The organism is Rhizobium sp. CSW-27 (assembly GCF_018760785.1).
Taxonomy (GTDB): Bacteria; Pseudomonadota; Alphaproteobacteria; order Rhizobiales; family Rhizobiaceae; genus Neorhizobium.
The window spans coordinates 1-55,241 of record NZ_JAHHZO010000014.1 but is presented as its reverse complement, the minus strand read 5'-3'; the positions used below and the strand labels follow the sequence as shown (position 1 = coordinate 55,241).

Here is a 55,241-nt window from a genome sequence, read left to right as displayed (position 1 = left end):
GACGGCAGATTTCCGCCATCGCGATCCTGGAGGACTGACATGGGACTGCATTTCGAGCATACCGAATATGCGGCGCGGCTGGCGCGCCTGACGGCCGCCATGCAGGCGGAAAAGCTGGATGCCATGCTGCTGTTTGCGCAGGAAAGCATGTACTGGCTGACCGGCTACGACACCTTCGGCTACTGCTTCTTCCAGTGCCTGGTGGTGAAGGCGGACGGCTCCATGGCCCTCATCACCCGCTCGGCGGACCTGCGGCAGGCGCGCCACACCTCGATCATCGACAATATCAGCATCTGGGTGGACCGGGTGAATGCCGATCCGACGGTGGACCTGAAGAACCTTCTGTCCGAACTCGACCTGCTCGGCAGCACCATCGGCGTGGAATATGACACGCATGGCATGACCGGCCGCGTCGCACGCCTGCTCGACAACCAGCTGGCCACCTTCGGCGAGATCGTCGATGCCTCGCACGTGGTCAGCCGCCTGAGGCTGGTGAAGAGCGCGGCCGAGATCGCACATGTCGAGCGGGCGGCCGTCCTGGCCGACGATGCGCTCGATGCCGCCCTGCCGCTGATCCGCGCGGGCGGCGACGAGGCGCACATCCTCGCCGCGATGCAGGGTGCCGTCTTTGCCGGAGGGGGTGATTATCCGGCGAACGAATTCATCATCGGCTCGGGACCGGACGCCCTGCTCTGCCGCTACAAGGCCGGCCGGCGCCGGCTCGATGCGCGGGACCAGCTGACGCTGGAATGGGCCGGCGTCAGCGCCCACTATCACGCCGCCATGATGAGGACAGTGGTGATCGGCGAGCCGAACAGCCGCCATCGCGAGCTCTACAATGCCTGCCGCGAAACCATCGAGGCGATCGAAGCTGTGCTGCGGCCCGGCCACACCTTCGGCGACGTGTTCGATACGCATGCCCGCATCATCGATGCGCGCGGCCTGACCCGGCATAGGCTCAATGCCTGCGGCTACTCGCTCGGCGCCCGCTTCTCCCCCTCCTGGATGGAGCACCAGATGTTCCACCTCGGCAATCCCCAGGAGATCCTGCCCGACATGTCATTGTTCGTGCACATGATCATCATGGATTCCGACAGCGGAACAGCCATGACGCTCGGCCACACCTACCTGACGACCGAGGAGGCCCCCAAGGCGCTTTCCCGGCATAATCTGGAAATGATTAACCTTTAGAACAGAATTCGTGAAGCTTGGAATGGTTGACTCCAAGTAAACATGCGCCGTAAACTTGTCTCCTAGTGGGACGGTGAGGGGTATTGCGTATGTTCGGCTTGGACTGGTGGAGGCCGTGGCTTGCCTTGGTCGCCGTTCTATTTGTGCTCGGATCCTGCAGTTCGGCGGATGACCTCGTTCCACCGGCCAATGTCGGGTCGGGTTACGGTCGCCCGATGGCGCGCTACAGCACGCCGGCACCGGGAGACCAGCTGCTCTACCGCCTTCCGGATGGCGGCAGTTCCCGCATCGCCGCGACGCGCCCGGTCCGCTCCCCGGCCTATGCCACGCGGCGTACGTCCAACGGCGTGCCGGATTATCGTGACCCCTATGCCGACATGCCGGTATCCAGCTACAGCGCGCCATCCGACAGCTATGCTGACTATGGCGATTATCAGCGCGATCCGCCTGTCTATGCGGATGCGGGCAGCTACCCTCCGGCCCCTGCCTATGCGCAACCGCAGAGTGCCTATCCGCAGCAGGCCTATGACGGAAACAGCTATTACGCACCGTCGCCCGCCTATCCGGCAAATCCGACCTATCCGGCAAACAACGGCTACGGCAGCTATCAGAGCGCGCCGCTGCCGCCGGTCCAGCCGGCACCCGCCTATTCGCAGCAGAGCACCTACAGCGCGCCGCCACCCGGCACGCTTGAAGCTCAGGCTCGCGTGGTCGATCGCGGCGGCCGCTCGCCCGTTGCCTCGGCACCGCTTGCCCGCAGCACGCCGGCCGCGCCGCCGCGCCGGCAGGCCGAGCGATCCCCGGCACTCAAGGCAACGGCGCCGGCGACGAGACCCCGCGCCCCGCAGCAGACGGCAGCATCTGCGCAGCAGGCAGCCGCTGCGCCGTCCGACCAGGCCGCGCGGGCGCGCCAGCTTTCGCCGAGCGCCTCGCCCCAGCCGCTGCAGCGGCAGGCAGAGGAGAACGCTGCCCTGCCGCCCGCCGGCACCACCGTCGGCTCGATCCGCTTCCTGCCGATCATCGGCGCACCTGTGGAGGCTGTCACGCCTCTTTCGCGGCAGCTCGGTGTCTCGGCCCGAGCCAGCGGTCTCACCATCAGGGCCTCCACCGATACCAGCAGCGAACACATCCTGAAGGGCTATCTGTCCGCAGTGGCGGAGGATGGCCAGCTCACCGTCAACTATGTCTGGGACGTGCTGGACAGCCGCGGCAACCGGCTGAACCGCATCCAGGGCCAGGAGCGTGTCGCCTATTCCGGCGGCGATCCGTGGGCGGCAGTCCCGCCGGAGACGATGCGGGCCATCGCACAGAAGACGATCGCGTCCTACATGGACTGGCGCGAGGGGCTGCAGGGTTGAACCGGATGCCTGCCGGTTCCGCCGGGCCGCTTACCATGTTTCATGCTGCTTTCACAAAAAGTGCTTGATGGCGCCGGTTCGGTATTGCATTCGGGCACGGCAGCGGTAAAAGGCGCCCATCCAGCGGCAAAACAGGCGGACCCCAATGAAGGTTTTCGCAGGGAATTCGAACCGGCATTTGGCCGACGCGATCTGTTCCTATCTTAATGTTCCAGTCGGAAAAGCGAGCGTCAGACGGTTTGCAGACCAGGAAATCTTCGTAGAGATCCAGGAAAACGTGCGCGGTGAAGATGTCTTCGTGGTGCAGTCCACGTCCTTCCCCACCAACGATCATCTGATGGAACTGCTGATCATGATCGATGCCTTCCGCCGTTCCTCGGCAAAGCGCATCACGGCAGTGCTTCCCTATTTCGGCTATGCGCGTCAGGACCGTCGGGCCTCCGGCCGCACGCCGATCTCGGCCAAGCTCGTTGCCAACCTGATCACCGAGGCCGGCGCCGATCGCGTCATGACGCTCGACCTGCATGCAGGCCAGATCCAGGGCTTCTTCGACATCCCGACCGACAACCTGATGGCGGCCCCGATCCTCGCCCGCGACGTGAAGGACCACTACGAGCTGCAGAACGTCATGGTCGTATCGCCGGACGTCGGCGGTGTGGTGCGTGCCCGTGCGCTGGCAAAGCGTCTGGACTGTCAGCTCGCCATCGTCGACAAGCGCCGCGAGCGGGCCGGCGAGTCGGAAGTCATGAACATCATCGGCGACGTGACCGGCAAGGACTGCATCCTGATCGACGACATCGTCGATTCCGGCGGCACGCTCTGCAATGCGGCCGAGGCGCTCTTGAAGAGCGGCGCGACCAGCGTCACAGCCTATATCACCCACGGCGTTCTCTCCGGCGGGGCGGTGGCCCGCGTCAGCTCGTCCAAGCTTCGCGAACTGGTCATCACCGACTCGATCCAGCCGACAACGGCCGTGCAGTCCGCTCCGAATATCCGCGTGGTATCGACCGCCGCACTGCTTGGCGAGGCGATCAACCGCACGGCGCTCGAACAGTCGGTCTCCAGCCTGTTCGACTGAGCACGCGCCTCACCTCCCCTTTCCCGATCGCCCCGCCTGCGCCGCAGGCGGGGCGATCTGCTTTTCAGGCATGCGTGCCGCGGCAAAGCAGCGCTTTTGGCTGTCGCGAACTTGCAACAAACACCCACTTGGTCTATAGGCCCCTCGTCCGCGCAGACACCCTTGGAGGCAACGCGGATGAAGCGCATCGGACGATGCCCTTCAAAATTCGCCGCACGGCTGATCGGCCGCCGTCGAGTTTCTCCAAATAACCTCGAAAGGATATGCCATGAGCCACGCAACTTACGAGCTCAAGGCCGAGGCGCGCGAACGGGTTGGTAAGGGGTCCTCCCGTGAACTTCGCCGCAACGGTTTCATTCCCTCTGTCATCTATGGTGACAAGCAGGCCCCCATTTCGATCGCCCTCAACACCAACGAGGTGACGAAGCGCATCCATGCCGGCGGTTTCATGACCACGGTTGCGACCATCGACTACAACGGCGAGAAGATCTCCGTTCTGCCGAAGGACTACCAGCTGGATCCGGTGCGTGACTTCGTCATGCACGTCGATTTCCTGCGCGTTTCGGCCAACAGCCAGGTTACCGTTGATATTCCGGTTCACTTCGTCAACGAAGAGAAGTCCGGCATCAAGATTGGCGGCGTGTTGAACATCGTTCGCCACGAAGTCGAAATGACCTGCCCGGCCAACGACATTCCGGAATTCATCACCGTCGACCTCGAAGGCTTCAAGATCGGCGACAGCATCCACATCTCGCATGTGAAGCTCCCGGCGGGCGTTGCCCCGACCATCACCGACCGCGACTTCACGATCGCCACGATCGTTGCTCCGGCCGGCGGCACGTCGGAAGACGGCGCAGCCGAGTAACTCGCTGCCAGACCTGCTTGCCAGACAGGCAAACATCGAAACCCGCCCGGCGCCGCCTGGCGGGTTTTTCTTTGCCGTCAGGCAAATGCCCACAGAAGATCGTCGCGAAGCGATCACAATTCGGCCGGAGAGACTCGCTAGCGCACGGATATATCTGTTAGTCTCGCTTCAGTAATGCTTAATCACTGGATGAAACCATGCCGCGCGACGCCGGGATTACCCTGTGCGTGAACAAGACGACAGGGAGACGAAGTCCGTTTCGATGACTCATTCCGTCGAGAGCCGGTTCATCGCGATCATCTGCGGGGCGCTGCTGATCATTGTGGCGCCGCTCTTTACGCTGTTTCTTGCTCTGTCCTCGCAACAGGCCGCGCAAACCCTGCGCGAACGGCTGGAAATCCGCCTGACCGCCAATGCGCAGGCGCTGAGCAAGCCGCTCTGGGATCTTGACGTCGACAGCATCCGCCAGATTACCAGCACGCTGAGCAGCGAAGCCGGCATTCGTGTCGTCAAGGTAACCGATACGCTCGGCAAGCTGGACGTGACCGAAAGCAATCTGCGCGAGACCGGCGAAAGGCTCGATCACATGACCCGCGCGATCACCTATCGCGCCCCTGAGGGGGAGCAGGAGGTCGGAACGATCAGCATCTATTTCTCCCGCGTCGGGCTCTTTTCATCGCTGGACAACCGGGAACTCGCCTTCATCTCGATCTTTATCGTGGCGATCCTGACGGTGGTCGGCGCCGCCATCCTCGGCAACCGGACGATGATCATCCGGCCGCTGATGCGGCTGACCGCCGCCATCGAGGCAACGCGCCGGCTCGGCTCGCGCCACCATGTCGACTGGCGCTCGACGGACGAGATGGGCCGCCTTGCCAAGAGCTTCAACGAGATGCAGATCCAGCTGGAGCGCGAGGAGCGGGAACTGAAGCTTGCCCACCAGCAGACGACGGAAACCTACAACCTGACGCCGGCCATGCTGTTTTCGCTGAACGAGCGGGATCTGATCTGGGCCGTCAGCGATTACTGGCTGCTTGCCACCGGCTATGCGCGCAAGGATGTGCTGGGGCGCCCCTTCGTCGATCTCATCACGCCGGCCGACCGCATGCGTTACCTGACCCGCAAGGCGCTCGGCTACCGCGACCAGTCGACGGTTGCGCCGTCCGACCGGAAATCGCGAACCTGCGAGGTCACCGTCGGCTTTCTCTGTGCCGACGGGCACGTGATGGACGTGCTGATCCTGGAGACCGAACTGGCAGCCACCGGCTCGGAATCCCCGACCTCCCTCAGCGTGATGACCGACGTGACGGAGCTCAAGCAGTCGGAACTGCGCAATCACCGCCAGGCGATCACCGACCACCTGACCGGGCTCCTGAACCGCCAGGGCTTCGAAGCCGTGCTCGACGAGAAGATCGCCCAGGCGGACAGAAACGGATCCGACGTGGCCTGTCTGTTTATCGATCTCGACCGCTTCAAGTCGATCAACGATACGCTCGGCCACGCCTCCGGTGACAGCGTGCTGTGCCAGTTCGTCACCCGCATAACGCCGCTGATCGAGGAAGGCGATGTGGCCGCCCGGCTCGGCGGAGACGAGTTCGCGCTGCTTATCACCGGGTCCACGGCGGAGACACGCGCCAACGCCATCTGCAGCCAGATCGTCGACATGTTCGACACGCCCTTCCGCGCCGGCAGTTCCACCGTGCGCCTCAGCGCCAGCATCGGCCTTGCCTTCTATCCGCGCCATGCGAAAAGTGCCGCCGAGCTGCTGCAGAAATCCGACATGGCCATGTATGTGCGAAAGCGCGACGGCAAGAACGGCGCCAAGATCTACGACGAATCGATCCTCGACCGGGCCCGCGAGCGGGCGGAGATCGAAAGGGACATCGAAATCGCGGTGGCCTCGCGCTGGTTCGAGTCGCATTTCCAGCCGATCGTCAACGTGCAGACCGGCGGCATAGAGGGTTTCGAGGCGCTGATGCGCCTGCGGCACCCGAACAAGGGCCTGCTCTCCCCCGCCCGCATCATCGAGGTCGCGGAGGAAACCGGGTCGATCAACCAGATCGGCGCGATCATGCTGGAGGAATCTCTCGCCAACCTGCAGCGGATCAGCAGCCTGCCGGGCATGGGCCACACCTATGTGGCGGTGAATTTTTCGCCGCTGCAGTTCGAGCCAAGCCTGCCGGCCCGGCTGGCGGCACTGGTGGCGCGCCACGGCATCCATCCGCAGCGTCTGGTGGTGGAAATCACCGAGGCGGTGCTGATGCACGACGATCCGAAGGTGCGCAAGATCCTCGACGAGATCCAGGCCTTCGGCTGCCGCATCGCGCTGGACGATTTCGGCACCGGCTATTCCTCGCTCTCCTACATGAGCCGCTTCCCGGTCGATATCGTCAAGATCGATCAGTCCTTCATCCGCTCCATTGGCAGCGGCCAGTCGGAAGTGCAGCAGAAGAGCCGCATGCTGGTGGAAGGCATCAGCGCCATTTCCCACAAGATGAACTGCACGGTCATCGCCGAGGGGGTGGAAACCCGGCAGCAACACGCGCTTCTGAAGCAGATCGGCGTGGATTGCGCCCAGGGTTATCTCTTCTCCACGCCGCGCGGCATCGACGATCTGATGGCGGATCTGCGCTCCTCGACATCGGCTCTGGAAAGTTTAACCGGATGAGTTCATACTAAAGTATAAGGAGCTCATGGGAGGGGAGAATGAGACGTCTCGTCATGACCGCAATTGCCATGATGAGCGCACATTGCGCCCTTGCGACCAATCTGGTCTTCACCACCGAATCCTATCCGCCCTACAGCTATCGCTCCCTGCATGGGGAGGTGCTGGGCATGAGCGTCGAGCAGGTGCGTGAAATCATCCGCTCCAGCGGCGCCGATATCCGCTACACCATCGAGGTTCTGCCCTGGGCGCGGGCGCTGGCGCTGGCGGAGACGCAGTCGGACCACTGCGTGTTCCTGACGGCGCGAACGCCCGAGCGGGAGGCCCGCTTCCATTGGGTAACGCCGCTTGCCGTGACCCGCAACTTCCTGGTTCGACGCAAGGACAGCCCGATCCGCGGCAAGACGCTGGAGGATGTGCGCAATTACATCATCGGCACCCAGCGCGACGACTACACGGAACTGCTGCTGCGCCAGAAGGGGTTCCGCCATCTCGACCTCAGCGCCAGCTACGACTTCACGCTGGGCAAGCTGCTCAGCGGCCGGATCGATCTGATGCCGATGTCCGAGGCGGTGATCAGCGGCCTGCGGGACGAGGGAAAACCGGTGGAGCCGGTGGTGCTGCTGGCGGAACAGACGCTCGGCATTGCCTGCAACAAGGCCGTTCCCGCCCCTCTCGTCGCGCGCCTGCAGGCCGCGCTCGACCGCATGATCGCCAATGGCGCGATGCAGGCGATTGCCCGTTCCTACGGCGTCACCCAGTCTCCCTGACAGCCGCCCGGTGTCGGAAACCGCTTGACTTCCCCCTGGTTTCGCGTTGGGAAGCAGCCGCGCCATTACGGGAACCATTCAGATGCTGATCATCGCCGGCCTTGGCAATCCAGGCTCCAAATATGCGGGCAACCGCCACAATATCGGCTTCATGGCGCTTGATGCCATCCAGCGCAGGCCGGGCTTTTCCCCGTGGTCGAAGAAGTTCAAGGCAGAGATTTCCGAAGGCGAACTGGCGGGGGAAAAGGTGCTGCTGATGAAGCCGCAGACCTTCATGAACCTGTCCGGCGAGGCGGTGGGCGAGGCCATGCGCTTCTACAAGCTGGGTCCGCAGAACATCGTGGCGATCTATGACGAGCTTGATCTGCCGCCGGGCAAGGCGCGGATCAAGGTGGGCGGCGGGCATGGCGGCCATAACGGCGTGAAATCGCTGGACGCCCATTGCGGCAAGGACTATCGCCGCCTGCGCCTTGGCATCGGCCATCCAGGCGCCAAGGAACTGGTGCATAATCATGTGCTCGGTGATTTCGCCAAGGCGGATGCGGCGTGGCTGCAGCCGCTTCTCGACGCGCTGGCCGACCATGCCGACATGCTGGCGAGGAACGAGGACAGCCAGTTGATGAACAAGCTGGCGCTCGCCGTGGGCGGCAAGCCGGAGGACGAGCCGGCCCAACCCGCCAAGGCACCGAAAGACCCCAAACCCGCCGGCCAGTCGCATATCCGTCAGGCCCGGAATGTCACCCAGCCAAAGAAACTGCCAGACAGCGGCCCGATGGCGGACATGCTGAAACGGATGTTTTCCAGGAAGGGCGAGGAGTGAGCGCCATGCGGCCGGATGTGATGCTTCGCCCGGCCATGGCCGATGACCTCGATGACCTGCTGCTTCTCTACCGCGACCTGAACCCCGCCGATCCACCACTCGGCGACGAAGCGGCCAGATGCGCTTTCGAAACGATGCTGGCGCAGCCCGGACTCACCATCTTCGTGGCTGAAGATGACGGGAAAGTCGTGGCCACCGCGACGCTGATCATCATCCCCAACCTGACGCGCGGCGCTCGCCCCTATGGCCTCATTGAAAATGTGGTGACGCGCGCCTCCCGGCGCGGCCAGGGGTTTGGAGAGGCCGTGGTGCGTCATGCCATCGCGGAAGGTTTTGCGGCCGACTGTTACAAGATCATGTTGCTGACCGGCAGACAGGACGGAGCGGTGCATCGGTTCTACGAGCGCTGCGGCCTCGTGCAGAACAAGACGGGCTTCCAGATCCGCAACGACTGAGCCTATTCCTCCGGCTCTGCCGTGAACATCAGCGGAAACTCGGCTTCCTTGGCGAGATCCATCGCCTCCTTCACCTTGGTCTCGGCCACGTCCTTGGGGCAGACCACCACCACGCAGGAGCCCATGCGGTGGGCCGTCATCATGACACGGTGGCTGGCATCGGCGCCCATGCGGAACACCACCTTCAGCACCAGCACGACGAATTCGCGGGGCGTGTAATCGTCATTGTGCAGCAGCACCTTGTAGAGCCGCGGACGTTCGACCTTCGGCTTCGTCACGGTCTTTGGCGAAAGATCGACCTGATTTGCCATGAACTCACATGATCCCTGTCACTGTCGAGGGGCCACAGGAAGCACCTGCCGCCCGTCTGCGGTTGATGCCGCAGGCCATGCCAGATTCCTGTGCCAATGGCGTGAAAGATAGTGCGAAAGCGGCACTGCGCCAATGGCCGGCATCGGAAAGCGGCGCCGACCCTTGACCGTCTGGCTGCTTTCCCCCATAGCCACAGCAAGATCGAACACTTGAGACGGGTGAACCCTTATGGGCTTCAAATGCGGTATCGTCGGCCTGCCGAATGTCGGCAAGTCGACCCTCTTCAACGCGCTGACCAAGACGGCCGCAGCGCAGGCAGCCAACTATCCCTTCTGCACCATCGAGCCGAACACCGGCGAAGTGGCGGTGCCGGACCCGCGCATGAAAACGCTGGCGGGCATTGCCGGCTCGAAGGAAATCATCCCGACCCGCATTTCCTTCGTGGATATTGCCGGCCTGGTGCGTGGTGCTTCCAAGGGCGAAGGTCTCGGCAACAAATTCCTCGCCAACATCCGCGAAGTGGATGCCGTGGTGCATGTGCTGCGCTGCTTCGAAGATGACGACATCACGCATGTCGAGGGCCGCATCAACCCGGTGGGCGATGCCGAGACGATCGAGACCGAGCTGATGCTCGCCGATCTGGAAAGCCTCGAGCGCCGTGTCGAGCAGACCCGCAAGCGGGCAACCGGCAAGGACAAGGATTCCATGGCGCAGCTGCCGGTCATGGAAGCCGTCGTCAAGCTTCTGAACGAGGGCAAGCCGGCGCGTCTGCTGCTGCAGACGCTCGGCGCCGACGAGATCGAGATCCTGAAGGGCCTGAACCTTCTGACCTCGCATCCGGTGCTCTACGTGTGCAACGTGGCGGAAGGCGATGCCTCGACCGGCAACAAGCACACCGAAGCCGTGGCCGCGATGGCCAGGGCGCAAGGGGCGGAATGCGTGATCATCTCCGCTGCCATCGAGGCCGAAGTCGCCCAGCTTCCGGAAGAGGAAGCCCGCGAATTCCTCTCGGCTCTCGGTCTGGAAGAGGCCGGCCTCGACCGCCTGATCCGTGCCGGCTACCACCTGCTCGACCTCATCACCTATTTCACCGTAGGCCCGAAGGAATGCCGCGCCTGGACGATCGTGCGCGGCACCAAGGCGCCGCAGGCGGCCGGCGTGATCCATACCGATTTCGAACGCGGCTTCATCCGCGCCTTCACCATCTCCTATGATGACTACGTCGCCTACAAGGGCGAAGTGGGCGCCAAGGAAGCCGGCAAGGGCCGTGACGAAGGCAAGGAATATGTCGTCCAGGACGGCGACGTGATCCACTTCCGCTTCAACACCTGATCGCCCCGGCGCTCAAGCTTGCGCATCATCACTGCCGTCCCTCCTCACTGGAGGGGCGGCAGTCTCGTCTTCAGCACCGGAGGAAGCCGGCCGACGACGACCCGCCGCAGCATCGGCCACAGGATACCGACCGTCAGGACGATGACGCCGACCGTGATCAGCGACAGGAAGATCACCTTGTCCATATTGATCTCGCTGCCGCGCAGCAGCGTCGTGACGGTGATGACGAGTGTGATAAGCCCGGAGGTCACAAAGGCGCGGCGATCGATGACGACGCCGATCAGCATCAGCATGGCGATGAGCACCATGACGGCAGGGGTCGGCACCGAGCCGATCTGCCGGCCAAGGTTCGAGAACGTGCCGAAGAAGGCCAGGAACAGCGTCGCCAGTCCGGCATAGAGCAGCGCCGGCGCCGCCGCCAGATGCAGCCAGAAGGCGATATCGGAGCGGCGGCTGAGGCGGAGCGGGTCCGACAGGTCGTAGGTCATCGCCACCGCAAACAGGCCGAGCGCGGCAAGGATGCCCATGCACAGGACAAGCCGCGGATAATCGCCGATGATGCTGGTCGATCCGAGTCCGATCTCCAGAAGGCCGACCAGCAGGACAAGCAGCACCGAAAGGAAGGAGAGGATGACGAGCGCCAGGGCGACGGGGATGCGATAGCGCCAGTAGAAGGCCAGCATCATCAGCGGGAACGGCAGGAAAGCCAGGGCCAGCGGCACCAGACCGCCAGACGGGGGAAAACCGCTCGCCTGCACGTTCAGGCTGCAGACGAAGACGGCCCAGACCGCCATGGCAATCGTCAGCGCGACGGCGGGGAGCGCCAGCCGCTGCCGTCGCACCAGAATTTCCGCCATGACGATGACCACAGGCAGAAGCGCCATGATGCTGCCGACCCCGCCGACGCCGACCAGAAGAGCGGCGAGGCCCAGCGTGATGAGCACATCGTGAAAGCCGCGGATGAAGCGGGGGGTCTCGGTCTCGAACACAGCCGGCGGCGAGGCATCGTCGGCAAGCTCCACCGATATCTGCCGCAAAGCCGGCAGCACCGTCACAAGATGCGCCTCCAGCGCACCGAGCTTGGCCGGCTCGACAAGCCCCCTGGTGACCGCTCCTTCCAATGCACCGCGCAGACCCGTCATGTCGCTCCCTCTTCCGCCAGCCCTGGCTCTCTCATGGTTGGCAGGACATTATGGGCAGGCCGGACTTCACACAACCGGCATTTGTCGCGTCCCGGCCATGCAGGCGCGCAGGCATCATTCAGGCTGCAGCAGGTGACCGCTCCACGCGGCCTTCAGCGTGACCAGGCAGACACCGGCGATGACGGCGCTGACGAGGAGAAGCAGCAGCCAGAGAGCCGGCGCATGCCAGTCCATCGGTGCGTGATGCGCTGCCTTCAGCGACGCGATGGCAAAGGCGGCCGCCGGAAAGGTATAGCCCCACCAGGACATCGCGAAGGGGGCCGTGCGGAACACCGGCACAAGGGTCAACAGCACCACGGCGATAAGGGCGGCCAGCGCATAGATCGCAAGCGGCCCGGGCCCAAAGCCGCCGGTCAGTGCGGCAAGGGCGATGCTGCCGACCGCCGGCGGTGCGAGCAGGATCGCAAGCGTCGGCCGCATCCTCGCCGGAAGCTGCGGCCCCGTGGCGAGGCGCAGCAGGATCAGCGGCTGCACCAGGAGCCAAAGGGCCGCACCGAGACCGAACAGCATCCAGGACATCGTCACGAAACCGAGCTTCGCGCCAAAGATCGGCGCCAGCACATTGCCTACCAGCGGGATGAGCAGCGGCGGTGTCAGCGTGGCCGCGTCGCGCGGCTTCAAAAGCAGGCTACGCACGATCCACACGCCCACCACCAGATGCAGCGATACGCCAGCCAGCCAGACGGCAGCGGCAAGCTGCGTGGAATAGGCCATGGCTCCGCCGGAGAGGATCAGAAGGCCGATGGAGACGGCGCCGGCAAAAGCACTGCGGATCGGATGAACGAGATCCGCCGCCAGGGCGGCGGGGTGGCGCGTCGCCCGCAGCGCATGCGCGAGCAGAATGACGAGCCAGGCGATGGCCGCGAGCACCATCAGCCCTTCGCCAACCAGTGCGGGTGCGCCAATGGTGGCTGCGGCCTCCCGCCAGGCCAGCGCAAGCCCGCCAAGCCCCATCGGCACGGCAAACAGCGGAAGCGGCAGATGCTGCAGGCTGCCCCGCCCGGATGCGACGAGCGGAGGCTGTGGGTGATCAAGCGTGGTCATGGATTATCCATCCCGTCAAAGACATGCGCAAGGGCCGGCCGGGGGTGTCAGCCGGCCCCCGCTGGCGCCTCAGGCCTTGTGGACCGGGCAGGTGGAAATGCCGAACAGGCTGTAGAGCGGGCAGGACGATAGCAGGCCCGTCAGCAGCGGCACCACGCCGATCAGCGTGACATAGCGCCAGGAAGCGTCCGGGAAGATGAAGAACAGCGACAGCAGAACCAGACCTGCGACGATGCGCAGCATGCGATCGATGGACCCGATATTCTTGGCAAACATGACCTTCTCCCTTTGGGTTTCAGCGGATGAGGGTCACGCTACCGCGCACCATGCCGGCGTTCGGTGACTAAGTCACCGGATCCGGCACAATGTCAGTCCTGCAAGGCCATTTTTGCCAGCGCCGCCCGGTCGAGGAGACGCACCGAACCGCGTTCGCTGGCGATCCACCCTTTCGAGGCCATCGCCTCCAGCCGGCGCGACACCACTTCCCGGGCGGTGCCGATCGCCACCGCCAGATCCTGATGGGTGGCCAGGACCTCGCCCGCGGCATCGGCGCGTTCGATCAGTGCCCGCGCCAGTCGCTGTTCCACCCTGACGAAGGCCACCTGTTCCAGAACGAACATCAGATCGCCCAGACGCGCGGCAAAAGCATGAAAGACGAACTGCCGGAAGGGAGCCGACCCCGCCATCAGACGTTCGAAGACGGCAGGCGGCACCATCACGGCGACCAGATCGGTTTCGGCAATCGCCTCGCCGGTATAGGGAGCTCCACCCAGCACGCCGAGCGTGGTCTGCACGCAGGTCTCTCCCGGCGTCACCGCGTAGAGCAGCAGTTCCCGGCCGTTGCGGCCGGTCAGATAGACGCCGATCCGGCCGGACAGCAGCACGACGAAGCTCTGGGCTGCATCACCGGGGCGAAACAGCGTGGTGCGCGCCGGCACATGCACGGGCCTGAGTCCCTGCAGTTCCCGCCGTCCATCCGCATCAAGCGCCGCAAGGAAACCCGCCTCATCCAGCCAATGACTCATGGACCCTCTCTCGATTTGGGGGCATAAGACCCATTCTGCATATTCTGAGAAGGAATGAACAGCGGATGCAGGCAGACAGGCTCCATTTTGAAGATTTTACACCCGGGCGGCAGTTCCCGCTTGGCCCGAAAACGGTTTCCGCAGCGGAAATCATTGAATTCGCGACAGAATTCGACCCACAGCCGATGCATCTTTCCGAGGAGGCCGGCAAGGCCAGCATTCTCGGCGGACTCTCCGCCTCCGGCTGGCATACCTCAGCCATGATGATGCGGATGATCGTCGACAGCTTCATCGGCCGCTCTACCTGCCAGGGGGCACCAGGCGTCGAACAGATGGACTGGAAAAAGCCGGTGCTGGCGGGCGACACGATCGAGGGCCAGGGCGTGGTGCTGGAGGCGCGGGCGCTGAAATCGCGCCCGGGCATCGGCATCGTGCGCATGCGCACCGAACTCGGCAACCAGCGCGGCGAGACCGTGTGCGTGGCCGAACAGTCGATCATGTTCCGCATGCGCGAAAACGGGGAGAGCAAGGCATGAGATTTGCCGAACTGATGACCATCGGCACCCGCATCGAAGCGGGAACGCTGGAATTTTCCGCCGAAGACATCATCCGCTTTGCCGAAAAGTTCGATCCGCAGCCCTTCCACCTCGATCCGGAGGCGGCCAAGGCCTTCGTCTTTGGCGGATTGTGTGCCTCCGGCTGGCATACCTGCGCCGGCTGGATGAAGATGTTCCTTGTCTACTGGGCCACAGAGAGCGAACGTCTGCGCCGCCAAGGCGTCGCCCCGCCGAAACTCGGCCCCTCCCCCGGCTTCCGCAAACTGCAATGGCTGCGGCCGGTCTATGCCGGTGACCGCATCACCTATTTTGCAACGCTGCAGGCCAGCCGCGAACTGGCGTCACGGCCCGGCACCTGGATCAACACGACGCTGAACGAAGGCATCAACCAGCATGGCGATGTCGTCATCCGCTTCGAAAGCAATGTGCTGGAATTTGCCTGAACCGCCCGCCCGACGGGCGGTCCTGCCGGACTAGCGGGTGGCGATCACCGCCGCCCCCGCCCCGACCATCAGCGCTGCGGCGCCGCGGTTGACGCGGCGCACCACGCGCGGGCTGCGCAACAGACCGCGCGCCCGGCTGGCCAGCAGCACATGACCGCCAATCACCACGGCCTCCACCAGGAGAATGACAAGAGCAAGGCTCAGAAGATCGCTGAGCGTCAGGTTCGGCCCGACGACATTGGGCAGCAGCGCCACGTAGAACAGCGGCATCTTGGGATTGCCGAGATTGAGCAGGACACCGGTGAGAAAACCGCGCCGCAGATCCCCCGCATCAATCGTTGCGCGCGCTTCCGGCACGACGGCTGGCGCCATCCACATGCGGATGCCCATCCACACGAGATAGGCCGCACCCGCATAACGCAGAAACACCATGCCGGCGCCCATCTCGGCTGCCACCGCCGACAGGCCGAAGCAGGCCAGCGTGAGGAAGACGAGGATGCCGGTGACGGTGCCGAGCCCGTAGGCAAACCCGGAGGCCGCACCACCATGGACGGTGCGGGCCAGGATGGTCATGTTGTCCGGTCCGGGACTGGCGGCAAACACGAAGAATGTCGCGCCGAAGGCGACCAGCGTTGAGATGTCCATGATCGTTCCCCTGATCTTGTTGGGAACGAGGCTACGCCTGACGCAGCCTTCCGGCAAGTCTCTCAGCCGCAGCCCAAGCCAGCGCCCTCTGATCAGTGGCTTGCGTGTTATCAGTGGCCGTCGAAGGAGACCAGCGTGCGCACCTCGACACCAAGCGCCTCCAGCTTGCTGCGGCCGCCTAGTTCCGGCAGGTCGATGACGAAGCAGGCCGATACCACTTCGGCGCCGATCTGGCGCAGCAGCTTCACCGCCCCTTCGGCGGTGCCGCCGGTGGCGATCAGATCGTCGCACAGGATGACCTTCTCGCCGGGCTTTACCGCATCCACATGCATTTCCATTTCATCCACGCCGTATTCGAGGCTGTAGGCCACGCTGACGGTGGTGTGCGGCAGCTTGCCCTTCTTGCGGATCGGCACGAAGCCGGAGGACAGCTGGTGGGCCATGGCGCCGCCGAGGATGAAGCCGCGTGCCTCGATGCCTGCCACCTGATCGACCGAGAGCGACTGGTAGGGACGCACCAGTTCGTCCACCGCCTGGCGGAAGGCCTTCGCATCGCCGAGCAGCGTGGTGATATCGCGAAAGATGATGCCCGGCTTCGGATAATCGTGAATGGCACGGATCGAGGCGGCGAGCGAATTTGCATTGTCGGACATGGGATCTTCCGCTGGCTGGTCAGGTTGGGGGCCGCATCGCTTTCACCACATGAAAAAGGCGGCCCGAAAGCCGCCTTCTTAACCGCACCGCACGCCGGGCTCAATGCTCCTTGTTGGCGTAGACGGACTTCTTCGTCAGATAGATCAGGATCGTGAAGATCGCCAGGAACACCATGACCATGAAGCCGGTGCGCTTGCGCTCCTCCAGATGCGGCTCTGCGGCCCACATCAGAAAGGCGGAAACGTCCTTGGCATACTGGTCGAGTGTCTGCGGCGCACCGTCATCATAGGTAACCTGACCGTCCGAGAGCGGCGGAGCCATGGCCAGCGACGCAGCCGCGGCAAAATACGGGTTGTAGTGGGTCCCGGCCGGCACTTCCACACCCGCCGGCGGCTCCTGGTAGCCGGTGAGAAGCGAGTAGATATAGTCCGGCCCGCCTTCCTGATACTGGGTGAAGATGTCGAAGACAAATTGCGGGAAACCGCGCGTCACGCCGCGCGCCTTGGCGATCAGCGAGAAATCCGGAGGGGCCGCCCCGTTATTGGCTGCAGCGGCGGCCTGGGTGTTCGGGAAGGGCGACGGAAAATGATCCGAGGGAACCGCCTTGCGGGTGAACATCTCACCCTCGTCGTTCGGACCGTCCTGCACTTCGTAATTGGCGGCAAAGGCCTTCACCTGCGCATCCGAATAGCCAAGCCCCTCCAGCGTGCGGAAGGCAACGAGGTTCATCGAATGGCAGGCGGAACAGACTTCGGCATAGACCTTCAGGCCACGCTGCAACTGCCCCTTGTCGTAATGGCCGAAAGGCCCGGCAAAACTCCAGTCCACGTGCTTGGGGTGGTGGATCGGATAATGCGGGGTGGCATGCTCCGCTTCTTCCGCAGCCTGAGCGCCGGTCGCGAGACCGGCGAGCAAGGCGAGGGACAGGAGGCTCTTGACCAGCATCTTCATTGTTTCGTCCTCTCTGTCTGGCACATCAGGCGCGCATGTCGGCCGTCACATTGCCATTCTTGGCAAGAACGGCTTCCGTGATGGAATTCGGCATGCGCCTTGGCGTCTCGAAGAGGCCAAGCAACGGCATGATCGCCAGGAAGAAGGCGAAATAGTACAGGGTGCCCATCTGAGACAGGATGACATAGATGCCTTCCGCCGGCATGGCACCGAGCCAGCCCAGCATGATGGAGTTGGCAACGAAGATCCAGAAGAACAGCTTGTACCACGGCCGATAGACGGCCGAGCGCACCTTCGACGTGTCGAGCCACGGCAGGAAGAACAGCACGATGATGGCACCGAACATCACCAGCACGCCGCCGAGCTTGGAATCGATCGGGCCGACATTGAAGGTGATGGCGCGCAGCATGGCGTAGAAGGGCAGGAAGTACCATTCCGGCACGATATGCGCCGGGGTCTTCAGCGGATCGGCCATGATGTAGTTGTCCGGATGACCGAGGTAGTTCGGCATGTAGAACACGAACCAGGCATAGACCAGCAGGAAGACCGAAAGCCCGAGCGCATCCTTCAGCGTCGCATAGGGCGTGAAGGGAACGGTATCGGTCTTGGTCTTAACCTCGATGCCGGTCGGATTGGTCTGGCCGGTCACATGCAGCGCCCAGACATGCAGGATGACGACGCCGGCGATCATGAAGGGCAGCAGGTAATGCAGCGAGAAGAAGCGATTCAGCGTCGGCTGGTCGACAGCAAAGCCGCCGAGCAGGAACTGCTGGATCCATTCGCCGACCAGCGGAAAGGCCGAGAAGAAGCCGGTGATGACGGTGGCGCCCCAGAAGGACATCTGGCCCCAGGGCAGGACATAGCCCATGAAGGCGGCGGCCATCATCAGCAGGAAGATCACCACGCCGAGGATCCAGAGGATTTCGCGCGGCGCCTTGTAGGAGCCGTAATAGAGGCCGCGGGCGATATGCAGGTAGACCGCGATGAAGAAGAAGGACGCACCGTTGGCATGCATGTAGCGCAGCAGCCAGCCGTGATTGACATCGCGCATGATCTTTTCGACGGAGTTGAACGCCACCGTCGTTTCCGCTGCGTAATGCATGGCCAGCACGACACCGGTCAGGATCTGGACCAGCAGCATGATCGAAAGCATGCCGCCGAAGGTGTAGGCGTAGTTGAGATTGCGCGGCACCGGATAGGCGACGAAGCTGTCATACATCAGACGCGGCAGGGGAAGCCGTGCGTCGATCCACTTCTCAAGGCCCGTGGAAGGCTGATAGCTGGAATGCCCACTCATTCTTGATGTCCCCTCACCCGATCCGGATCACGGTATCGGTCGTAAATGTAAATGTCGGGATGGCCAGGTTCTGCGGCGCCGGACCTTTGCGAATGCGGCCCGCCGTATCGTAGTGCGAGCCATGGCAGGGACAGAACCATCCGCCGAAATCGCCGGACTGGCCAAGCGGAACACAGCCGAGATGGGTGCAGGAACCGATCATGACGATCCAGTTCTCCTTGCCCTCGCCGGCCGAACGATCGATGTCGGTCGCCTGCGCATCGGCCGCGATGTTGGCATTGCGGGCGACGGGATCCTTCAGTTCGGCAAGCTGGACGGCCTTGGCCTCCTCAATTTCCTTTGCCGTGCGGTTGCGGATGAAGACCGGCTTGCCGCGCCACTTCACCGTCAGCGACATGCCCGGCTCAAGGCCGGAGACGTCCACCTCGATCGAGGCAAGCGCCAGCGTGGAGGCATCCGGCCGCATCTGGTCAATGAAGGGCCATGCAACGGCAACAGCGCCGACAGCGCCCGCCATGCCCGTCGTCAGGTATAGGAAATCGCGGCGCGTAGGCTCGCCCACGGTTCCGCTCGTCGTGTCGTGCTCGCTCACGGTCTAGCCACCCTCTGCACAGAAATGTGATGATAATGCATGCCCCCTCACCCCTCCGAGTTCCAATTCGGACACAATTGGACTCTACTTCCCCCACGCAAATTTCTAGTCATGATCGCAGGATAAGTCCAGAGTGGCACACTGGATACGGGCAGATTGTCGCGGGCATGACATCCGACAAGAAGATTGCCTTGTCTCCACAGCCAGATCCGCCTCGATGACGACGCCGGCCGATGAAGTGTCCGCAGCCGGCTGATTGCACCCCTCGTCATGGTCTGCACGCCCGCCTTTGTTGCGACGCACAACGGCGCATGATACAGCAACGGCTCCCGCCGCGCAGTCCAGGATCCCATGCGTCCGTTTCTTTCCTTCGGTCTTTCCCTGCTGACGGCAGTGGTTCTGGCGCTGATTGCCAGCCGTTTCTTCACCGACAGCTTTCTCTTCGCGATCTTTCACAATCTGCAGCTCCATCTGGCGGCGATTGCCATCGGCGTTGCTGCGCTTGCACTGATCATTCGCTTCAACATTTTCGGCATGCTGGTGCTGAGCCTGGCGCTTGCACTGTTCGTGCACGGCTTCGTGCTGTCGGAGCGCTTCGCGCAGGATTCCGCGCCGCAGCAGGGGCATCCCTTCCGTCTGCTCTCCTTCAATGTACTTGGAACGAACGTTTTCAATTCCGCCGCCATCGTGGACGAAATCCTCGCCTCGGGCGCCGACGTGGCCAATATCATGGAGGCCCGGGGTATCATCCCGGACCTTCCGCGCCTCTACGCCACCTATCCCTACCGAATCGGCTGCGGTGAAAAAACCAAGGCCTGCGACCTGCTGATGGTGTCGAAATTTCCGCTGGAAGGGGGCATCGGCAACATGGGGCAGATGTCGCAGCAACGCATCATCGTCGCCAAGGCCGCCCTTCCGTCGGTTCCCGCAACCATAGTGGCCATTCACACGACGAAACCTTATTTCGACAGCTATCACGAAGAGGATCTGGACAACGCTGCCCGTGCGCTCGCCGGCATTCAGGGTCCCTATATCCTCTCGGGTGACTTCAACGCCTCCAGCATCGGTCCGGACATGCAGGATTTCCTGCGCAACACGGGGCTTCGACATTCAGCCTTCCAGCCCGGCACATGGCCGGTCGGCGCGGGCGACTGGGGCGTGCCGATCGACCATATCTACGTGAAGGCACCGATTGCCATCCGAAGCGTGACACGCATCGCCGACGCGCATGGATCGAACCATTACGGCCTGATCGGCGACCTCATCCTGCCGCCGGCGCAATAGGGGTCAGGCAGTCTCCTCCACCGCGATGAAGCCGCGGGACTGGCGCGACCAGAGCTCCGAATAAAGCCCGCCGGAGGCGACCAGTTCGGTATGGGTGCCCTGTTCCACGATGCGGCCCCGGTCCATCACGATCAGCCGGTCGAGAGCCGCGATGGTGGAGAGGCGGTGGGCGATGGCGAGCACCGTCTTGCCCTGCATCAACGCGTCGAGGTTGGACTGGATCGCCGCCTCCACCTCCGAATCGAGGGCCGATGTCGCCTCGTCGAGCACCAGGATCGGTGCATCCTTCAGCATCACCCGGGCGATCGCTATGCGCTGGCGTTGCCCACCGGAAAGTTTCACGCCGCGTTCGCCCACATGCGCGTCGAATCCCTTGCGACCGCGCTGGTCTTCCAGCGTGTTGATGAAGCCATCCGCCTCGGCCCGCTGCGCGGCCAGCAGCAGTTGCGCATCGGTGGCATCCTGACGGCCGAACAGGATGTTGTCGCGGATCGAGCGATGCAGCAGCGAGGTGTCCTGCGTGACCATGCCGATCTGGGCGCGCAGCGATTCCTGCGTGACGGCGGCGATATCCTGGCCATCGATGAGGATATGGCCGCCTTCCACATCGTGGAAGCGCAGCAATAGATTGACGAGCGTTGACTTGCCGGCACCCGAACGTCCGACGATGCCCACCTTTTCGCCGGGCCGGATGGTGAGCGACAGATGATCGATGACGCCCTTGTCGCGGCCGTAGTGAAAGCTGACATCCTCGAAACGGATTTCCGGCACGCGGATGGTCAGCGCCGGTGCATTCGGCCTGTCCGTCAGGCCAATAGGCTGCGAGATCAGTTCGGCCGCGTTCTGCACGGTGCCGTAATTGCGCATGATGCCGTTGAACTGCGTCATCAGCCGGCCGAGCAGGAAGTTCAGCCGCAGCACCAGCGCGAGCGTGAAGGCCACGGCGCCTGCGCTGATGCGTCCGGACAGCCACAGATGGATGCAGAGCGCCGCCATGGTGGTGATCATCACGCCGGACAAGAGGGCCAGCGAGGCCCTGACCCCGGTGATGAAGCGAGTGAACATCATGGTGGCCGACTGGAAGATGTCGAACCCTTCCCGCATGTAGCGGTCGTTGACATCGTCGCGGCCGAAGAGCCGCAGCGTCTGGATGTTGCTGTAGGCATCCACCATGCGGCCACTCAGCATCGAGGCTGCCTCCGCCGTCTCGCGCGAATGGTAGCGGATGCGCGGCACGAAGAAGCGGGCGAGGAAGGAGAAGATGACGACCCAGACGAGGACGACGAGGGCGAGGCGCCAGTCCAGCCCGCCGATCAGCGCCAGCATGGAGATGGAGTAGATCGCGACGAACCAGACACTTTCCATCAGCGAGGTCACCAGATCGCCGGCCGCCTGGCCGCCGGACCAGACCTTGGTGACGATTCGGCCGGCAAAATCGTTTTGGAAGAAGGAAATCGACTGGCGCGCCACGTGCTGGTAGGACTGCCAGCGTACCAGATTGTAGAAGCCCGGCGTGATCACCTGCTGGTCGATGAGGGCGGTCGCCATGGTGACGAGAAAGCGGACGAGGCCGATCAGCACCAGCATGCCGGCAAGTTCCCAGCCATGCGCGGCCAGCAGGCCGGACCAGCCGGCCGCCCGGTCGACCGAGGCAAGGATATCGACGAGCCGGCCGACGAACCAGAAGAGCGCCGCCTCGATGGCTGCCGTCAGGCCGCCCAGCACCAGCATGGCGAAGAAGGGGGCCTTCGCCTGGCGCACGTAGAACCAGATGAAGGCGATCGTGCCGTTCGGCGGGCGCAGATCCTGCCGGGAAGCAAACGGGTCGATACGGGTTTCGAAGAAGCGGAACAGGGCGTCGATCATGCCCTTGGGTATAGGCTCTTTCGCGGGCGCAACAAGGCTGGCTCCGCGTTAAATCTTGGCAATCTTCAGCGAACGGTTGACACTTGGCGGGAATGCCGGCCCGGGTTGCGCCCGCAGGCGCCCGACCGCCACACACGAAGCCCGCTGCTACTGCATCCGCCGTCCATAGAGCGCGTCATAGCGCCGGTCGACCTTCAACGGCCCGGACAGGTCGTTGATGACCAGCCGGTCGTCGCCGGCAAACTCGGCCCGCTGCAGAGCCAGTTTGGCACTGCTGTAGAGCTGGCCGGGCGAGACGGGACCGAAGGCACTGGCGCAGCCGATGTGACAGCGAAGCTCCGGCAGGTTGGGAACATTCCGGCGGGCATGGTTCACCGATCCCGCCACGATACGCCGCAGCTTCTGGCTGATGTCGGTCAGCATCAGGTCGTTGTTGGCATCCAGCAGCAGGCCCAGTTCCTCCGGAGACATCCAGCAGGCCAGATCGCCCTCGCCCATCAGCCGCTGCGTCTGCTGGCCGAGTGTATCGAGCACGAAATCGCGCGCCTTCAGCATGTCCGGCCCGCGATAGCCGTCGAGGCCCTTCAGATGGCACAGCATCAGGCTGGAGCCGTCCAGCTTCTGCCCGCCGGTATGCAGGTCCTGCAGGCGCCCCATCAGCACGGCGCGTTCGGCAAGGCCATGCAGCACGACCGGCGCCGGCGAGGCGGATGCCACGGGCGACGGCTCCCGCGCTGTGGCCTCGCCTGCGGGAGGAAAGGCGCGTGCATCATGCCCCTTCTCAGGCTGGCCGAGCGGGTGTGTCTCCTTCCAATCGGCGAGCACGGCGAGAAGCTCTTTCGTGAGGTCGCAGGCACGGGCATTCGCCTGTGCGATCCGTGCCGCCACATGGGCAAGCTGGGCGCCGGACATATCGGCGCTGGCGGCCAGCAGCGCCCTGCCCTTCTCGATGGCGCGCCCCTGCTCGGCCAGTCCCGTTTCGGTCGTGACGAGAGCCGCCCGAACGTTGCCCAGCGCCTGCAGCAGGGCGAGCCCCGTCACGAGGTCGGCGTGTGGCACGAAATGCTGCGGCAGGAACCGGCGGGCCAGCGCGTCCCATTCCTCGGCCAGGATCGGACGCTTCAGACCGGCGAAAGCCTGACGCAGGTCGCCGTTCTGCCCATCCAGCAGCAGCGTCATCAGTTCGAAATTGGCAGGCGTGAGGTCAAGGCCAAGGCGCGTCAGCAGTGTCACGGCCTGATGGCCGGTGTCTGGCGCCTCTGGCGGCATCTGCGGGATCATCGGCATTGCGGCAGTCTCCCAGACCAGCATGCAGCAGACTACGCTGAAAACCGTTCCGGGAGATTGAAGGCATTCGCTAAAATGCGACCGCCGGTGCGTCTTTGATCGTTTCGTCGAAAAATCGAAGGCGACGGTTACTCCGCCGCCTCTTCCGCCTCCTGTGTCGCCTGGTCGGCCAGGAAGCCGCCGGACTGGCGGTTCCACAGATCGGCATAGATGCCGCCATGGCCGACCAGTTGGCTGTGCGTACCCTGTTCGACGATGCGTCCCTTGTCGAGCACGATCAGCCGGTCCATCTGCGTCAGCGTCGAGAGACGGTGGGCGATCGCGATCACCGTCTTGTTCTCGATCAGCTTGAACAGGCTTTCCTGGATCGCCGCTTCGACTTCGGAATCGAGCGCGGAAGTCGCCTCGTCCAGGATCAGGATCGGTGCGTCCTTCAGGAAGACGCGGGCAATCGCGATGCGCTGCCGCTGGCCGCCCGACAGTTTCACGCCGCGCTCACCCACATGCGCATCAAGCCCGACACGGCCCTGCTGGTCTGCCAACCCCTGGATGAAGTCCCAGGCATTCGCGCGCTTGGCCGCCTCGATCACCTCCGCATCGCTCGCCTCCGGACGGCCATAGGCGATGTTGTCGCGGATCGAGCGGTGCAGCAGCGAGGTATCCTGCGTCACCACGCCGACCAGCGCGCGCAGGCTGTCCTGCGAGACCTCCGAAATGTCCTGGCCGTCGATCAGGATGCGGCCCTTTTCCACGTCGTAGAAACGCAGAAGCAGGTTCATCAGCGTTGTCTTGCCGGCGCCCGAGCGGCCGACGAGTCCGACCTTTTCGCCGGCCTTGATGGTCAGCGAGAAATCGTCGATGACACCCTTCTGCTTGCCGTAGTGGAAGCGCACATCGTCATAGACGATCTCGCCCTTCGGCGCGGCAAGCGCCCGGGCGGCCGGCCTGTCGGTGATGTCGTGCGGCTTGGTCATCATTCCCATGCCGTCATAGACCGTGCCAATGCTTTCGAAGAGGGCGGCAACCTCCCACATGATCCAGTTGGACATGCCGTTGACACGCATGGACAGGCCGATCGCCACCGCCAGCGCGCCGATGCTGACGCTGCCGCCCAGCCAGAACCAGATGCCGAGAGCCGCAACCGCAAACTGCACCAGCACATTGTTGAAGTCGACGGCAATGTTGAGCAGCGTGATCTGGCGCATCTGCCGGTGCACCGTGCCGAGGAACTGGTCCATGCCGTCCTTGGCATAGCTTTCCTCCCGGCCCGCATGCGAGAAGAGCTTGACCGTCGCGATGTTGGTGTAGCTGTCGACGATGCGGCCGGTCATCAGCGAACGGGCATCGGCCTGCTCGCTGGAGAGCGTGCGCAGCTTGGGAATGAAATGCCGCAGGATCAGTAGATAGATGATCAGCCAGACCAGCAGCGGAATGCCGAGCCGCCAGTCGATGGCCGCGACCAGCGCCAGCATGGAGATGAAGAAGCTGACCGCATAGACGAAGACGTCGATGATCTTCATTGCCGCATCGCGCACCGCAAGCGCCGTCTGCATCACCTTGGTGGAGACGCGGCCGGCAAACTCGTTGGCGAAGAAACTCATCGAGTGACGCAGCAGGAAGCGGTGCATCTGCCAGCGGGCGATCATCGGGAAGCTGCCGGCCAGCACCTGGTGCATGGTCAGCGTATGGAACAGCCCGAACAGCGGCAGGCCGACGAGCAGCAGCGCCGCCATGCCGATCAGGCGGCCGCCTTCCTGCTGCAGGAAGGTGGCCGGGTCGGCATGGCTCAGCCAGTCGACGATGTTGCCGAGGAACTGGTAGAGGAAGACCTCGATGACCGCGATGCCCATGGAGCAAAGGCCGAGCACCAGAAGCCACGGCCAGACGGGCTTGGTATAGTACCAGCAGAAGGGCACGAGCCCCTTGGGCGGCAATTGCGGCTCGCCGGCGGGATAGGGGTTCACACGGGATTCGAACCAGGCAAACATGAATTGGCTCCGTCAATCGGATGGGTCGCGACCCCGCGCACCGCTGGCGCATGATCAAATGGTCGAGCCACGACGAAATTCAAAGGGCGAGGCCGCTTTACGGCCGCGAAGGCTGAGATGGGGGAGAAGACTTGCGGAAACCGCTACGCCTCAGGCCGGAACTCGACGGAAACGGCTCGGGAGGCGAATCATCACGGTCATGTCCATGTCTGCCTCCTTTGGCTGGCGTTGAAGATGAAATGCCTGTAGCAGCAAAGTCCGGGCTTGAAAAGCCGGAATCCGTGACGGCCTCGGATGTTCCGGAGGCTGTGACACCTGCGTGACACGGCCTGTGGACGAGGCCCGCAATCCCCCCCAAGCGGAAGACCATGACCCAACTGCGCATCGCCCTTTACCAGCCGGACATTCCCGGCAATACCGGCACCATTCTGAGGCTCGCCGCCTGCCTCGGCATGGCGGTGGACATCATCGAGCCGGCAGGCTTCGTCCTGTCGGACAAGAACCTGCGGCGTGCCGGCATGGATTATCTGGCAAGCGTCACCATGACACGCCACGTCAACTGGCAAGAATTCGATGCCTGGCGACGGACGCAAGGCCGCCGCCTCGTGCTTGCCTCCACAAAGGCTGCAGAGCGCTACACGGATTTCCGCTTTGCGGCGGGCGACATTCTGCTGTTTGGCCGGGAAAGCGCCGGCGTTCCCGATCCGGTGCACGAAACGGCCGATCATCGGATCATCATTCCGATGATGGAAGGGCAGCGGTCGATCAATGTCGCCGTCTCGGCCGCCATGATTGCCGGAGAAGCCATGCGGCAAATTGCCTGGAGCGGGAACCACATCTCGTAGTGGTATTGGCGACGGGGCCGGATTGTGAGAGGCTGTTACAGAGAATGCTCATAATGAACAGTCGCCAGCCTTGGAGAGACACGCATGTTCCCGACCGCATTCACCCACAGCATCACCCAGTTTGCCAGGACTCTGAGCCTTCCGGAGCGGGTGCAGCACTCCCCGCTGCGCAACCTCACCCTTGAGGGCTTTCGGCAGCGCAACACGACGCTGGATTCGCTCTTCTACGACGTGAAGTCGATTTCCACCGAGGAGGCCTTCTATATCAGCAGTTGTCTGGCAGCCGAGGGAGCGATCCTGATCGTGCATCCGACCGGCGGCCAGCCGCTGACCCTCTGCGATACGATCGACGACTTCGTCTTCGGCGGCGGCGTCAGGGTCGATACGCTCGCGGTGGCCGGTGTCGGCAGCTCCGCCCTCGGCTCGGCAGCACTCGCCCGCAACATTGCCGACGCGCTCGACAAGCCGGTGGCCGTGGTCGTTTCCGGTTATGGCCTGGCGGACGTGGTGACGGAGGCCCTGGGCGGTCATTTCCTGTTCGGCTATCTCAACGGTTTCCGCCACACCTTCGAGCGGCTGGACGAATTCTTCGGCCGCCCGCAATTCGGCGTGGCGCCCAAGCTCAGCACGGAAAAGCTGCTGGAGGCGAGCCTGGACATGCAGACGGTCAAGGCCCTGCTCACCGATCCGCGCCTGTCCTTCAACCTGGTCGTCGGCCATTCCAAGGGCAATCTGGTGATCTCGGAGGCGCTCTACGCGATCGCCCATTCCGACATGACAACGGCCCAGGCCCTGGCAAAGACCCTGCGGATCATCACGCTCAGCGCCCGCATCGCCATGCCGCGCCCGTTCCGCAACATCATCGACGTGATGGGCGAATGGGACTGGTTCGGCGAGATCAATTCCCGCCACAGCATCGACACCGACGAGATCGTGCCGCAGGCGGGGCATCACACCAATACCGAACTGCCGAACCATCTGCCGGTGACGCAGGTGATCCGCAGGATCGCCGGTCAGACGCCGGTTGAAGCAAGACCGCAGATCGAGGCCAGCGTCGCACCGATACCATTGACGCTCGCAGCGCCGGCAGAACCGGTGATGGTGACGCTTGACCAGCCTGCGGCAGCAGACGAGCCGGCGCTCGCACCGGAACCGGTGGACGAGGCGCCGGTCGAGATGACTGCGATGACAGCTTCGGAAGAGCCGGCGCTGAGCAGCCTCGAAGCCGATGTGGCGACGCAAGAGCAGGCGGTCGCCCAGGTCGAGGCGTTGGAGGAGGCTTCTGCCGCCGCGCCGCTCGATGAAACCGGGGCAGATGCCCCCTCCGCGGCGCCAGCAGAGCTCGAACCGGAAGCCGAAGCAGCGCCCGCGGCCGAAACGCTGACGGAGACGCCGGCCCTCGACGCGGCCCCCGTTGCCAACCCGGAACCGGTCGAGGCAGAGGCAGAGGCAGAAGAAACTGCCATTGCTGAAGCACCCGCCCCGGTGGCGGAGATGCTGGCGGAACCGGCAGAGGAAAGCCCTGCCCCCGCCGCACCGAGCGCCGCCAAGCCGGCCGGTCGCGCCGCCCCGCGCAAGAACGGCCGCGGCCGCAAGACCTGAAGCGCGGGACGTGGAACCGGAAGGGCGTCGCGGGCGGGGCCTGCATTTGTGCAGGTTCCGGCACCGCAAGGCGTCGTTCCAGCACCTAAAAACGTAAAAGTGCCGATGGCGGCGGAAGCCATCGGCACTTTCCTTCGGACGGACGGCGCGGCACCGACAAGGGGACAGTTCCGCACGTCATCGTCCTGAAGTGCTTGTCTGGACAGGGCGGACGGCGCGGCGCGGTTCCGGTCCAGTGCCGAACGCAGCCGGCCCACCACCTCCGCTCATCCCCCACCCGGCCGGCGCAACGGCCGACCGCGCCGGACCTCAGGCAAACAGCATCAGCGAACGGCTCATCGACGCATTGGCGATGTTGAGGCTGATCGTCTGCAACTGCTGCTGCGCCGCTTGCGAGGACAGGCGCACCGCCTCCTCCTCCATGTCGGCATCCACCAGGCGACCGATGCCGATGCTGGTGACATCCTGCAGCGTCTGCAGGAAATCGGTATTGGAGGCGATGCGGCTGCTGGTGGAGCCGATCTCCGCGCCGCCGTCGACCATCTGCGACATCATGCTGTTGAGCGCGGAGAGCATGCCGTCGATCTCGTCGTTGGTCGTCGTCGAGGACACGGCGATTTCGCGTGCCCCCGCCCCGTTCGGCGTGGCGGAGCCTGCATCGAGCAGATAGTAATCGTAGGAACTGCCAGCCTGAGATGTGCCGGAATAGGAGCGGGTCAGCACGCCGTCTGCCGCATCGCCCTCTGCAACGAGGGTCGACTTGCCCTTGTCGAAATCGATCATGTTGATCTCGACATCGCCACCCTGGTTGCTGGTGACGGAGCCGACCATGGACTGCACCGTCGGCGTCTCGCCGGCGCCCGTCTTCAGCCAGTTCTGACCGTTGAAGGAACTGCTGTCGACCACCGTCGTCAACTGCTCCTTCAGCTGGCTGATCTCCTTGTTGACCACATCCTTGTCGACGCCGGGGCTTTTCGCCAGGATCAGCTTGGACTGGATTTCCGCCATGATGTCGGTAGCTGCCTGCATGCCGACGGAGGCCGTGTCGGCGATGGCGGCGGAAAAGGCCTGCGCATCCTCCGCGCTCGACAGCGACAGGTTGCTGGACTTCATCGTGGTGGCGATGGACCAGTAGGCGGCGTTGTCGGCGGCCTTCTGCACCTCGCGACCGGATGCGACGCGCGTCGCTGTTTCGTTCACGGCCCGGCTCGTGCCGCCGAGCAACGACAGCGCCGACGATGCTGTGGGGTTGAGAGAGGTGGAAAACATCAGATCTCCGCTATCCGTTCGTCATCCCGGAACCCTGCTGGTTCCCGATGCCTGCTACGGATAAGGCAAGAGGTCTTGCAGTCGCGTTTAACGGAAACTTAGAATTTTAGCATACGCAAAATAGCAAATATCCGCTCCTAGTCGGCGGTGGGCAGACGACGCATGGTGAACTCGATGCGGTCACCCTCCAGCGGGCGCCAGCTTTCCACCTCGGTCCAGTAGGCAGCCTTGGGAAAGGCATCGAACCATTCGCGTGCCTTCTGGCGTGCCTCCTCGCGGGTGAGACAATAGGTTTCACGGATGAAATGGCCCTGCTGGTCACGCCGGGCGGAGACCTGCTCGCGATGCCGGTTGATCCTGCGCTTCAAGCCGTCGAGCGGCGGGGATGTGAATTTCGCCATGCGCTCCCCCTCTCGTGCCGAGGTTAAGCTGACAGGCTGCATATTGCGAGTCGATTCTTGCGGCGGATCGCAGCGGCCAGGCTCGATGCGGACGCAAGGGCTGCCAACGCTCCCCCTGCCGCGGCATTTGCACGGGTTGCCTCCGGCCACACGGGCGGGTAAGTCGCAGGATGACAGGATGCAGGCGGAAAGCCGCGCGCCGCCGTGACCAAGGGAGGCAAGACCGCCATGGAAAGACCGCAGATTCCCGCCGGCCTGCCGGACGGCATCGAGGAGAAGAAAGAGCAGGCGCGCCTCTGGTTCGAGACCCTGCGCGACGGCATCTGTGCCGATTTCGAGGCGCTGGAGGACGCGTTGACCGGCCCTCTGTCGGACCGCGCACCCGGGCGCTTCCAGCCGAAGGACTGGCTGCGCGAGGACGGCCGTGGCGGCGGCGGCCGCATGTCGATGATGAACGGCCGCGTGTTCGAGAAGGTCGGCGTCCATACCTCCACCGTGCATGGCGAGTTTTCCGAGGAATTCCGCAGGCAGATGCCGGGCGCCTCCGATGACCCGCGTTTCTGGGCTTCCGGCATTTCGCTGATCGCTCATCCCGTCAATCCCAATGTGCCGGCCGTGCACATGAACACCCGCATGGTGGTGACCTCCAGCCAGTGGTTCGGCGGCGGCGCCGACCTGACGCCGGTGCTGGAGCGCCGCCGCACGCAGGACGATCCCGATACGCAGGCCTTTCATCGGGCGATGGAAGCGTGCTGTCGCAGCCATGCCGGGGTCGCCGACTATGACCGCTACAAGGCGTGGTGCGACGATTATTTCTTCCTCAAGCACCGCAACGAAGCGCGCGGCATCGGCGGAATCTTCTTCGACTGGCTCTATCCGCAGGCGGAAAAAGGCGGCTGGGAGGCCAACTTTGCCTTCGTGCAGGAGGTCGGCCGAGCCTTCCGCGCCATCTATCCGCAACTCGTGCGCGCCAATTTCAACACGCCCTGGACCGAGGCCGACCGCGAGGAACAACTGGTGCGGCGCGGTCGCTATGTGGAGTTCAACCTGCTCTACGACCGCGGCACCATCTTCGGGCTGAAGACGGGCGGCAATGTGGAATCCATCCTCTCTTCGCTGCCGCCGATGGTGCGCTGGCCCTGAGGGCCGCCGTCCGGCAGCGGCAATCGGGAGGGCGAGCCGCCTATTAGGGGCCTGCCGCCGGTTGCACCTGCGACAAAACACATCAAACCTGCGTTGCCCGTACATTCGGGAATTGACAAATACGACAGTCCCTTCATGCTGTTTCTGCCAGACGTGGCAGGACTGCATCGGAGGAGGATCGTCATGATCACATCAAAGAGCGTAGCAGTACCCCAGAAGGCCGAAGACGCCCGCAATCTCGACACTGCCGAAATGATCGACCGCATGGCCGCCGAGCTTCGCGCCCGCAGCGACACGGATCTGCCGCATTCATTCTATGTGGCGCAGGTTCGTGGGCAGCTCGCCGGACGCAGGACAAGCGCTGCAGCCCCCGCGCCGGAAACGACACCCTGGAAGAAGCGGGCGGGCGAAGCCCATCCGTCGGTCTTCCATGCCTGGGCGCTTTCCGAATAGGCAGGGCCGCAGGCGCTTCGCCACGCGCATGGCGCGGGAATGGACCGGAACATGCGGCTTTCATCTGCATGTTCCGGCTAGCCTCGCTTACGCTCCCGCCGTTCCGGCAGTCTGTACAGGCGGTCTTCAACGGGCCGCCTGATGCCGTGGACGGCGACAATCACCCGAAGTGATGGAACGTGAGGCGCCGCTTTCCGTTTTGACGCCAGGCCGTGGCGGGCTTCCCGCCCGGCAGTCACGTCCAATGGAGGAAGCCATGAGACTTTTCGAATGCGGCACGCTGGTTCCGGGATGCGAATGGCATACCCGCGCCGAGGAAGACGCCGAAGTGGTCCGCCGCGCAGTGGAACACATGCGCACCGTGCACGGCGAGACGGTGATCCGCGAGAACATGATCGAAAACATCAAGGCGCGCATCCGCAACGAAAACCCGGCCAGGCTCTCCGCCTGAGCGGGGTGTCCGCCGGCAGGCGTCGTGCCGCCATGGCGGGACCGGCGTGGCGGGCGGTCAATCGCCGCCCCGCTCCGGAACGGCTCACCGGCGCGGTTCATCCGGCGCGATCAACCGCTGCCGTCAGGGCGATCCGCCCTCGACCTTCTCCTTCAGCCGGGCGGCGAGAGCTGTCCGGTCCAGCGCGAAGTTGCGTTCGATCCACAGGTCCTCGAGTTCCTGCAGCAGTTCTCCGATGCGGGGGCCCGGGCTGATGCCGAGCGCCATCACATCGGCGCCATTCAGCGGGAAGACGGGTTTGGAGAACGCTTCGGCGCGAGCCAGAAGCGCCGCGAGCTTCGCCGCTTTCGCCATCGCCTCGCTGCTGCCCTCGGCCGCCCGCCGCGCACCCGCAAGTGCAAGCTTCAGCCGCATCAGAAGACCTGCCTTGCCCTTCCGATAAAGCATCCGGTCGAGCGTCGTATGGGCAAGGTCCGCCGCCGGTTCCGGGGCGCCAGCCCAATGCGCCAGCCGTTCAGCTGCGGCATTCGACAGGCGCCAGCGACGCGCCAGCCCCGCCAGCCGTTCCACATCCGGCGGCACGATCGCGGCAAGCCTGAGCAGCGGATCGGGCGTCCAGCCAAGCGCCTGCTCCGTGGCGACGAGTCCGTGAATGGCATCGATGCCCCATTTTTCGCTTTCCGGCAGCACCGCGCCCAGCACGCCGGAGGTACGCATCCACAAAAGCGCGCGCGACGGGTCCGGAGCGGAAAGCATCTTCTTCATTTCCGTCCAGATGCGCTCCGCCGACAGCGTGGAGAGCTTGTCCCTGGCGCGCGCCGAGGCCTTCAGCCCCTCGGCATCAGGCCGGCCGGCGCCATACCAGGCAAAGAAGCGGAAGAAGCGCAGCACGCGCAGATAATCCTCGGCAATGCGGGCGGCGGCATCGCCGATGAACCGCAGCGTCCTGCTTTCAATGTCCGCAAGACCGCCGACCAGATCGATCACCGCGCCATCCGCCGTCGCATAGAGCGCATTGATGGTGAAATCCCGCCGCTCGGCATCCACCTGCCAGTCGGAGCCGAAGGCAACGGCGGCACGGCGTCCATCGGTTTCCACGTCGCGGCGCAGCGTCGTCACCTCGAAGGGGCGACCATCCACCACCAGCGTCACCGTGCCATGGTCGATGCCGGTCGGCACCGCCTTGATGCCGGCGGCCCTTGCCCTGTCCATCACCACCTGCGGCAGGTTGGTGGTGGCGAAATCCACGTCGCTGATCGGGTGTCCCATCAACGCATTGCGAACCGCGCCGCCCACGACGCGGCCTTCGCCGCCATCCGCATTAAGAAGCGAGAAGACCCGCTGCGTGGCCGGATCGGTCAGCCAGTGCTGGCCGGCAAGGCTCGTCATGCATACAACCTTTCATATAGCGTGCGCAGAATGCCTGCGGTAATGCCCCAGATGTTCCAGTCGCCATAGGGCATGCGGTAGAAATGGCGCAACGTGCCGTTCCATTCGCGGCTGCCGGTCTCATGGTTGGCCGGGTCCATCAGAAAGGCGAGCGGCACCTCGAAGACATGCGCCACCTCGCCGGGATTGGGCTTCAGTTCGAACCCGCGCTGCACCACCGACAGAACCGGCGTGATGCGGAAGCCGGTCGCGGCGTAATAATCCGGCAGGCGTCCGACAGGTTCGACGAAGTGGCGCGCGAGACCGATCTCCTCCTCCGCCTCCCGCAGCGCTGCCATCTCGACGCTGCCATCCTCCGGATCGACGCCACCGCCCGGAAAGGCGATCTGGCCGGAATGCTTGCGCAGCGAGGCGGTACGCTGGGTGAGGATCACCTTGGCGCCGTCCGCGTCGTCGACCACCGGCACCAGCACCGCCGCATCCTTCAGCGTCAACCCCTGCACATGGGTGAGGATGCCGGGGTTCAGCAGGTGATCGCCATGTTCCCCGGAGGCAAGCTCGATCGGCCCGCCGTTCTGGTGGCCGGCGCGGCGGCGAAACTCTTCGGCGGAATAGAAGGCCGGATTGAGGAGAAGCTCGGTCATTGCGACAGACGGTCCAGTTCATCGGCGGGCATGACGGGAAAGATCGCGCCGCCCGAGCGCAGGGCAAACATCGCCCGCCCGTCGACCGCAACGATCTCGCCCTCGGCGATGAGATCATACATAACGGCGCGCGAGACGAGCGCTTCCAGCCGGCCGCGCACCAGGAGATAGGGCTTCAGCCGCCCCTCCTCGCCTTGCGTCACGAAACGCAGCGGATGGTCCGGCCCGGCCTCCACGAGATCGCCGACATTGGTGCGAAACGTCAACACCGGAGCGGCATCGCGCCGGGAGACCGTCATCTCCACAGCAAGGAACGGCGCGTCCTCGACCCGGATGCCGACTTTTTCCACAGGCGTGACGAGATAGGTGCGCCCGTCCTCATCCTTGCGCAGAACGGTGGAAAACAGCCGCACCAGCGCCGGCCGGCCGATCGGCGTGCCGAGATAGAACCAGGTGCCGTCAGCGCGGATTTCCATGTCCAGATCGCCGCAGAAGGGCGGATTCCAGCGTTCCACCGGGGGCAGGCCGCGCGCCTTGCCGCCGGTCTGCTCGGCGGCGCGGGCAATCATCGCCGCAAGGCCCGCGGCATCGCCGGCCGCATGAAATGTCTCGCCTGCCATAATTTCAGTCACGCTTCCGGTTTATGCGTCCTCTCTCACGAGATAGTCATTCATAACGTTCTTGTCAGCCGCCACCGCGCGAATAAGTTGGTTAGTATGGACAGATCGTGCAACCGCGATGATTCCCCGGCCCGGCGCTTGCGGGCATGAGAGCCTGATGGAGAGCAGCATGGGCCTGATGACTTCCACCGATACTCCCCTCGACGAGAAGGCGATCGTGGCCGCCGCCGAACAGGCGCTCTCCGACATTGCCGGCATCCGCTCCGAGGTTTCCAAGGTGATCTTCGGCCAGGAGAACGTGGTGGAAAACACGCTGATCGCGGTCCTGTCCGGCGGTCATGCGCTGCTGGTCGGCGTTCCGGGTCTTGCCAAGACCAAGCTGGTCTCGACGCTCGGCACCGTGCTCGGCCTCGATGCGAGCCGCATCCAGTTCACGCCGGACCTGATGCCGTCGGATATTCTCGGCACCGAGGTGATGGACCAGGACGAGACCGGCCGCCGCTCGTTCCGTTTCGTCAAGGGTCCGGTCTTTGCCCAGCTTCTGATGGCAGACGAGATCAACCGCGCCTCGCCGCGCACGCAGTCGGCGCTGCTGCAGTCCATGCAGGAATATCACATCACGGTTGCCGGCCAGCGCTATGACCTGCCGGCCCCCTTCCACGTGCTCGCCACCCAGAACCCACTGGAACAGGAAGGCACCTATCCGCTGCCGGAAGCGCAGCTCGACCGCTTCCTGCTGCAGGTGGATGTGCTCTACCCGGAACTGGAGGCAGAGCGACGGATCCTGCTCGAAACCACAGGCCTTTCTGAAGCAAAGGCGAAGGGCGTGATCGATGCGGCGCGCCTGCAGGACATCCAGGCGCTGATCCGCCAGATGCCGGTCAGCGACACGGTGGTGGATGCGATCCTCGCGCTGGTGCGCTCCGCCCGCCCCGGCCAGGGCAACACGATGACAGACCGGCATGTGGCCTGGGGCCCCGGCCCGCGCGCCGGCCAGGCGCTGATGCTGTGCGCCCGTGCGCGTGCGCTTTACGAGGGACGGCTGGCGCCCTCGCTGGACGACGTGCATGCACTGGCCGAACCGGTGCTGCAGCACCGCATGGCGCTGACCTTCTCCGCCCGCGCGGAAGGCATGACCGTTCGCGACGTGATCGCGGGTCTGGTGAAGCAGGCGCGCGGCTGACCGGCCGGGCCTGACGTGAGGCAACAGGAGCAAGAGTGATCGCGTGGCATCCATCGGCCAGATCGTTCCGCAGACACCCGGCAGCGAAGTTCTGGCACGCGCAAGACAGCGTGCCATCCTCGTGCCCGATTGCATGGTCGAGGCGCGCCGCATCGCCAATACGGTGATTGCCGGCTGGCACGGACGCCGCAAGCGCGGCATCGGCGAGAATTTCTGGCAGTTCCGCCCCTATAGCGAAGGCGAAAGCCTGTCGCGCATCGACTGGCGCCGCTCCGCGCGCGACGACCATACCTATGTCCGCGACCGCGAATGGGAGGCGGCGCATACCGTGTGGCTGTGGGCCGACATGTCGCCTTCCATGATGTACAAATCCACCCTCGGCAGCGTGTCGAAGGAAAGCCGCGCGCTGGTGCTGATGCTGGCGCTGGCGGAAATCCTGGCACGTTCGGGCGAGCGCATCGGCTGCCCCGGCGTCATGGAGCCGGTGGCGGCTCGCAATGCCGCCGAGCGGCTGGCCAGCGCCATCATCCTCTCGCCGCTGCAGGAGGGCATGCCGGACACGCAGATGATCCGTGGCGCCAGCGACATCGTGCTGATCGGCGACTTCCTCGACGATGCAGACCGGATCATGGAACGCATAGCGCCGCTGGCCCGCCGCAACCTGCGCGGCCATGTGGTGGAGATTGCCGATCCGGCGGAGGAAATTTTCCCCTATAGCGGCCGGACCGAATTCACCGACCCCGAAACCGGCGAAAAGCTGGTCTCCGGACGCGCCGAGACGCTGCGCGAGGATTACCAGCGCGCCTATCTGGCGCGGCGCGATCATCTCGGCCAGTCGCTGCGGCGCATGGGCTGGAGCTTCGTCTTCCATCGGACCGACCATCTGGCCTCCGAGGCGCTTGCCGCCCTGCATGGGCATCTGTCCGGCAATCCGCCGCAGCTTTCGGGGGCGCGCTGATGGGTTTGCTTGCCTTTGCCAGTCCCGCCATCCTGTTCGCACTCATTGCGCTTCCGGCCATCTGGTGGCTGCTGCGCCTCACACCGCCACGCCCGAAGGCGGAGGTGTTTCCGCCGCTGGCCATTCTGGCCACGGTGCTGAAGCGGCAGGAAACGCCGGCAAAGAGCCCCTGGTGGCTGACGCTGCTGCGCATGCTGCTCGCGGCAGCGGTGATTTTCGCGATCGCCGATCCGGTGGTCAATCCGCGCAACAGTTCGCTGTCTGCCGGCGGACCGCTGGTGGTGATCATGGACAACAGCTGGTCGGCCGCGCCCGACTGGGAACGGCGGGTGGAAACCACCGACATGCTGATCGGCGATGCCGAACAGGCTGACCTGCCGGTCTCCATCGTCTTCACCGCCGACCCGACCCATGATGCCGTGCCGGGCACCGCCACGGCCGCCAGGGAAAAGCTGCGCGCCGCCCGCCCGAAACCGCTCGTTCCGCAGCGGGCGCTGGCCGGCGAGGCAGTGGGCGAGGCTCTGAACGGCGTGCGCCCCGGTACCGTCGCATTTGTGTCGGACGGTGTCTCGACGCCGGACGATGGAGCCATGATGTCGGAAATCTCCAGCCTTTCGCCCGCCGAACTGCGCGTGATCACGGGCGATGGCGCCGGTGCCGTCGCCGTGACGGAGGCCGCCAACAATGCCGGCTCGATGAGCGTGACGGCCGCCCGCCTGGCGCGCGACCTGCCCGCAAGCTATACGCTCGACGCGCTTGACCAGCAGGGCCGCTCGCTGGCCTCGGCGCAGTTGAACTTTGCCGCCGGCGCGGCGACGGCGCGCGCCGACATCCAGGCGCCCTTCGAACTGCGCAACGATTTCGCCCGCATTGCCATCGACGGCAAGGCGACGGCCGGGGCGGCCCACCTCCTGGATGACGGCTTCAAGCGACGGCGCGTCGCGCTTCTGGCCGGCGACAGCGGCAACGACCTGCAGCCGCTGCTGCTGCCGCTCTACTATATCAGCCGTGCCCTGCAGCCCTATGCCGACCTGATCGAGCCGCGCGGCGCCGATCTCTCCGCCTCGCTGCCGGAGATCCTGCAGCAGAACCCTTCCGCCATCATCATGGCCGATATCGGCCGCCTGCCGGCGGAAACCTATGAACCGCTGCAGCAGTGGATTGCCCGCGGCGGCACGCTGATCCGCTTTGCCGGGCCGCGCCTTGCCGCCGCACCGACCGACGACCCGCTGGTGCCGGTCATCCTGCGGCGCGGCGAGCGGACGCTCGGCGGCGCGCTTTCCTGGGCCGAACCGCAGCCGCTGGCGGATTTCCCGAATTTCGGCCCGTTTGCCGGCATGCCGCCTGCAGAGGACGTGCGCGTCAACCGGCAGGTTCTTGCCGAACCGACGCCGGATCTGGCGGAACGGACCTGGGCGAGCCTGGCCGATGGCACGCCGCTCGTCACCACGCGGCAGGTCAATAACGGCCGCATCGTCCTCTTCCATGTGAGTGCCGAGGCCACCTGGTCGAACCTGCCGATCTCCGGCACCTTCGTCGAGATGCTGCGCCGCCTGGTGCAGATGTCGCGGGCCGGCGGAGCTGCGACCGCGACCGAAGGCGCACAGGGCGAGGCCGTGCTGCCGCCGTTTCGCCTGCTGAATGCCGATGGCGTGCTGACCACCGAAACCGGCACAGCAAAGCCGATCACCATCGACCCCGGCCAGCCGGTGATTGCAAGCCTCGATCATCCGCCCGGCCTCTACGGCAGCGAGGACGGCTTCACCGCCGTCAACCTGCTGTCGCCCGGCACGCAGTTGAACCCGATCGATCTTTCGGCCGCCGACACGCTGTCGGTCTCGCGGGCCAGCCTGATCGGTCGCGAAGCCTGGTCGCTGCGCCCTGCCCTGTTCACGCTGGCCTTCCTTCTGCTTCTGCTCGACAGCCTGATCGTGCTGGTGATGAACGGCGGCTTCTCGCGCCTGCCGCGCGCCGCACGCTCCACCGCCGCCCTGCTCCTCGTCGCCCTGCTGCCGCTCGGGCTCTTTCCGGGCGAAAGCCGCGCCCAGGCGCCGGGGCAGGATGCCCGGCCCGGCGACGAGCAGGCGCTGGAGCGGCTGGACACGACGCATCTCGCCTATGTCGTAACCGGCGAAGCGGATGTCGACCGGCTGTCCGAACAGGGCCTGGAGGGGCTCAGCCAGTTCCTCACCTATCGCACCACGCTGGAGCCCGGCGCGCCGGTCGGCCTCGATATTTCCAGGGACGAACTGTCCTTCTATCCGATCATCTACTGGCCGATCTCGGCTACGGCGCCGATGCCGACCCAGGCGGCGATCTCCCGCATCGATGCCTACATGCGCAATGGCGGCACCGTGCTGTTCGACACGCGCGACCAGTACACGGCAATCGATGCCGGCGGCGGCACCAGCGCCAACAGCCGGCGCCTGCAGGAAATCCTTGCCAATATCGACATTCCGCCGCTGGAGCCGACGCCGGAAAACCATGTGCTGACGCGCACATTCTACCTGCTTTCCAGCTTTCCCGGCCGCTATGCCGGCAGTCCGCTCTGGGTGGAGGCGCGTCAGGATTCGCGCAATTCCGGCAGCGACCTCTCCTCCACGGGCGATGGCGTGACACCGATCCTGATCACCGGCAATGATTTTGCAGGCGCCTGGGCGATCGATGCCAATGGCGCGCCGGTGTTGCCCACCGTTCCGCCGGACGAAATGCAGCGCGAATATGCGTATCGGGCCGGCGTCAACATCATGATGTATATGCTGACCGGTAACTACAAGACCGATCAGGTGCATGTGCCGGCCCTTCTTGAACGGCTTGGACAGTAGGAGCGCGGCCGATGGATATCCAGTTCGCTCCCTTCCTGCCCTGGCCGCTGCTGGCGGCGCTTGGTCTCGTGGCCGTGCTGCTGGTGGCCCTTTCCCTTTGGCGGGGCTTGCGCGGCGCCACGCTTCGGGCGCTGGCGCTTGCCGCCCTGCTGCTGGCACTTTCCAACCCCACGCTGACGCAGGAAGAGCGCGAACCGCTTGCCACCATCGTTCCGGTGATCGTCGATCGCTCGCAGAGCCAGGATACGGCCGAACGACGGGCCCAGACCGACGCGGCACTCGCCGACCTGCGCGAACGCCTCGGCCGGTTTCCGCGCATCGAACCGCGCATCGTCGAGGTGGAGAACGATCCCGTTTCGGACACGCCGGCGACGCGGCTGTTTTCCGCCCTCACCTCGGCGATTTCCGACGTGCCGCCGAGCCGTATCGGCGCGGCCATCTTCATCACCGACGGCCAGATCCACGACCTGCCGGGCATCAACCACGAGCTTGGCTTCAACGCGCCGATCCATGGCCTGATCACCGGGCGCGCCGATGAATTCGACCGGCGGGTGGAGGTGGTGCGAGCGCCCCGCTTCGGCATCGTCGGCGAGGAACAGGACATGACGCTGCGCGTGTTCGACGATGGCCGCGCCCCGGGCGGCGCTGCAACCGTGACGGTGCGCATGAATGGGGAAGTGATCGCCACCCTGCAGGCGACACCCGGCGCGCCGACGCCCTTCCGCTTCACCGTGCCGCGCGGCGGCAACAACATCATGGAATTTTCGGTGGCGGAACTGCCGGGCGAAGTCACGACCGCCAACAACCGCGCCGTTCACATCATCGACGGCATCCGCCAGAACCTGCGCGTGCTGCTGGTGTCGGGCGAACCGCATGCGGGCGAGCGCGCCTGGCGCAATCTTCTCAAATCCGATGCCTCGGTGGATCTCGTCCACTTCACCATTCTGCGCCCGCCGGAAAAGCAGGACGGCACGCCGATCAACGAATTGTCGCTGATCGCCTTTCCCACCCGCGAACTGTTCGTCGAGAAGATCAACGATTTCGACCTGATCATCTTCGACCGTTACCAGCATCGCGGCGTGCTGCCGATTCTCTATTACGACTATATCGCGCAGTATGTTGAAAATGGCGGTGCGCTGCTGATTGCAGCCGGCCCCGAGCATGCCGGGCCCGATTCCATTGCCTCGACGCCGCTCTCCACCGTGCTGCCGGCCGCCCCCACGGGCGACGTGCATCAGGCCGGCTTCTTCCCTCGCCTCTCCGAACTCGGCAGGAAGCACCCCGTCACCCGCGGTCTCGACGGTTCGGGCAACGAACCGCCGGCCTGGGGCCGCTGGTTCCGCACCATCGATGTCGGCCCCGCCCGCGGCGAAACCGTGATGCAGGGCGATGGCGGGCGGCCGCTGCTGATCCTCAACCGGCAGGGTCAGGGCCGCGTCGCCATGTTCCTCTCCGACCAGGGCTGGCTCTGGGCGCGTGGCTTCGAAGGCGGCGGCCCGCATGTGGCGCTCTATCGCCGCATCGCCCACTGGCTGATGAAGGAGCCCGAACTGGAGGAAGAGGCGCTGACGGCGCGCGCCGTCGGCCGCACACTCGAGGCGACACGCCAGACCATCGGCGACGACCCCGGCCCCGCCACCATCCGCTATCCCTCCGGCCGCACCGAACAGGTGCCCTTCACCGCTGCCGGCCCCGGCCTCTACCGCATCGAACAGCGGATGGACGAAACCGGCCTTTTCGAGGTGCGCAACGGCCAGTTTTCGACGCTGGTGCACATCGGGGCGGTGGATGCGCCGGAGTTCAAGGCGATGATTTCCACCACCGCCACGCTTGCCCCCTATGCGGCCAGGACCCGGGGGCTGGTTGCCCGCGTGGAAAGCGGCAATGCCATCCGTCTGCCGGATCTTCTGCCGGTGCGCGGCGAGGTGCGCATCAACGACTCCAGCCGCATGGTCATCCGCATGACGGACGAAACGGTGCTGAAGGGCATCGATACCCTGCCGCTGTTTGCCGGCTTCGCGGGGCTTGCTGCCCTTCTTGCCGCCATTTCGGCCATGTGGTGGCGCGAGGGACGCTGAAGCACTGCGGGTGAGAACCGCTCCGCCCCGCGGTGGGCTTTACGCGTCCCGTAGCCGCTGCCCCACCCTGCTCGCCAATCGCGGCCTCCTCTGATAGAGGCCGTGACGGAGCACAGGAGGCAGGCATGCGCTACGAACTGACCGTGACCGACACCATCTCTCCCGAGGACGAAAAGGCCGTCGAGGCACCGCTCGTCGCCTATAACATCGAAACCTTCGGCAAGAGCGACAAGCGCGATCTTTCGATCCTGCTGCGCGATGCCGAGGGCAAGGTCGAGGGCGGGCTGGTCGGCTATACGGCACGCGGCTGGCTCTACGTGCGGCTGCTGTTCGTTCCCGAAAGCGCCCGCGGCGAAGGCCTTGGCCCGCAACTGCTGGCGCTTGCCGAACAGGAGGCACGTCGTCGCGGCTGCATCGGCGCCTATCTCGACACGATGAACCCCAAGGCGCGACAGACCTATCTCGGCTGCGGCTATTCGGTGATCGGTGAGCATGGACCGCTCCATGGCGGCATGTCGATCACCTGGCTCAGCAAGTGCTTCGAGACGCAAGGAGAAGATGATGAACGCTGACAATGGCTGGAACACCTCCGCCCCTGCCTGGATCGAGTCACAGGGAGAGAACGGCGACTTCACGCGGCAGTTCGTGCTGGACCCGGTGATCGATGCCTGGCTTGCGGAACGCCCCTTCAGATCGGCGCTCGATGTCGGCTGCGGCGAAGGCCGGTTCTGCCGGCGCCTCAGACAGCGCCACGGCATTGCCGACATCACGGGCATCGACCCGACCGAACCGCTGATTGCCGCAGCCCGCGCAAAAGACCCGGCCGGCAGCTACCGCGTCGCCTCGGCGGAAGACCTGCCCTTCGCGGATGGCCGCTTCGATCTGACCGTCAGCTATCTGACGCTGATCGACATTCCCGACATCGAACGCGCCATTGCGGAAATGGCCCGCGTGACGGCACCGGGCGGCACGCTGCTGATCGCCAATCTCAACCCGTTCATCACCGCATCGGGCGGCACCGCCTGGGTGAAGGACGAGACCGGTGCCAAGCGCTTCGTTCAGGTCGATACCTATCTGGAGGAGCATGCCGACTGGCAGGCCTGGCGCGGCATCCGCATCCTCAACCACCACAGGCCATTGAGCCGCTACATGACGCTGCTTCTCGCCTGCGGTCTGAGGCTCCGGCGCTTTGACGAGCCGCCGGCGATCGGCGGCCCGGCGGAAGCGCGCGCGGCCTATAACCGCGTACCTTATGCGCATCTGATGGAATGGACGAAGGACTGAGGCGCCCTATTCGGCGGCGGCAGCCAGTGCCTGCGGCTGCCAGTCCTGCCAGCCGATCACACCCTTCAGCCGCGCATGCACGCCTTCAGCGAGCGGCACCACCAGCACGCGGCCGGGATCGACCGGGCCGGGGAAGATCAGCGCGCCATAGGCCACCTTCTCGAAGCCGAGCGGCATGTAATAGGGCGGGTCCCCCACCAGAATGACGGCCTCGGATCCCTTCCGCCGCGCCGCCTCGATGGCAATCCGCACCAGTTCGCGGCCGATGCCCCGGTTCTTGTGGCTCGGTCGAACGGCCAGCGGCCCCAGCAGATGGCCGTCCACATGACCGGCCCGCACGGGCGTCATGCGCACAGATGCAATGGTTTCGCCGCGATCGGCACAGATGAAGGACAGCGAACGGTCATGCGGCCCCTGCTCGCGAATGCGGGCGGATGACTTGACAAACCGGCCGGGACCGAAGGCCTCGGCATTGATGATCTCGATGATGGCGTCGTGCGACGCATCCTCGGTAAGATAGACGAGTTCGTGGCTGTGCATGAGGAGCTGAAACCAGATAAGCGGACAGGACAACGGTTCGGCGCGGCACCCACCATAGGTTCGGGCACCGTGTCAGGCTCGATCAGCGTCGTCGAAGGGTCCGGGTTTCGATCATGTCTTGCTGTTCCTCAATTGATTTTGCCACTAGCAACAAAACCCGGCCTCGTCCATCGAAAACACACTGTCTACCGCGCAAGGGGTCGAAATTCTCCGTCGGGACTGCCAGATTAGCCGGCAAGCAGAGAAAAACCTGGAAGGAAATGCCATGGGCAGGCTGGTGGATGGCGTCTGGCAGGACGTCTGGTACGACACGAAATCGACAGGCGGCCATTTCAAGCGGTCCGAATCGCAGTTCCGCAACTGGGTGACGGCCGATGGCTCGGCCGGACCGGGCGGACGCGCGGGCTTCAGGGCCGAGGCCGGGCGCTATCATCTCTATGTCTCGCTCGCCTGTCCGTGGGCGCATCGCACGCTGATCTTCCGCAAGCTGAAGAGGCTCGAGCACCTGATCGGCCTCTCGATCGTCCATCCGCTGATGGCGGAAAACGGCTGGGAGTTCCGGCCCCAGGATGATCAAGATGCGACGCCGGATCACCTGTTCGGCGCCTCGACGCTCTGGCAGGTCTATGTGAAGGCGGATCCGCACTATAGCGGTCGCGTCACGGTGCCGGTCCTCTGGGACAAACGCGAGAATACCATCGTCTCCAACGAGTCGGCAGACATCATCCGCATGTTCAACGGCGCCTTCGACGCCCTGACCGGCTCCACCGACGACTTCTGCCCGCCGGACCTCATCGCCGAGATCGACCGGATCAACGAGCGGGTCTATGACACGGTGAACAACGGCGTCTACAAGGCGGGCTTTGCCACCACGCAGGCAGCCTATGGCGAAAGCGTCACGCGGCTGTTTGGCATGCTGGACGAGTTGGAAGAGCGCCTCGGCCGGCAGCGCTATCTCGCCGGCAACCGCCTGACCGAGGCGGACTGGCGCCTGTTCACCACGCTTATACGCTTCGATGCGGTCTATGTCGGCCACTTCAAGTGCAACATTCGTCGCATCGCCGACTACCCGAACCTCTCGGCCTATCTGCGCGATCTCTATCAGGTGCCGGGCGTGGCGGAGACGGTGAACCTGCGGCACATCAAGGAACACTACTACCGCAGCCACAAGACCATCAATCCGACCGGCATCGTGCCGCTGGGGCCGGAGCTCGACCTTGCGGCCCCGCATGGACGCGACCAGCCGGGCATCACCGGGTAATCGGTACGTTCACCAGTTGGCCGGCTTCTCCGCTTCGCCGGAAAGTTCGGCCAGACGCCTGAGCGTCGCGGTCGTGACCGCCTCCGGCAGGGCGTCGAGCGCGAAGAAGCCGCTTTCGACGATCTCCCGGTCCGGCAGGCGGGGCGCCGTCTGGCGCACGGTGGCGCGGTAGAACACCACATGGTCGCGCGGGCTGGCATTGAGGTTGCGGTAGACGTGGAAGAGTTCCGGCTCGCCGACGATTTCCAGGTTGCCCTCCTCCCGCAGTTCCTTGACAAGCGCTGCCGGCACGGTTTCGCCACGCTCCACGCCGCCGCCCGGCATGTACCAGCCGGGCACATAGGAATGGCGCACCAGGAAGATGCGACCCTCCTCGTCAAAGCAGGCCGCCCGCACGCCAAGCGTCATGCCGCGGGTGACGGCGAACACCTTGTGCATGAGAAACACGATGGCGCGGGTGGGAAAACCGGCGATTTCGGGAATGCCCCTGTCCTCGCCGGCAGGTCTTGCCGCGCGGTTTCCGCCCATCATCGGCCAGCCTCCGGCAATCCGCCTTGCCCGCGGGGCATCTTGGCTCTATGTCTCGAAGCATGTTCACGTTTGCGCATATTTCCGACATCCATCTGGGGCCGCTTCCCCGCCTCACGCTGCGCGAACTGGCTTCGAAGCGCATCACCGGCTTTGTGAACTGGCATCGCAACCGCCGCAAGCATCTTCTGGTCAACACGCTGGATCTTCTGCTGAGCGACATGCGCCAGCGCCAGCCCGACCACCTGATGATCACCGGCGATCTGGTCAATCTTGCGACCTCCATCGAAATCAGGCTGGCGGGCGAATGGCTGGACAGCGTCGGCGACCCTCGCGAAACGACGCTGGTGCCCGGCAACCACGATGCCTATGTGCCCGGCGCGCACGACCGTTCGGTGCGCCAGTGGTATCCGTTCATTGCCGGCGACGAGAGCCCGGAGGACTGGCCGGACGAGGAGCACGTCTTCCCCACCTATCGCCGGCGCGGACCGGTCGCCATCATCGGCTGCTCCACCTCCAACGCCACGCCACCCTTTTCCGCCGGCGGCTATTTCAGCGCCCGGCAGGCCCGCGAAACGGCCAACCTGCTCAAACGGGCGAAGGACGAGGGCCTGTTTCGGGTCGTGCTGATCCACCATCCGCCAATCCGGGGTGCCGCCCCCTCGCACAAGCGGATGATCGGCATCCGCCGCTTCACAGCGGCTCTGTCGCTGGGCGGTGCCGAACTCGTGCTGCACGGCCACACCCATCTCAACACGCTCTATCAGCTGAGGACGCATCACGGCGACGTGCCGGTGGTGGGCATTGCCTCCGCCTCGCAGGGGCCCGGCGGCCACAAGCCGCCTGCCGCCTACAACCTGTTTTCGCTCTCCGGCGAGCCCGGCGCCTGGAACCTGATGTGCGAACGCTACGGCCTGACGGCTGAGGCCGATGCCATTGCGCTCGAACAAAGGCGGTTATTATACGGATCGGAAGCGGGACTTGCGCAACGTCCCTCAATTGCGGCACAATTCTGAGCCAGCCTGAGGAAAGCCCCACCTGATGTATTTGCGGATCTGATTGATTCGCGCCAAGAATCACCACCAGGGACGTTGCACTGTTCTCATGAACGAAATGCCTGCGCAGACCGATATCCGACGCGAACTCGTGGGGCTTCTGCCCCAGCTCCGCCGCTTTGCCACCGTTCTGGCGCGCGATACGACCCGCGTTGACCCGCTGGTGGTTCGAACCTGCGAGGCAGCGGTCGAAAAGCTGGGACAGCTGAAGCCCGGCCAGTCCCTGCTGCACTGGGCGTTCACCCTGATGCGCGCACTGTGGACGGAAGAGACCCGCCGCCGCAAGAACCAGGCGGAGCGCGATGACAGTGGCCGCCGGGCGGAGCAGGGCCGCGTCCTGCCGGGACAGCCGGCGCTGGAGGGCTTGTCGCGCACCAGCGCCCCGGTCTTCCTGCTCTGTGGCGTCGAGGGCCTGACCTACGCCGAGGCCGCGAGCGTGATGGGCATCACACAGGATGCAGTGGCGGTGCGCATGCTGCTGGCGCGGCGCGAACTCGCCACCCAGGGCAGCCAGAGCACCGAGCGGAGAGCCTGAGCCGATGGACAGCCTGCGCAACGCCCCTCTCGACATGCGGCTTTCCGCCTTTATCGACAACGAGCTGAGCGAGACGGAACGGCAGGAAGTGGAGGCGCTTCTGGCCACGGACATGACCGCCCGCGCGCTGCGCGACAGCCTGCAGGCTGCGGACCGGCTGGGCCGCGATGCCTTCGAGGCCATGCTGAAGGCACCGGTCTCTCTGGATCTCGTCCGCTCGATCAAGACCGCCGCGCCGCCGCGCCGCGCCATCAGCCTTCCGGAACCGGCGCGGGTGCCCTGGCGTCCGCAGCCGAGCTTCGGCGTGGCCATGGTCACCTCGCTGCTGATGTTCGGGCTTGGCGCCGGCGCAGGCTACATGGCGGCCGAGCGGCCGAAGATGACGACCTATGCGGACATGGCCGGCGATCCGACCAAGGCCTGGCTGGACGATGTCGCCTCCTATTATCGCCTCTATTCCCGGCAGTCGCGGCATCTGGTGGAGATTCCCGCCAACGAGTCGGCGCATATCGTCGAATGGCTGATGGCAACGACCGGCGTTTCCTTCCGCATTCCGGACCTGACGGCGCAGAACCTGGAATTCATGGGCGCACGGCTGTTTTCGGCCGGTGGCCGTCCCGTCGGTCAGCTTCTCTATCGCAATGCCGAGGGAGAGGTGATCGCAATCGCCTTCACCAAGCTGATCGCGCCACAGGACCCCGACGCACAGATGCGCCAGATCATCCGCGACGATATCGGCCTCGTCACCTGGCAGGGCCTGCAGGCGAATTACGTGCTGACCGGCCCCTCGTCGGAAGCCTATCTCGATACGCTGGCACGCACCGTCGCCGGCATCATCTGACGCGATCGCAATCCTGTTCCACGAACGAGAAAGGGCGACCCGAAGGCCGCCCCGACAATCCGTTCACTTGCCGGACAGCACCCGGTTGGCCGCCGACACGATGGCCTCGAGCGAAGCCGTCACGATGTTCTTGTTGATGCCGGCACCGAACAATTTGCCGCCCGCATGCTCCACTTCCACATAGGCGATGGCTGCGGCGTTGGAGCCGTGCTGCAGTGAGTGCTCGGAATAATCGGCAACCGAGAGATCGACACCGAGATAGATCGACAGCGCATTGATGAAACCGTCGATCGGGCCGGTTCCCTTGCCTTCGATGCGCTTCGTCTCGCCGTTATCGGTGATCTCGGCGGCGACAATGCGAATGCCCTTCTGGTCGATGCCGGCCGGATAGGTGTGGTGATCGACGAACTTGATCCGGCCTTCCGGCTGCTCGACGTAACGCTCGATGAAGCGCTCGTAGATGCGCTTCGAGGGCAGTTCCTTGCCTTCCTCGTCGGTGATGCGCTGGATATCCTCGCGGAACTCCACCTGCAGGTTGCGCGGCAGGTTGATGCCATAGTCCTGCTGCAGAATATAGGCGATGCCCCCCTTGCCGGACTGCGAATTGATGCGGATGATCGCCTCGTAGGTGCGGCCCACATCCTGCGGATCGATCGGCAGATACGGCACTTCCCAGAGCGGCGAATTGGCCGATTTGATCGCCTTCATGCCCTTGTTGATGGCATCCTGATGCGAGCCGGAGAATGCGGTATAGACCAGTTCGCCAACATAAGGGTGCCGCTCGGGGATCGTCATCTCGTTGGAATATTCATAGACGGCCTTGATGCGCTCGATATCGGTGCAGTCCAGCTCGGGATCGACCCCTTGCGTGAACATGTTGAGGGCCAGCGTGACGACATCGACATTGCCGGTGCGCTCGCCATTGCCGAACAGCGTGCCTTCGACGCGGTCGGCACCGGCCATCAGGCCGAGTTCGGTCGCGGCAATGCCGGTGCCCCGGTCATTATGCGGGTGCAGAGAGATGATGACGTTTTCGCGGTTGTCGATGTTGCGGCACATCCACTCGATCTGGTCCGCATAGATGTTGGGCGTCGCCATTTCGACGGTCGACGGCAAATTGAGGATCAGCTTGTTGTCGGCGGTCGGCTTCACTTCCGCAATCACCGCATTGCAGATCTCCAGCGCCACCTCCAGCTCCGTGCCGGTAAAGCTTTCCGGCGAATATTCGAAGCGGTAGCCGCCGCCGGCCTTGGCCGACATATCCATGATCATCTTCGCCGCATCGACGGCGATCTGCTTGATGCCGGGTACGTCTTTCGCAAAGACCACGCGGCGCTGCAGTTCGGAGGTCGAATTGTAGAAGTGGATGATCGGCTTGTGCGCGCCTTCCAGCGATTCAAACGTGCGGGTGATCAGCTCGGGACGGCACTGCACCAGCACCTGCAGGGAAACATCCTCCGGCACGCCGCCCTCTTCCACGCACCAGCGGGCAAAGTCGAAATCGGTCTGCGAGGCAGACGGAAAACCGATCTCGATTTCCTTGAAGCCCATGTCGAGCAACAGCTTGAACATGCGCGCCTTGCGGTCATGGCCCATCGGGTTGACCAGCGACTGGTTGCCATCGCGCAGATCGACCGAACACCAGATCGGCGCCTTGTCGATCACCTTCGACGGCCAGGTGCGGTCCGGAATGTTGATGGTGGGGTAAGGACGATACTTGCGGGCGGCATCGGGCATGCCCTTCTTGCCGGAAGCAGTGTTGGCGGCTGCGGAAATCTTGGCGTCCATAATCTCTTCTCCTTCGCGTCCAGCGTCGGCGCTTGTGGCCCAAGGCTGTTACAGCGCCGTGACGGTGGATCAAGGCCTCGGATGAGGCTTTTGGTCTTCAAATGGGGATTTGTGCGAGGAGCTGATGCCGGCAGGCTCGATCGGCCGCCGGGCGCTCCTCAACGGACCCGGCAACCGCGGATAAGGCCGAGGAGAAGAAGCGAGTTTAGCACCGACGCGACAAAGCCCGCCGCAGGGCGCGCCGTCATTTCAGTCGCATCAATGGATGTGCCGTTGATCGTCATGAAGATGTGATAGCGCGGCACTGAAGGGAGTGCAAGCGGGTTATTCGGCGGCATCCTTCCGCTGGTCTTCCAGCTTTTCCGTCAGCCAGATCTCCAAAAGAGCGTCGCGCGAAAGCCCAAGCTCCTTGGCACGCCTGTCCAGCCGCAGCTGTGTTCCGCGCTTCACGACAACGGTCATCTCCACCGGTTCCAGATTGGGTCGGGTGGCCTTGCTCCAATCCACATAGGCGCTGATATCCTCGCCATCGTCGAACTTACGGTCAAATTCCTCAGCGGTTATTTTCTGCATAAAGAAGCCTTTCCGCCAATCTGGCGCGCCTCACCGATATGATCCGGACGACATCCCCGCGCATCGTATAGACACCGGTCCAAAATTTCTCGCCAATACGGCCAATGGTGATCCGTCTCAACTCAAGATCATGGCTTGCATCGGCATCAACGCGAAAATCATCGTACCACAAAGCCTGGGCTTCGACAAAATCGATCCCATGCTTTTCCTTGTTTGCAGCGCTCTTTGCCGGATCGAACTCGAATTCCATACCTGCATCAAATCACAACCATGCGGCGAAATCGAGAACCTCAACCCTTCGTCGCTACCCGCTTCAGCCCCAGCATCGCAGCCCCGGCCAACAGCCCCCAGAAGGCGCCGGAGATGCCGGCGAAGGCAGAGCCGGAGGCGGTGACGAGGAAGGTGATCGCGGCCGCCTCGCGTGTCTCGGCGTCGCGGAAGGCGGCCTGGGCGGCGTTGGAAAAGGCGCCGACCAGGGCGAGCCCCGCCACCGCCTGCAACAGGATCGGCGGCGACAGCGCGACAAAGGCGATGATGCCGGAGGCCAGCAGGCCGAACAGGATATAGGCGATACCGGCGACGATCGCCGACCAGTAGCGGCGCTGCGGATCGTGATGCGCCTCCTCGCTGGCGCACATCGCCGCCGTGATCGCCGCCAGGTTGACGGGCACCGCGCCAAAGCCCGCGGCCATGCCGGAGAACAGGCCGGAGGCGACAAACAGCGGATTCGGCGCCGGTTCGTAACCATTGACCTTCAGGATGGCGATACCCGGAATGTTCTGCGAGGCCATGGTAACGATGAAGAGCGGCACGGCGACCGAGATGAAGCCATGCAGGGTGAACACCGGCGCCACCAGCAGGAACTGCGGATGAACGGACTGGCCGAGCCTTGCGAGCACATCCGGCGGCAGGTCCACGCCGAAGACCAGCACCAGCGCAAAGGCACCCAGCGCGGCCGGCACTGCCCAGAGCCGTTTCCAGATCACCACCAGCATCCATGTGGCGACGATCGGCAGGCCGAGCCACGGATCGAAGGCCACCGCCTTGACCGGCGCCAGACAGAGATTGACGAGAATGCCGGCGAGCATGGCATTGGCAAGCGGTGCCGGGATCATGCGGATCGCCCGGCCGAGCGGCGAAAACAGGCCCGAAAACACGATCAGCCCGGCGCAGAGAATGAAGGCGCCGACGGCGGCCGGAAAGCCGCCCTCGATCAGCCCGACGCTGGTGAGCAGCGCCGCTCCCGGCGTCGACCAGGCAATGCTGATCGGCATGCGATGCCACAGCGGCAGCAGAATGCCGAGCACGCCCATCAGCACCGACAGCACCAGAAGCGCCGAGGCCACCTGCTCCGCGCCCGCCCCCATCGCGCTCAACCCCTGCATGATGACGGCAAAGGAACTGACGAAGCCGACAAAGGCCGCAAGCAGGCCCATGACCATGGCCTGAACGGAGAAATCTTTCAGCATGAAGGTGACCCGCATGGCGAATTGAACAATGGCGCGAAGTGAGACCAGAAACCGGCCGGACGAACAAGCCTGAAAGCCGGCAAAATCCGCGCGCCCCCTGGGGAAACGCCCGGCAGATCGGGTGTGAACAGCTGTTCAAGCGCCAAGGCGCCGCTTTGCCTCTTGCCTTCCTCCCCCCTTTTGCATAGGACCCCCTCCGACGCATTCGGGGCGTCCCGTTCACTTCCGCCGGAAACGGCTGGGTTCACGAAGGATAAAGCCTTGATCCAGACTCCCTATTACCTCATCGACAAGTCGAAGCTCCTTGCCAACATGGAGAAGATCGCGACCCTGCGCGAACGCTCCGGCGCCAAGGCGCTTCTGGCGTTGAAATGTTTCGCCACCTGGGGCGTGTTCGATTTCATGCGCGACTACATGGACGGCACGACCTCGTCCTCGCTCAACGAAGTGCGCCTCGGCCATCAGCGTTTCGGCAAGGAAACCCATGCCTATTCGGTGGCCTATGCCGATTACGAGATCGACGAGGTGGTGTCGCACGCCGACAAGATCATCTTCAACTCGATCGGCCAGCTGCAACGCTTTGAAAAGCAATCCGCCGGCATCATTCGCGGCCTGCGGCTCAACCCCGGCATCTCCTCCTCCAGCTTCGATCTGGCAGACCCCGCCCGCCCCTTCTCGCGGCTCGGCGAATGGGACGTCAGACAGGTCGAACCGGTGATGGAACTGATCTCCGGCTTCATGATCCACAACAATTGCGAAAACGGCAATTTCGACCTGTTCGACACCATGCTCGGCCAGATCGAGGAGAAATTCGCGCCGCTTCTGAAGAGGGCGGAATGGGTCAGCCTCGGCGGCGGTATCCATTTCACCGGCGAGAACTATCCGCTCGAAAAATTCGCCGAACGGCTGAAGCGGTTTGCCGGCGAATTTAACGTGCAGGTCTATCTCGAGCCCGGCGAAGCCTCGATCACCAGATCAACGACGCTGGAAGTCACCGTGCTCGACAAGCTCTACAACGGCAAGGACCTTGTCGTGGTGGATTCATCCATCGAAGCGCACATGCTGGATCTTCTGATCTACCGTGAAAGCGCGAAGGTTTCCCCCAACCAGGGACCACATCGTTACATGGTCTGCGGCAAGTCCTGCCTGGCCGGCGACATTTTCGGCGAGTTCGATTTTCCGAGCGAGCTGAATGTGGGCGACCGGATCTCCATCCAGGACGCCGCAGGTTACACGATGGTCAAGAAAAACTGGTTTAACGGCGTGAAAATGCCGGCAATCGCCATCCGCGAACTGGATGGCAGCCTCAGGACGGTCCGTGAATTTTCATACACGGACTACGAACAAAGCCTTTCCTGAAATTCCTCAGGCGAAGGTTTCTGACGATTGGACAAGGAGTTGGTCCCCATCATGAGAAAGAACGTGCTCATCATCGGCGCCGGCGGCGTCGCACAGGTCGTGGCGCACAAATGTGCGCAGAACAACGACGTGCTGGGCGATATCCACATTGCCTCGCGCACCAAGGCCAAGTGCGACGCCATCATTGCCTCGGTTCACGAAAAGAAGGCAATGAAGCAGCCGGGCGTTCTGGAAGCGCATGCGCTCGACGCCCTCGACATCGAGGCCACCAAGGCCCTGATCAAGAAGCTCGGCACCGAGATCGTCATCAATGTCGGCACCGCCTTCCTCAACATGTCGGTGCTGCGCGCCTGCATGGACACCGGTGTGGCCTATATCGACACCGCGATCCATGAAGAGCCGAACAAGATCTGCGAAACCCCGCCGTGGTATGGAAACTACGAGTGGAAGCGTGCGGAAGAATGCGAGGAAAAGGGCATCACCGCCATCCTCGGCGCCGGCTTCGATCCGGGCGTGGTCAACGCCTATGCGCGTCTCGCCAAGGACGAATATCTCGACAAGGTGACCGATGTCGACATCGTCGATATCAATGCCGGCAGCCACGGAAAATACTTCGCCACGAATTTCGACCCGGAAATCAACTTCCGCGAGTTCACCGGCGTCGTCTATTCCTGGCAGGGCGGCGAATGGAAGGTCAACAAGATGTTCGAGATCGGCAAGGACTACGACCTGCCGGTCGTCGGCACCCGCCGCGCCTATCTCTGCGGCCATGACGAAGTGCATTCGCTGGCGAAAAACATGGACGGCGCCGACGTGCGCTTCTGGATGGGCTTTGGCGATCACTACATCAACGTCTTCACCGTGTTGAAGTCGATCGGCCTCCTCTCCGAACAGCCGGTCAAGCTCGCCGACGGTTCCGAAGTCGTGCCGCTCAAGGTCGTCAAGGCCTGCCTCCCCGACCCGGCCTCGCTCGCCCCCAACTACGAAGGCAAGACCTGCATCGGCGACTATGTGAAGGGTTTCAAGGACGGCAAGGAAAAGACCGTCTTCCTCTACAACGTCGCCGACCACAAGGAAGCCTATGAGGAAGTGGGCAGCCAGGGCATCTCCTACACGGCGGGTGTCCCGCCGGTTGCTGCGGCCATGCTGGTCGCCACCGGCGAATGGGATGTGAAGAAGATGGCCAACGTCGAAGAACTGCCGCCGAAGCCCTTCATCAACCTCCTGAACAAGATCGGCCTGCCGACGCGCATTCAGGACGAGGACGGCGATCGGGCTGTGGAGTTCTGAGAGCGCGGATAGCGCTTGAGGATTGAGGGAATCAGGACCCCGCCGGAGCGATCTGGCGGGTTTTTTCGTTGGCGCACAAGTCCCACCGCCGTCATCTTCGGGCGAAGTCCCGAGGATCTACTGCCGCTGGCGGCAGGTTGCGGGGTCGAGAGCGCGGATGCCACGGCAGATGCTCGGCACAAGGCCGAACATGACGACCTCAGACTTGGCAACCCACTCCGTCACATGTCTGTCGTGCCAAGCCCATAACGATCAGCGACATGAAACCTTGCCTTTTGATCATCGACCTGCAGAACGACTTCCTCGCGTCGCTTGAAACCAGCGTCGTCACCTCCCTGGTCGCCAATACGAACCGCCTCGTCCGCACCTTTCGCGCAAAGACACTGCCCATCGTCTGGATACGGCAGGAATTCCGCGCCGACCTGAGCGATGCCTTTCTGGAAATGCGCGACAAAAACATTTCCGGCGTGATCGAGGGAACAGAGGGCGCGCAGATCCATCCAGACCTCGAAGTCTCTGAAAGCGACGTGACCTTCATCAAGAAGCGCTACAGCGCCTTCTTCGGCACCACGCTGGATCAACACCTGCAAGAGCAGAACATCGATCATCTCGTGCTCTGCGGCATCAACACCCACGCCTGCATCCGAACCGCCGCCATCGACGCCTATCAACGCGACTACCGCGTTCTGCTGCCGAGGGAATGCATCGGCTCCTATGATGACGAACACGCACGGGTCACCCTCCGCTATCTGGATGGCAAGATCGGGCGCGTTGTCGGGGTAGAGGATGTGGTGGAGATGGCGCGGCAAGAGCGACGCCCTACGCACGTTCAGAACGAGGACTGCGATGGGGTCGAGGAGTTCTGAGAGCCCGGGTCAGCGCTTGAGCATTGAGGGAAATGCCGACCCCGCAGGTGAAATTCGGCGGGGTTTTTCATTGGCATCTCGGCTATTTCCGGTAGTCCGTGTGCACCAAAAACCGTGACATGGTAATCGAGGACAGGTTGCCAACCCAATTCGACCGGCTGAGATGGATTTGCGTTGAACAACTGGACGCCTCGATTTACCCCGATTTTCTCCGTTGACGGTCCAGTCTGAGCCTACCGCCGCTTTCGGCGGTGATCTTTGAACTGTTTTGATAGCGGCATTCCCGCCCCTTGCGGGGCGGCTGTCATCA

At 64.1% G+C, this 55,241-nt stretch carries 55 protein-coding genes (1 of these 55 running past the window's edge); 31 read left to right on the top strand and 24 right to left on the bottom strand.

All coding sequences use genetic code 11. The annotated features are described in order from the left end of the window. From pgeF to KLP42_RS21515, 9 genes are all read left to right on the top strand, one after another. A protein-coding gene (gene pgeF / locus KLP42_RS21555) for a peptidoglycan editing factor PgeF (protein ID WP_215569461.1) crosses the window boundary here: on the top strand, positions 1–38 show its 3' end. 751 nt of this gene lie to the left of the window's left edge; the window shows 38 of its 789 coding nt (coding positions 752–789); its start codon lies beyond the left edge, outside the window; the stop codon is at positions 36–38. A gap of 1 nt (position 39) precedes the next feature. Next, entirely contained in the window at positions 40–1,191 is a 1,152-nt protein-coding gene (locus KLP42_RS21550) for a M24 family metallopeptidase (protein ID WP_215569324.1), read from the top strand. Between the two features lie 215 nt (positions 1,192–1,406). After that, positions 1,407–2,549 carry a hypothetical protein gene (locus KLP42_RS21545; RefSeq protein ID WP_215569322.1) on the top strand — a complete coding sequence of 381 codons (1,143 nt, stop codon included), beginning with the start codon at positions 1,407–1,409 and terminating at the stop codon, positions 2,547–2,549. 145 nt (positions 2,550–2,694) lie between these two features. Then, positions 2,695–3,627 carry a ribose-phosphate pyrophosphokinase gene (locus tag KLP42_RS21540; RefSeq protein WP_215569320.1) on the top strand — a complete coding sequence of 311 codons (933 nt, stop codon included), beginning with the start codon at positions 2,695–2,697 and terminating at the stop codon, positions 3,625–3,627. 268 nt (positions 3,628–3,895) lie between these two features. Continuing rightward, on the top strand, positions 3,896–4,492 hold the full coding sequence (locus KLP42_RS21535) for a 50S ribosomal protein L25/general stress protein Ctc (protein WP_215569318.1): 597 nt from the start codon (positions 3,896–3,898) through the stop codon (positions 4,490–4,492). 262 nt (positions 4,493–4,754) lie between these two features. Further along, entirely contained in the window at positions 4,755–7,160 is a 2,406-nt protein-coding gene (locus tag KLP42_RS21530; RefSeq protein ID WP_215569316.1) for a putative bifunctional diguanylate cyclase/phosphodiesterase, read from the top strand. Between the two features lie 38 nt (positions 7,161–7,198). Beyond that, positions 7,199–7,927 (top strand): substrate-binding periplasmic protein, encoded by a 729-nt coding sequence (locus tag KLP42_RS21525; RefSeq protein WP_252193160.1) that lies wholly within the window; start codon positions 7,199–7,201, stop codon positions 7,925–7,927. 82 nt (positions 7,928–8,009) lie between these two features. Continuing rightward, the gene (gene pth / locus KLP42_RS21520; RefSeq protein WP_215569314.1) at positions 8,010–8,747 is read left to right on the top strand and encodes an aminoacyl-tRNA hydrolase; all 738 of its coding nucleotides are present in this window, start codon (positions 8,010–8,012) and stop codon (positions 8,745–8,747) included. Positions 8,748–8,752: 5 nt separating this feature from the next. Further along, positions 8,753–9,202, top strand: coding sequence for a GNAT family N-acetyltransferase (locus KLP42_RS21515; RefSeq protein WP_215569457.1), 450 nt, complete (start codon positions 8,753–8,755; stop codon positions 9,200–9,202). Positions 9,203–9,204: 2 nt separating this feature from the next. On the opposite strand, the gene clpS is transcribed toward KLP42_RS21515, so the two are convergent. Continuing rightward, entirely contained in the window at positions 9,205–9,513 is a 309-nt protein-coding gene (gene clpS / locus KLP42_RS21510) for an ATP-dependent Clp protease adapter ClpS (protein WP_215569307.1), read from the bottom strand. A 229-nt stretch (positions 9,514–9,742) separates the two neighbouring features. Here clpS and ychF point away from each other — a divergent pair, with 229 nt between their 5' ends. Beyond that, positions 9,743–10,846 carry a redox-regulated ATPase YchF gene (gene ychF, locus KLP42_RS21505; RefSeq protein ID WP_215569304.1) on the top strand — a complete coding sequence of 368 codons (1,104 nt, stop codon included), beginning with the start codon at positions 9,743–9,745 and terminating at the stop codon, positions 10,844–10,846. Between the two features lie 44 nt (positions 10,847–10,890). On the opposite strand, the gene KLP42_RS21500 is transcribed toward ychF, so the two are convergent. From KLP42_RS21500 to KLP42_RS21485, 4 genes are all read right to left on the bottom strand, one after another. Further along, the gene (locus tag KLP42_RS21500) at positions 10,891–11,988 is read right to left on the bottom strand and encodes a hypothetical protein (protein ID WP_215569297.1); all 1,098 of its coding nucleotides are present in this window, start codon (positions 11,986–11,988) and stop codon (positions 10,891–10,893) included. Positions 11,989–12,102: 114 nt separating this feature from the next. Beyond that, positions 12,103–13,092, bottom strand: coding sequence for an SLAC1 anion channel family protein (locus tag KLP42_RS21495; RefSeq protein WP_215569295.1), 990 nt, complete (start codon positions 13,090–13,092; stop codon positions 12,103–12,105). A gap of 69 nt (positions 13,093–13,161) precedes the next feature. Further along, positions 13,162–13,368: a YgaP family membrane protein gene (locus tag KLP42_RS21490; RefSeq protein WP_215569293.1), complete on the bottom strand. Its 207-nt coding sequence runs from the start codon at positions 13,366–13,368 to the stop codon at positions 13,162–13,164. A 92-nt stretch (positions 13,369–13,460) separates the two neighbouring features. Continuing rightward, the gene (locus tag KLP42_RS21485) at positions 13,461–14,117 is read right to left on the bottom strand and encodes a Crp/Fnr family transcriptional regulator (protein WP_215569292.1); all 657 of its coding nucleotides are present in this window, start codon (positions 14,115–14,117) and stop codon (positions 13,461–13,463) included. A gap of 65 nt (positions 14,118–14,182) precedes the next feature. On the opposite strand from KLP42_RS21485, the gene KLP42_RS21480 reads away from it, so the two are divergent. Both KLP42_RS21480 and KLP42_RS21475 read left to right on the top strand, forming a co-directional pair. Next, positions 14,183–14,653 (top strand): MaoC family dehydratase, encoded by a 471-nt coding sequence (locus tag KLP42_RS21480; RefSeq protein ID WP_215569290.1) that lies wholly within the window; start codon positions 14,183–14,185, stop codon positions 14,651–14,653. Continuing rightward, entirely contained in the window at positions 14,650–15,117 is a 468-nt protein-coding gene (locus KLP42_RS21475; RefSeq protein WP_215569288.1) for a MaoC family dehydratase, read from the top strand. The genes KLP42_RS21480 and KLP42_RS21475 overlap by 4 nt, the downstream gene beginning before the upstream one ends. A gap of 30 nt (positions 15,118–15,147) precedes the next feature. Here KLP42_RS21475 and KLP42_RS21470 read toward each other — a convergent pair whose 3' ends face one another. From KLP42_RS21470 to petA, 5 genes are all read right to left on the bottom strand, one after another. Next, on the bottom strand, positions 15,148–15,762 hold the full coding sequence (locus tag KLP42_RS21470; RefSeq protein ID WP_215569286.1) for a LysE family translocator: 615 nt from the start codon (positions 15,760–15,762) through the stop codon (positions 15,148–15,150). A gap of 110 nt (positions 15,763–15,872) precedes the next feature. Next, positions 15,873–16,415, bottom strand: a complete 543-nt coding sequence (locus KLP42_RS21465) for an adenine phosphoribosyltransferase (protein WP_215569284.1) — start codon at positions 16,413–16,415, stop codon at positions 15,873–15,875. Positions 16,416–16,515: 100 nt separating this feature from the next. Then, complete coding sequence (locus KLP42_RS21460) at positions 16,516–17,367, bottom strand: cytochrome c1 (RefSeq protein ID WP_215569282.1); 852 nt, start codon at positions 17,365–17,367, stop codon at positions 16,516–16,518. A 25-nt stretch (positions 17,368–17,392) separates the two neighbouring features. Then, complete coding sequence (locus KLP42_RS21455) at positions 17,393–18,664, bottom strand: cytochrome b (protein WP_215569280.1); 1,272 nt, start codon at positions 18,662–18,664, stop codon at positions 17,393–17,395. Positions 18,665–18,677: 13 nt separating this feature from the next. Further along, positions 18,678–19,256 (bottom strand): ubiquinol-cytochrome c reductase iron-sulfur subunit, encoded by a 579-nt coding sequence (petA, locus tag KLP42_RS21450; RefSeq protein WP_215569278.1) that lies wholly within the window; start codon positions 19,254–19,256, stop codon positions 18,678–18,680. 351 nt (positions 19,257–19,607) lie between these two features. Here petA and KLP42_RS21445 point away from each other — a divergent pair, with 351 nt between their 5' ends. Then, positions 19,608–20,540: an endonuclease/exonuclease/phosphatase family protein gene (locus KLP42_RS21445; protein WP_215569276.1), complete on the top strand. Its 933-nt coding sequence runs from the start codon at positions 19,608–19,610 to the stop codon at positions 20,538–20,540. Positions 20,541–20,543: 3 nt separating this feature from the next. On the opposite strand, the gene KLP42_RS21440 is transcribed toward KLP42_RS21445, so the two are convergent. From KLP42_RS21440 to KLP42_RS21430, 3 genes are all read right to left on the bottom strand, one after another. Beyond that, positions 20,544–22,406: an ABC transporter ATP-binding protein gene (locus KLP42_RS21440; protein WP_215569274.1), complete on the bottom strand. Its 1,863-nt coding sequence runs from the start codon at positions 22,404–22,406 to the stop codon at positions 20,544–20,546. A gap of 147 nt (positions 22,407–22,553) precedes the next feature. Further along, a complete protein-coding gene (locus tag KLP42_RS21435) occupies positions 22,554–23,693 on the bottom strand; it encodes a nucleotidyl cyclase domain-containing protein (protein ID WP_215569272.1) in 1,140 nt (379 codons plus the stop codon). A gap of 128 nt (positions 23,694–23,821) precedes the next feature. Further along, positions 23,822–25,681 carry an ABC transporter ATP-binding protein gene (locus KLP42_RS21430; RefSeq protein ID WP_215569264.1) on the bottom strand — a complete coding sequence of 620 codons (1,860 nt, stop codon included), beginning with the start codon at positions 25,679–25,681 and terminating at the stop codon, positions 23,822–23,824. A gap of 368 nt (positions 25,682–26,049) precedes the next feature. Here KLP42_RS21430 and KLP42_RS21425 point away from each other — a divergent pair, with 368 nt between their 5' ends. Further along, a complete protein-coding gene (locus KLP42_RS21425; protein WP_215569262.1) occupies positions 26,050–26,526 on the top strand; it encodes a tRNA (cytidine(34)-2'-O)-methyltransferase in 477 nt (158 codons plus the stop codon). Positions 26,527–26,610: 84 nt separating this feature from the next. Continuing rightward, positions 26,611–28,128: a hypothetical protein gene (locus KLP42_RS21420; RefSeq protein WP_215569260.1), complete on the top strand. Its 1,518-nt coding sequence runs from the start codon at positions 26,611–26,613 to the stop codon at positions 28,126–28,128. 309 nt (positions 28,129–28,437) lie between these two features. On the opposite strand, the gene KLP42_RS21415 is transcribed toward KLP42_RS21420, so the two are convergent. Then, a complete protein-coding gene (locus tag KLP42_RS21415; RefSeq protein WP_215569258.1) occupies positions 28,438–29,397 on the bottom strand; it encodes a flagellin N-terminal helical domain-containing protein in 960 nt (319 codons plus the stop codon). A gap of 137 nt (positions 29,398–29,534) precedes the next feature. After that, positions 29,535–29,798: a hypothetical protein gene (locus KLP42_RS21410; protein WP_215569256.1), complete on the bottom strand. Its 264-nt coding sequence runs from the start codon at positions 29,796–29,798 to the stop codon at positions 29,535–29,537. A gap of 228 nt (positions 29,799–30,026) precedes the next feature. On the opposite strand from KLP42_RS21410, the gene hemF reads away from it, so the two are divergent. From hemF to KLP42_RS21395, 3 genes are all read left to right on the top strand, one after another. Continuing rightward, positions 30,027–30,941 carry an oxygen-dependent coproporphyrinogen oxidase gene (gene hemF, locus KLP42_RS21405; RefSeq protein ID WP_215569254.1) on the top strand — a complete coding sequence of 305 codons (915 nt, stop codon included), beginning with the start codon at positions 30,027–30,029 and terminating at the stop codon, positions 30,939–30,941. 183 nt (positions 30,942–31,124) lie between these two features. After that, a complete protein-coding gene (locus tag KLP42_RS21400) occupies positions 31,125–31,394 on the top strand; it encodes a hypothetical protein (protein ID WP_215569252.1) in 270 nt (89 codons plus the stop codon). Positions 31,395–31,650: 256 nt separating this feature from the next. After that, the gene (locus KLP42_RS21395) at positions 31,651–31,845 is read left to right on the top strand and encodes a DUF1059 domain-containing protein (protein ID WP_215569250.1); all 195 of its coding nucleotides are present in this window, start codon (positions 31,651–31,653) and stop codon (positions 31,843–31,845) included. Positions 31,846–31,968: 123 nt separating this feature from the next. Here the strand turns inward: KLP42_RS21395 and KLP42_RS21390 are convergent, their stop codons facing one another. From KLP42_RS21390 to KLP42_RS21380, 3 genes are read right to left on the bottom strand one after another with little or no spacing between them, the layout of a single operon-like run. Beyond that, positions 31,969–33,234 (bottom strand): CCA tRNA nucleotidyltransferase, encoded by a 1,266-nt coding sequence (locus KLP42_RS21390; RefSeq protein WP_215569248.1) that lies wholly within the window; start codon positions 33,232–33,234, stop codon positions 31,969–31,971. Further along, complete coding sequence (locus tag KLP42_RS21385; RefSeq protein WP_215569246.1) at positions 33,231–33,878, bottom strand: CoA pyrophosphatase; 648 nt, start codon at positions 33,876–33,878, stop codon at positions 33,231–33,233. The genes KLP42_RS21390 and KLP42_RS21385 overlap by 4 nt, the downstream gene beginning before the upstream one ends. Beyond that, positions 33,875–34,498, bottom strand: coding sequence for a DUF1285 domain-containing protein (locus KLP42_RS21380; RefSeq protein WP_215569455.1), 624 nt, complete (start codon positions 34,496–34,498; stop codon positions 33,875–33,877). The genes KLP42_RS21385 and KLP42_RS21380 overlap by 4 nt, the downstream gene beginning before the upstream one ends. A gap of 169 nt (positions 34,499–34,667) precedes the next feature. On the opposite strand from KLP42_RS21380, the gene KLP42_RS21375 reads away from it, so the two are divergent. From KLP42_RS21375 to KLP42_RS21350, 6 genes are all read left to right on the top strand, one after another. Beyond that, positions 34,668–35,681 (top strand): AAA family ATPase, encoded by a 1,014-nt coding sequence (locus KLP42_RS21375; RefSeq protein ID WP_215569244.1) that lies wholly within the window; start codon positions 34,668–34,670, stop codon positions 35,679–35,681. Between the two features lie 43 nt (positions 35,682–35,724). Further along, positions 35,725–36,639 (top strand): DUF58 domain-containing protein, encoded by a 915-nt coding sequence (locus tag KLP42_RS21370; protein ID WP_215569242.1) that lies wholly within the window; start codon positions 35,725–35,727, stop codon positions 36,637–36,639. After that, complete coding sequence (locus tag KLP42_RS21365; RefSeq protein WP_215569240.1) at positions 36,639–39,464, top strand: DUF4159 domain-containing protein; 2,826 nt, start codon at positions 36,639–36,641, stop codon at positions 39,462–39,464. The genes KLP42_RS21370 and KLP42_RS21365 overlap by 1 nt, the downstream gene beginning before the upstream one ends. A gap of 11 nt (positions 39,465–39,475) precedes the next feature. Continuing rightward, positions 39,476–41,542, top strand: a complete 2,067-nt coding sequence (locus tag KLP42_RS21360) for a hypothetical protein (protein WP_215569238.1) — start codon at positions 39,476–39,478, stop codon at positions 41,540–41,542. Between the two features lie 125 nt (positions 41,543–41,667). After that, on the top strand, positions 41,668–42,114 hold the full coding sequence (locus tag KLP42_RS21355) for a GNAT family N-acetyltransferase (protein ID WP_215569236.1): 447 nt from the start codon (positions 41,668–41,670) through the stop codon (positions 42,112–42,114). Then, positions 42,104–42,826, top strand: a complete 723-nt coding sequence (locus tag KLP42_RS21350; protein WP_215569234.1) for a class I SAM-dependent methyltransferase — start codon at positions 42,104–42,106, stop codon at positions 42,824–42,826. The genes KLP42_RS21355 and KLP42_RS21350 overlap by 11 nt, the downstream gene beginning before the upstream one ends. A gap of 6 nt (positions 42,827–42,832) precedes the next feature. Here the strand turns inward: KLP42_RS21350 and KLP42_RS21345 are convergent, their stop codons facing one another. After that, a complete protein-coding gene (locus KLP42_RS21345; protein ID WP_215569232.1) occupies positions 42,833–43,366 on the bottom strand; it encodes a GNAT family N-acetyltransferase in 534 nt (177 codons plus the stop codon). A gap of 265 nt (positions 43,367–43,631) precedes the next feature. Between KLP42_RS21345 and KLP42_RS21340 the strand changes: the two genes are divergently transcribed. Next, entirely contained in the window at positions 43,632–44,627 is a 996-nt protein-coding gene (locus KLP42_RS21340) for a glutathione S-transferase family protein (RefSeq protein ID WP_215569230.1), read from the top strand. Positions 44,628–44,636: 9 nt separating this feature from the next. On the opposite strand, the gene KLP42_RS21335 is transcribed toward KLP42_RS21340, so the two are convergent. Beyond that, the gene (locus KLP42_RS21335) at positions 44,637–45,158 is read right to left on the bottom strand and encodes an NUDIX domain-containing protein (RefSeq protein ID WP_502941335.1); all 522 of its coding nucleotides are present in this window, start codon (positions 45,156–45,158) and stop codon (positions 44,637–44,639) included. 59 nt (positions 45,159–45,217) lie between these two features. On the opposite strand from KLP42_RS21335, the gene KLP42_RS21330 reads away from it, so the two are divergent. The 3 genes from KLP42_RS21330 (at position 45,218) to KLP42_RS21320 (ending at position 47,586) form a co-directional block, all read left to right on the top strand. Further along, positions 45,218–46,171 (top strand): metallophosphoesterase family protein, encoded by a 954-nt coding sequence (locus KLP42_RS21330; protein WP_215569228.1) that lies wholly within the window; start codon positions 45,218–45,220, stop codon positions 46,169–46,171. Positions 46,172–46,259: 88 nt separating this feature from the next. Next, a complete protein-coding gene (locus KLP42_RS21325; RefSeq protein ID WP_215569226.1) occupies positions 46,260–46,745 on the top strand; it encodes a sigma factor-like helix-turn-helix DNA-binding protein in 486 nt (161 codons plus the stop codon). Positions 46,746–46,749: 4 nt separating this feature from the next. After that, positions 46,750–47,586 carry an anti-sigma factor family protein gene (locus KLP42_RS21320; RefSeq protein WP_215569224.1) on the top strand — a complete coding sequence of 279 codons (837 nt, stop codon included), beginning with the start codon at positions 46,750–46,752 and terminating at the stop codon, positions 47,584–47,586. A 63-nt stretch (positions 47,587–47,649) separates the two neighbouring features. Here the strand turns inward: KLP42_RS21320 and leuA are convergent, their stop codons facing one another. From leuA to KLP42_RS21300, 4 genes are all read right to left on the bottom strand, one after another. Beyond that, positions 47,650–49,374 (bottom strand): 2-isopropylmalate synthase, encoded by a 1,725-nt coding sequence (gene leuA, locus KLP42_RS21315; RefSeq protein ID WP_215569222.1) that lies wholly within the window; start codon positions 49,372–49,374, stop codon positions 47,650–47,652. 324 nt (positions 49,375–49,698) lie between these two features. After that, a complete protein-coding gene (gene brnA / locus KLP42_RS21310) occupies positions 49,699–49,947 on the bottom strand; it encodes a type II toxin-antitoxin system BrnA family antitoxin (RefSeq protein ID WP_215569220.1) in 249 nt (82 codons plus the stop codon). Next, a complete protein-coding gene (locus KLP42_RS21305; RefSeq protein WP_215569218.1) occupies positions 49,928–50,197 on the bottom strand; it encodes a BrnT family toxin in 270 nt (89 codons plus the stop codon). Before KLP42_RS21305 ends, brnA begins: the two co-directional genes overlap by 20 nt. Positions 50,198–50,237: 40 nt before the next feature. Further along, positions 50,238–51,416, bottom strand: coding sequence for a benzoate/H(+) symporter BenE family transporter (locus KLP42_RS21300; protein ID WP_215569216.1), 1,179 nt, complete (start codon positions 51,414–51,416; stop codon positions 50,238–50,240). A 261-nt stretch (positions 51,417–51,677) separates the two neighbouring features. Here KLP42_RS21300 and KLP42_RS21295 point away from each other — a divergent pair, with 261 nt between their 5' ends. The 3 genes from KLP42_RS21295 to KLP42_RS21285 all read left to right on the top strand — a co-directional run bounded on the left by KLP42_RS21295 (position 51,678) and on the right by KLP42_RS21285 (position 54,931). After that, the gene (locus KLP42_RS21295) at positions 51,678–52,775 is read left to right on the top strand and encodes a carboxynorspermidine decarboxylase (protein ID WP_215569207.1); all 1,098 of its coding nucleotides are present in this window, start codon (positions 51,678–51,680) and stop codon (positions 52,773–52,775) included. A 51-nt stretch (positions 52,776–52,826) separates the two neighbouring features. After that, on the top strand, positions 52,827–54,065 hold the full coding sequence (locus KLP42_RS21290) for a saccharopine dehydrogenase family protein (RefSeq protein ID WP_215569205.1): 1,239 nt from the start codon (positions 52,827–52,829) through the stop codon (positions 54,063–54,065). Positions 54,066–54,340: 275 nt separating this feature from the next. Then, positions 54,341–54,931 carry a cysteine hydrolase family protein gene (locus KLP42_RS21285; protein WP_252193159.1) on the top strand — a complete coding sequence of 197 codons (591 nt, stop codon included), beginning with the start codon at positions 54,341–54,343 and terminating at the stop codon, positions 54,929–54,931. The last annotated feature ends 310 nt before the right edge of the window (positions 54,932–55,241 follow it).

What these genes read in the sequence shown, in the direction of transcription:
- KLP42_RS21550 (WP_215569324.1), top strand. Translation starts at nt 40, where the DNA reads ATGGGACTGCATTTCGAGCATACCGAATATGCGGCGCGGCTGGCGCGC.
- KLP42_RS21545 (WP_215569322.1), top strand. Translation starts at nt 1,407, where the DNA reads ATGGCGCGCTACAGCACGCCGGCACCGGGAGACCAGCTGCTCTACCGC.
- KLP42_RS21540 (WP_215569320.1), top strand. Translation starts at nt 2,695, where the DNA reads ATGAAGGTTTTCGCAGGGAATTCGAACCGGCATTTGGCCGACGCGATC.
- KLP42_RS21535 (WP_215569318.1), top strand. Translation starts at nt 3,896, where the DNA reads ATGAGCCACGCAACTTACGAGCTCAAGGCCGAGGCGCGCGAACGGGTT.
- KLP42_RS21530 (WP_215569316.1), top strand. Translation starts at nt 4,755, where the DNA reads ATGACTCATTCCGTCGAGAGCCGGTTCATCGCGATCATCTGCGGGGCG.
- KLP42_RS21525 (WP_252193160.1), top strand. Translation starts at nt 7,199, where the DNA reads ATGAGACGTCTCGTCATGACCGCAATTGCCATGATGAGCGCACATTGC.
- pth (WP_215569314.1), top strand. Translation starts at nt 8,010, where the DNA reads ATGCTGATCATCGCCGGCCTTGGCAATCCAGGCTCCAAATATGCGGGC.
- KLP42_RS21515 (WP_215569457.1), top strand. Translation starts at nt 8,753, where the DNA reads ATGCGGCCGGATGTGATGCTTCGCCCGGCCATGGCCGATGACCTCGAT.
- clpS (WP_215569307.1), bottom strand. Translation starts at nt 9,513, where the DNA reads ATGGCAAATCAGGTCGATCTTTCGCCAAAGACCGTGACGAAGCCGAAG.
- ychF (WP_215569304.1), top strand. Translation starts at nt 9,743, where the DNA reads ATGGGCTTCAAATGCGGTATCGTCGGCCTGCCGAATGTCGGCAAGTCG.
- KLP42_RS21500 (WP_215569297.1), bottom strand. Translation starts at nt 11,988, where the DNA reads ATGACGGGTCTGCGCGGTGCATTGGAAGGAGCGGTCACCAGGGGGCTT.
- KLP42_RS21495 (WP_215569295.1), bottom strand. Translation starts at nt 13,092, where the DNA reads ATGACCACGCTTGATCACCCACAGCCTCCGCTCGTCGCATCCGGGCGG.
- KLP42_RS21490 (WP_215569293.1), bottom strand. Translation starts at nt 13,368, where the DNA reads ATGTTTGCCAAGAATATCGGGTCCATCGATCGCATGCTGCGCATCGTC.
- KLP42_RS21485 (WP_215569292.1), bottom strand. Translation starts at nt 14,117, where the DNA reads ATGAGTCATTGGCTGGATGAGGCGGGTTTCCTTGCGGCGCTTGATGCG.
- KLP42_RS21480 (WP_215569290.1), top strand. Translation starts at nt 14,183, where the DNA reads ATGCAGGCAGACAGGCTCCATTTTGAAGATTTTACACCCGGGCGGCAG.
- KLP42_RS21475 (WP_215569288.1), top strand. Translation starts at nt 14,650, where the DNA reads ATGAGATTTGCCGAACTGATGACCATCGGCACCCGCATCGAAGCGGGA.
- KLP42_RS21470 (WP_215569286.1), bottom strand. Translation starts at nt 15,762, where the DNA reads ATGGACATCTCAACGCTGGTCGCCTTCGGCGCGACATTCTTCGTGTTT.
- KLP42_RS21465 (WP_215569284.1), bottom strand. Translation starts at nt 16,415, where the DNA reads ATGTCCGACAATGCAAATTCGCTCGCCGCCTCGATCCGTGCCATTCAC.
- KLP42_RS21460 (WP_215569282.1), bottom strand. Translation starts at nt 17,367, where the DNA reads ATGAAGATGCTGGTCAAGAGCCTCCTGTCCCTCGCCTTGCTCGCCGGT.
- KLP42_RS21455 (WP_215569280.1), bottom strand. Translation starts at nt 18,664, where the DNA reads ATGAGTGGGCATTCCAGCTATCAGCCTTCCACGGGCCTTGAGAAGTGG.
- KLP42_RS21445 (WP_215569276.1), top strand. Translation starts at nt 19,608, where the DNA reads ATGCGTCCGTTTCTTTCCTTCGGTCTTTCCCTGCTGACGGCAGTGGTT.
- KLP42_RS21440 (WP_215569274.1), bottom strand. Translation starts at nt 22,406, where the DNA reads ATGATCGACGCCCTGTTCCGCTTCTTCGAAACCCGTATCGACCCGTTT.
- KLP42_RS21435 (WP_215569272.1), bottom strand. Translation starts at nt 23,693, where the DNA reads ATGCCGATGATCCCGCAGATGCCGCCAGAGGCGCCAGACACCGGCCAT.
- KLP42_RS21430 (WP_215569264.1), bottom strand. Translation starts at nt 25,681, where the DNA reads ATGTTTGCCTGGTTCGAATCCCGTGTGAACCCCTATCCCGCCGGCGAG.
- KLP42_RS21425 (WP_215569262.1), top strand. Translation starts at nt 26,050, where the DNA reads ATGACCCAACTGCGCATCGCCCTTTACCAGCCGGACATTCCCGGCAAT.
- KLP42_RS21420 (WP_215569260.1), top strand. Translation starts at nt 26,611, where the DNA reads ATGTTCCCGACCGCATTCACCCACAGCATCACCCAGTTTGCCAGGACT.
- KLP42_RS21415 (WP_215569258.1), bottom strand. Translation starts at nt 29,397, where the DNA reads ATGTTTTCCACCTCTCTCAACCCCACAGCATCGTCGGCGCTGTCGTTG.
- KLP42_RS21410 (WP_215569256.1), bottom strand. Translation starts at nt 29,798, where the DNA reads ATGGCGAAATTCACATCCCCGCCGCTCGACGGCTTGAAGCGCAGGATC.
- hemF (WP_215569254.1), top strand. Translation starts at nt 30,027, where the DNA reads ATGGAAAGACCGCAGATTCCCGCCGGCCTGCCGGACGGCATCGAGGAG.
- KLP42_RS21400 (WP_215569252.1), top strand. Translation starts at nt 31,125, where the DNA reads ATGATCACATCAAAGAGCGTAGCAGTACCCCAGAAGGCCGAAGACGCC.
- KLP42_RS21395 (WP_215569250.1), top strand. Translation starts at nt 31,651, where the DNA reads ATGAGACTTTTCGAATGCGGCACGCTGGTTCCGGGATGCGAATGGCAT.
- KLP42_RS21390 (WP_215569248.1), bottom strand. Translation starts at nt 33,234, where the DNA reads ATGACGAGCCTTGCCGGCCAGCACTGGCTGACCGATCCGGCCACGCAG.
- KLP42_RS21385 (WP_215569246.1), bottom strand. Translation starts at nt 33,878, where the DNA reads ATGACCGAGCTTCTCCTCAATCCGGCCTTCTATTCCGCCGAAGAGTTT.
- KLP42_RS21380 (WP_215569455.1), bottom strand. Translation starts at nt 34,498, where the DNA reads ATGGCAGGCGAGACATTTCATGCGGCCGGCGATGCCGCGGGCCTTGCG.
- KLP42_RS21375 (WP_215569244.1), top strand. Translation starts at nt 34,668, where the DNA reads ATGGGCCTGATGACTTCCACCGATACTCCCCTCGACGAGAAGGCGATC.
- KLP42_RS21365 (WP_215569240.1), top strand. Translation starts at nt 36,639, where the DNA reads ATGGGTTTGCTTGCCTTTGCCAGTCCCGCCATCCTGTTCGCACTCATT.
- KLP42_RS21360 (WP_215569238.1), top strand. Translation starts at nt 39,476, where the DNA reads ATGGATATCCAGTTCGCTCCCTTCCTGCCCTGGCCGCTGCTGGCGGCG.
- KLP42_RS21355 (WP_215569236.1), top strand. Translation starts at nt 41,668, where the DNA reads ATGCGCTACGAACTGACCGTGACCGACACCATCTCTCCCGAGGACGAA.
- KLP42_RS21350 (WP_215569234.1), top strand. Translation starts at nt 42,104, where the DNA reads ATGAACGCTGACAATGGCTGGAACACCTCCGCCCCTGCCTGGATCGAG.
- KLP42_RS21345 (WP_215569232.1), bottom strand. Translation starts at nt 43,366, where the DNA reads ATGCACAGCCACGAACTCGTCTATCTTACCGAGGATGCGTCGCACGAC.
- KLP42_RS21340 (WP_215569230.1), top strand. Translation starts at nt 43,632, where the DNA reads ATGGGCAGGCTGGTGGATGGCGTCTGGCAGGACGTCTGGTACGACACG.
- KLP42_RS21335 (WP_502941335.1), bottom strand. Translation starts at nt 45,158, where the DNA reads ATGATGGGCGGAAACCGCGCGGCAAGACCTGCCGGCGAGGACAGGGGC.
- KLP42_RS21330 (WP_215569228.1), top strand. Translation starts at nt 45,218, where the DNA reads ATGTTCACGTTTGCGCATATTTCCGACATCCATCTGGGGCCGCTTCCC.
- KLP42_RS21325 (WP_215569226.1), top strand. Translation starts at nt 46,260, where the DNA reads ATGAACGAAATGCCTGCGCAGACCGATATCCGACGCGAACTCGTGGGG.
- KLP42_RS21320 (WP_215569224.1), top strand. Translation starts at nt 46,750, where the DNA reads ATGGACAGCCTGCGCAACGCCCCTCTCGACATGCGGCTTTCCGCCTTT.
- leuA (WP_215569222.1), bottom strand. Translation starts at nt 49,374, where the DNA reads ATGGACGCCAAGATTTCCGCAGCCGCCAACACTGCTTCCGGCAAGAAG.
- brnA (WP_215569220.1), bottom strand. Translation starts at nt 49,947, where the DNA reads ATGCAGAAAATAACCGCTGAGGAATTTGACCGTAAGTTCGACGATGGC.
- KLP42_RS21305 (WP_215569218.1), bottom strand. Translation starts at nt 50,197, where the DNA reads ATGGAATTCGAGTTCGATCCGGCAAAGAGCGCTGCAAACAAGGAAAAG.
- KLP42_RS21300 (WP_215569216.1), bottom strand. Translation starts at nt 51,416, where the DNA reads ATGCTGAAAGATTTCTCCGTTCAGGCCATGGTCATGGGCCTGCTTGCG.
- KLP42_RS21290 (WP_215569205.1), top strand. Translation starts at nt 52,827, where the DNA reads ATGAGAAAGAACGTGCTCATCATCGGCGCCGGCGGCGTCGCACAGGTC.